Origin of the sequence: Bacillus sp. FJAT-28004, assembly GCF_001280845.1 — a bacterium.
Classification (GTDB): domain Bacteria; phylum Bacillota; class Bacilli; order Paenibacillales; family Paenibacillaceae; genus Pristimantibacillus.
On the sequence record NZ_LGHP01000002.1, the window covers coordinates 858,421 to 916,091 of the forward strand.

At 46.1% G+C, this 57,671-nt stretch carries 42 protein-coding genes (2 of these 42 only partly in view); 34 read left to right on the forward strand and 8 right to left on the reverse strand.

Annotated elements, in window-relative coordinates; genetic code table 11:
- A protein-coding gene (locus tag AC787_RS25840; RefSeq protein WP_054027827.1) for an AAA family ATPase crosses the window boundary here: on the forward strand, window positions 1–2,371 show its 3' portion. 959 nt of this gene lie to the left of the window's left edge; only the last 2,371 of its 3,330 coding nucleotides appear in the window; its start codon lies off the left edge, out of view; it ends in the stop codon at window positions 2,369–2,371.
- Between the two features lie 25 nt (window positions 2,372–2,396).
- Here the strand turns inward: AC787_RS25840 and AC787_RS25845 are convergent, their stop codons facing one another.
- Together AC787_RS25845 and AC787_RS25850 are read right to left on the reverse strand one after the other, a co-directional pair.
- On the reverse strand, window positions 2,397–3,437 hold the full coding sequence (locus tag AC787_RS25845) for a hypothetical protein (protein ID WP_054027828.1): 1,041 nt from the start codon (window positions 3,435–3,437) through the stop codon (window positions 2,397–2,399).
- A 208-nt stretch (window positions 3,438–3,645) separates the two neighbouring features.
- Window positions 3,646–4,359 (reverse strand): hypothetical protein, encoded by a 714-nt coding sequence (locus tag AC787_RS25850; RefSeq protein ID WP_054027829.1) that lies wholly within the window; start codon window positions 4,357–4,359, stop codon window positions 3,646–3,648.
- Window positions 4,360–4,633: 274 nt separating this feature from the next.
- On the opposite strand from AC787_RS25850, the gene AC787_RS25855 reads away from it, so the two are divergent.
- From AC787_RS25855 to AC787_RS25865, 3 genes are all read left to right on the forward strand, one after another.
- Window positions 4,634–5,203, forward strand: coding sequence for a xanthine phosphoribosyltransferase (locus tag AC787_RS25855; RefSeq protein ID WP_054027830.1), 570 nt, complete (start codon window positions 4,634–4,636; stop codon window positions 5,201–5,203).
- Between the two features lie 83 nt (window positions 5,204–5,286).
- Window positions 5,287–5,607, forward strand: a complete 321-nt coding sequence (locus AC787_RS25860) for a hypothetical protein (RefSeq protein ID WP_054027831.1) — start codon at window positions 5,287–5,289, stop codon at window positions 5,605–5,607.
- A 130-nt stretch (window positions 5,608–5,737) separates the two neighbouring features.
- Complete coding sequence (locus tag AC787_RS25865; RefSeq protein WP_054027832.1) at window positions 5,738–5,977, forward strand: hypothetical protein; 240 nt, start codon at window positions 5,738–5,740, stop codon at window positions 5,975–5,977.
- Here the strand turns inward: AC787_RS25865 and AC787_RS25870 are convergent.
- Entirely contained in the window at window positions 5,937–8,534 is a 2,598-nt protein-coding gene (locus AC787_RS25870; protein ID WP_235561118.1) for a transglutaminase domain-containing protein, read from the reverse strand. The two genes, AC787_RS25865 and AC787_RS25870, sit on opposite strands and share 41 nt — an antisense overlap.
- Before the next feature lie 136 nt (window positions 8,535–8,670).
- Between AC787_RS25870 and AC787_RS25875 the strand changes: the two genes are divergently transcribed.
- From AC787_RS25875 to AC787_RS25925, 11 genes are all read left to right on the forward strand, one after another.
- The gene (locus tag AC787_RS25875; RefSeq protein WP_054027834.1) at window positions 8,671–9,813 is read left to right on the forward strand and encodes a GntR family transcriptional regulator; all 1,143 of its coding nucleotides are present in this window, start codon (window positions 8,671–8,673) and stop codon (window positions 9,811–9,813) included.
- A 393-nt stretch (window positions 9,814–10,206) separates the two neighbouring features.
- Window positions 10,207–11,613: an ABC transporter substrate-binding protein gene (locus AC787_RS25880; RefSeq protein ID WP_054027835.1), complete on the forward strand. Its 1,407-nt coding sequence runs from the start codon at window positions 10,207–10,209 to the stop codon at window positions 11,611–11,613.
- A 66-nt stretch (window positions 11,614–11,679) separates the two neighbouring features.
- Window positions 11,680–14,631: an extracellular solute-binding protein gene (locus AC787_RS25885; RefSeq protein ID WP_054027836.1), complete on the forward strand. Its 2,952-nt coding sequence runs from the start codon at window positions 11,680–11,682 to the stop codon at window positions 14,629–14,631.
- A gap of 111 nt (window positions 14,632–14,742) precedes the next feature.
- Complete coding sequence (locus tag AC787_RS25890) at window positions 14,743–15,627, forward strand: carbohydrate ABC transporter permease (protein WP_235561140.1); 885 nt, start codon at window positions 14,743–14,745, stop codon at window positions 15,625–15,627.
- 4 nt (window positions 15,628–15,631) lie between these two features.
- Window positions 15,632–16,504, forward strand: a complete 873-nt coding sequence (locus tag AC787_RS25895; protein WP_054027837.1) for a carbohydrate ABC transporter permease — start codon at window positions 15,632–15,634, stop codon at window positions 16,502–16,504.
- 17 nt (window positions 16,505–16,521) lie between these two features.
- Entirely contained in the window at window positions 16,522–18,579 is a 2,058-nt protein-coding gene (locus AC787_RS25900; protein ID WP_054027838.1) for a YIP1 family protein, read from the forward strand.
- Between the two features lie 22 nt (window positions 18,580–18,601).
- On the forward strand, window positions 18,602–21,193 hold the full coding sequence (locus AC787_RS25905) for a DUF5696 domain-containing protein (protein WP_054027839.1): 2,592 nt from the start codon (window positions 18,602–18,604) through the stop codon (window positions 21,191–21,193).
- Window positions 21,183–22,067, forward strand: a complete 885-nt coding sequence (locus AC787_RS25910) for a carbohydrate ABC transporter permease (protein ID WP_054027840.1) — start codon at window positions 21,183–21,185, stop codon at window positions 22,065–22,067. The genes AC787_RS25905 and AC787_RS25910 overlap by 11 nt, the downstream gene beginning before the upstream one ends.
- Window positions 22,068–22,082: 15 nt before the next feature.
- On the forward strand, window positions 22,083–23,036 hold the full coding sequence (locus AC787_RS25915; RefSeq protein ID WP_054027841.1) for a carbohydrate ABC transporter permease: 954 nt from the start codon (window positions 22,083–22,085) through the stop codon (window positions 23,034–23,036).
- 90 nt (window positions 23,037–23,126) lie between these two features.
- Window positions 23,127–25,886, forward strand: a complete 2,760-nt coding sequence (locus tag AC787_RS25920) for an alpha-mannosidase (protein WP_235561119.1) — start codon at window positions 23,127–23,129, stop codon at window positions 25,884–25,886.
- Window positions 25,887–26,036: 150 nt separating this feature from the next.
- Complete coding sequence (locus AC787_RS25925) at window positions 26,037–26,585, forward strand: SGNH/GDSL hydrolase family protein (RefSeq protein WP_054027843.1); 549 nt, start codon at window positions 26,037–26,039, stop codon at window positions 26,583–26,585.
- A gap of 92 nt (window positions 26,586–26,677) precedes the next feature.
- Here the strand turns inward: AC787_RS25925 and AC787_RS25930 are convergent, their stop codons facing one another.
- The 3 genes from AC787_RS25930 to AC787_RS25940 form a co-directional block, all read right to left on the reverse strand.
- Window positions 26,678–27,493: a creatininase family protein gene (locus tag AC787_RS25930; RefSeq protein ID WP_054027844.1), complete on the reverse strand. Its 816-nt coding sequence runs from the start codon at window positions 27,491–27,493 to the stop codon at window positions 26,678–26,680.
- Window positions 27,494–27,518: 25 nt separating this feature from the next.
- Window positions 27,519–30,221 (reverse strand): glycoside hydrolase family 10 protein, encoded by a 2,703-nt coding sequence (locus tag AC787_RS25935; RefSeq protein WP_161807574.1) that lies wholly within the window; start codon window positions 30,219–30,221, stop codon window positions 27,519–27,521.
- Window positions 30,222–30,402: 181 nt separating this feature from the next.
- Window positions 30,403–31,983 (reverse strand): FAD-dependent oxidoreductase, encoded by a 1,581-nt coding sequence (locus AC787_RS25940; RefSeq protein WP_054027846.1) that lies wholly within the window; start codon window positions 31,981–31,983, stop codon window positions 30,403–30,405.
- Between the two features lie 188 nt (window positions 31,984–32,171).
- Between AC787_RS25940 and AC787_RS25945 the strand changes: the two genes are divergently transcribed.
- From AC787_RS25945 to AC787_RS25955, 3 genes are read left to right on the forward strand one after another with little or no spacing between them, the layout of a single operon-like run.
- Window positions 32,172–33,206, forward strand: a complete 1,035-nt coding sequence (locus AC787_RS25945) for a phosphotransferase (RefSeq protein WP_054027847.1) — start codon at window positions 32,172–32,174, stop codon at window positions 33,204–33,206.
- Complete coding sequence (locus AC787_RS25950; protein ID WP_054027848.1) at window positions 33,187–33,924, forward strand: glycerophosphodiester phosphodiesterase; 738 nt, start codon at window positions 33,187–33,189, stop codon at window positions 33,922–33,924. Before AC787_RS25945 ends, AC787_RS25950 begins: the two co-directional genes overlap by 20 nt.
- A 33-nt stretch (window positions 33,925–33,957) precedes the next feature.
- A complete protein-coding gene (locus tag AC787_RS25955; RefSeq protein ID WP_054027849.1) occupies window positions 33,958–34,824 on the forward strand; it encodes a MurR/RpiR family transcriptional regulator in 867 nt (288 codons plus the stop codon).
- 119 nt (window positions 34,825–34,943) lie between these two features.
- On the opposite strand, the gene tlp is transcribed toward AC787_RS25955, so the two are convergent.
- Window positions 34,944–35,159, reverse strand: a complete 216-nt coding sequence (gene tlp / locus AC787_RS25960) for a small acid-soluble spore protein Tlp (RefSeq protein ID WP_054027850.1) — start codon at window positions 35,157–35,159, stop codon at window positions 34,944–34,946.
- A gap of 552 nt (window positions 35,160–35,711) precedes the next feature.
- Between tlp and AC787_RS25965 the strand changes: the two genes are divergently transcribed.
- The 11 genes from AC787_RS25965 (at window position 35,712) to AC787_RS26015 (ending at window position 51,441) form a co-directional block, all read left to right on the forward strand.
- Window positions 35,712–37,109 (forward strand): ABC transporter substrate-binding protein, encoded by a 1,398-nt coding sequence (locus AC787_RS25965; RefSeq protein ID WP_054027851.1) that lies wholly within the window; start codon window positions 35,712–35,714, stop codon window positions 37,107–37,109.
- Between the two features lie 102 nt (window positions 37,110–37,211).
- Complete coding sequence (locus AC787_RS25970) at window positions 37,212–40,106, forward strand: extracellular solute-binding protein (RefSeq protein ID WP_054027852.1); 2,895 nt, start codon at window positions 37,212–37,214, stop codon at window positions 40,104–40,106.
- A gap of 48 nt (window positions 40,107–40,154) precedes the next feature.
- Window positions 40,155–41,075, forward strand: coding sequence for a carbohydrate ABC transporter permease (locus AC787_RS25975; RefSeq protein WP_054028197.1), 921 nt, complete (start codon window positions 40,155–40,157; stop codon window positions 41,073–41,075).
- Between the two features lie 2 nt (window positions 41,076–41,077).
- Entirely contained in the window at window positions 41,078–41,950 is an 873-nt protein-coding gene (locus tag AC787_RS25980; protein WP_054027853.1) for a carbohydrate ABC transporter permease, read from the forward strand.
- A 20-nt stretch (window positions 41,951–41,970) separates the two neighbouring features.
- Window positions 41,971–44,034: a YIP1 family protein gene (locus tag AC787_RS25985; RefSeq protein WP_054027854.1), complete on the forward strand. Its 2,064-nt coding sequence runs from the start codon at window positions 41,971–41,973 to the stop codon at window positions 44,032–44,034.
- A gap of 4 nt (window positions 44,035–44,038) precedes the next feature.
- Entirely contained in the window at window positions 44,039–46,594 is a 2,556-nt protein-coding gene (locus tag AC787_RS25990) for a DUF5696 domain-containing protein (RefSeq protein ID WP_054027855.1), read from the forward strand.
- 2 nt (window positions 46,595–46,596) lie between these two features.
- On the forward strand, window positions 46,597–47,499 hold the full coding sequence (locus tag AC787_RS25995; protein ID WP_054027856.1) for a carbohydrate ABC transporter permease: 903 nt from the start codon (window positions 46,597–46,599) through the stop codon (window positions 47,497–47,499).
- Between the two features lie 15 nt (window positions 47,500–47,514).
- A complete protein-coding gene (locus AC787_RS26000) occupies window positions 47,515–48,510 on the forward strand; it encodes a carbohydrate ABC transporter permease (protein WP_082361147.1) in 996 nt (331 codons plus the stop codon).
- 98 nt (window positions 48,511–48,608) lie between these two features.
- The gene (locus AC787_RS26005) at window positions 48,609–49,313 is read left to right on the forward strand and encodes an N-acetylmannosamine-6-phosphate 2-epimerase (protein ID WP_054027857.1); all 705 of its coding nucleotides are present in this window, start codon (window positions 48,609–48,611) and stop codon (window positions 49,311–49,313) included.
- Window positions 49,314–49,324: 11 nt separating this feature from the next.
- Window positions 49,325–50,383 carry a DUF4855 domain-containing protein gene (locus AC787_RS26010; RefSeq protein WP_054027858.1) on the forward strand — a complete coding sequence of 353 codons (1,059 nt, stop codon included), beginning with the start codon at window positions 49,325–49,327 and terminating at the stop codon, window positions 50,381–50,383.
- On the forward strand, window positions 50,380–51,441 hold the full coding sequence (locus AC787_RS26015; RefSeq protein ID WP_054027859.1) for a Gfo/Idh/MocA family protein: 1,062 nt from the start codon (window positions 50,380–50,382) through the stop codon (window positions 51,439–51,441). The genes AC787_RS26010 and AC787_RS26015 overlap by 4 nt, the downstream gene beginning before the upstream one ends.
- 87 nt (window positions 51,442–51,528) lie before the next feature.
- Here AC787_RS26015 and AC787_RS26020 read toward each other — a convergent pair whose 3' ends face one another.
- The gene (locus AC787_RS26020; RefSeq protein WP_054027860.1) at window positions 51,529–53,067 is read right to left on the reverse strand and encodes a DUF4127 family protein; all 1,539 of its coding nucleotides are present in this window, start codon (window positions 53,065–53,067) and stop codon (window positions 51,529–51,531) included.
- Window positions 53,068–53,319: 252 nt separating this feature from the next.
- On the opposite strand from AC787_RS26020, the gene AC787_RS26025 reads away from it, so the two are divergent.
- The 5 genes from AC787_RS26025 to AC787_RS26045 form a co-directional block, all read left to right on the forward strand.
- Window positions 53,320–54,687 carry an N-acyl-D-glucosamine 2-epimerase gene (locus tag AC787_RS26025; protein ID WP_235561121.1) on the forward strand — a complete coding sequence of 456 codons (1,368 nt, stop codon included), beginning with the start codon at window positions 53,320–53,322 and terminating at the stop codon, window positions 54,685–54,687.
- Between the two features lie 129 nt (window positions 54,688–54,816).
- The gene (locus AC787_RS26030; protein ID WP_054028200.1) at window positions 54,817–55,776 is read left to right on the forward strand and encodes a Gfo/Idh/MocA family protein; all 960 of its coding nucleotides are present in this window, start codon (window positions 54,817–54,819) and stop codon (window positions 55,774–55,776) included.
- A 36-nt stretch (window positions 55,777–55,812) separates the two neighbouring features.
- Complete coding sequence (locus tag AC787_RS26035) at window positions 55,813–56,517, forward strand: N-acetylmannosamine-6-phosphate 2-epimerase (protein ID WP_054027861.1); 705 nt, start codon at window positions 55,813–55,815, stop codon at window positions 56,515–56,517.
- Window positions 56,518–56,554: 37 nt separating this feature from the next.
- On the forward strand, window positions 56,555–57,397 hold the full coding sequence (locus AC787_RS26040) for a sugar phosphate isomerase/epimerase family protein (protein ID WP_054027862.1): 843 nt from the start codon (window positions 56,555–56,557) through the stop codon (window positions 57,395–57,397).
- Between the two features lie 77 nt (window positions 57,398–57,474).
- Window positions 57,475–57,671 carry the beginning of an MBL fold metallo-hydrolase gene (locus tag AC787_RS26045; protein WP_054027863.1) on the forward strand. It continues 616 nt past the right edge of the window, so only the first 197 of its 813 coding nucleotides appear in the window; its start codon is at window positions 57,475–57,477; its stop codon lies beyond the right edge, outside the window.

Consider the following 57,671-nt stretch of genomic DNA (forward strand, 5'->3'; position numbering starts at 1 on the left):
GCAGAAGGTGCTGCTGATGGAGCTTCAGCTTGAGGCGATTAGTTATAATGAGCAGCTGCTTCGTATTGGGGATGAGACGGAAGCTCTGCTCCAAACAACGGAGAACATCCGCCAGCTGAAGCAGGACAGTGCTGAGCTGGAATCGGAGCTGCGAGAGCATGATGAGATGATTGCAAGGCTCGTAAGCAGCATTGCGCCGGAGTGGACCGAGCGGCAGCTGAGGGAGCTTCATGTTACGATTGCAGATCGTGATTATGTGAGAAACGCAAGGCAGCAGGAGCTCGAGCATTCGCGAGGGGAGGAGCGATTCGCGGCTGAGCTTGAGACGCTTAAGCAGCAGGAGCAGGAAGCGTCTATCGCTTTGGAGGAGGCGAGGTCTGCCGCTGCACGGGATCAGGAGCGCAGCGAACAGGAGGGCAGCACGGGCTTTGATGTGCTGCCGCGCACGCGAGATGCGCTGAAGGGGGCGTGGAACGCCCTCGATAGCGCGCTTCGCGAGTGGGAACTCGAGCGGGCGCGCTCTGCCGGAGCCGCTGCAGCCGCAAGCGAGAGCGAGTCGGCTGGCCGCGGCGCGGCAGCTTCGGGCCGAGGCGGAGCCGGCCCTTTGTGGGCTGCGGCGGCAGGAGCGGGCGGAGCCGCGCTGGCGCTTGGAGCTGCCGCGCTTGGCGGAGCGAGCCGCGGTATTGGTTTTGCTGCGCTGGCGCTGGCGGGAGCGGCGCTTGCGCTTGTTGCCTTGGCGATGCTGCGGAGCCGCAGCGCTGGGAATGCAGCTGGAGAGGGAAGCGATCAGTTGCATGGACGTGGACGTTCTCGCGGGCGCAGCGGAGCATCCTCAGCGACGGGAACGGATTTTACCGCTCTAAACGAGCGAGAGAAACGTGTACATCATGCATTAGAGATTATGGTACATAAGCCTCAAGAAGCAGCGGCTGCCCTGCTTGCGGCTAAACATTACAGCTCGCCAGAGCATCTGCTCGCTGCCGAACAGGCGCGCACACAGCTGCGCGCCGCAGTCGAAGCCCGTCTCGAGGCGCTGCAACGCAGCGAGCGCCTCATCGACCATTGCAGCGAGCTCGCCCGCCGCCTTGAGCGGCTGCGCGCGCACGCTGCAGGACGCAGCGAGGCTGCTGCCGCTGCTGCACAAGCAAGGCAAGCCATCGCCCGGCAATGGGCCGGCTGGCTTGCAGCTCGCTCACTGCCGGCGGGGATGTCGCCGGCAGCTGCGCTCGAAGCATTCGAGCTTGCCGAGCAAGCTTTGCAGCGGCTGCAGCATTATGACCGGCTGTCGGCGAAGCAAGCCGCCGCAAGCAAACAGCTTGCGGCTTTCGCTAAGCAAGCAGCTGAATTGTGCGAGCATTTCGAGGAAGCTGCCGCGGGGGTCGCTGTTGATCCTGCCCTCGCGCTGCGATTGCTGCATGCCGAAATTCGCCGCCATGCTGCAGCAAAGCAAGAAGCACGCGGCATCATCGCGCGCCGCGATGAGCTGCGCATGGCGCAGCAAGCTGCTGAATCCCGGCAGCTTGAGCTAGAGAATCAAGTGATGAAGCAAATGGATGCGGCTGGTCTCTCAAGTGAAACACAATATGAGCTGGCGCTCGAGCATCGAGGATCGTTGCTGGCGCTCGAACTTGAACAAGCTAAGCTTACATTGGAAATGACGGCAGGCATGTCGGCGGAGAGAATTTGTGAGCTCGAGGACTTGTTTGGGAACTATGATGAAGAGCAGCTGCAGCATTTGCAATTGGAGTCGCTGTCAGAGCTGAAAGAGCTGGAGCGGCAGAAGCAAGATCAGCTTGAGAAGCGGGGAAGAGTTCGGCAGTCGCTTGACCATCTTCTGAAGGAAGAGGAGCACCAAAGGCTGCTTTCTGACAAAGCAATGACGGTTGCCCAGATCGAGAAGGATACAGAGAGGTATGCCGTCCTAGCCATTAGCGCTGCATTGATTAGCAGAACAAAGCGAGTTTATGAGGAAGAGCGGCAGCCTGTCGTGCTTCGCAATGCGTCGCGCTTTATTACGAAGCTGACTGATGGCAAATATATTCGAGTGCTGACAACGCCAGGCGAACCGGGTATCAGACTAGAAACAGCGGAGCGACGTCTCATCGACAGCGGAATGTTAAGTAGGGGAACAGCAGAGCAGGTTTATTTAGCGATGCGCCTTGCGTTAGCTGAGGAAGCTTCACGCGGAATCAAGCTTCCTCTTATGCTCGATGATGTGTTTGTTAATTTCGACAAAGGACGGCTGCATGCAGTAACCAAGCTGCTCGCAGCGTTATCGAGTGAAAGGCAAATTATAGTTATGACCTGCCATGAGCATGTTCGAGATGCGATGCTCGAGCATTGCGAGGGTGCATTGCTCGTGCAAATATGATTATTTATAATGACTTGCGGCTTACCTAATGAGTCGAAACACGTTTGCGAATAATTAAGATGAGCCAGCCTAAGCTGACCAACCCGAATAGCGGATAAAGAGTCGAGAGCAGCGGACCAAATCCGATTTGGCTGGCTACATAACAAATCGCAAGGATGAGAAGGACAATCAAGCTCCGAGCCCATTTCAGACGCTCATGGAGCTGAAGGGTAAGACCGTAAATGTCCGCGATGAGTGTTGTGAAGATTTCAGCGAAAATAATAAAAATATAAATGAACTGTACGCTAGGTCCAAGCTGCCTTGCAATGCCGCCCATTGGAATCGCAAACTGTTGAATGCCTGGCATATGAACAGAAAGTGCGACATGTCCAGCCAGCAGCATAAAGCCGATCCCGATACCACCGACCCATGAACCGGCAATAATGACCTTGCGGTCACGAATTTCTGAGCCAAGCGGTACGAGCACGGCCTGTGACATCGAGAGATTAAATGCGGTATAAAGAAATGGCGAAGCCCAAGCGGCCCATATGGAGTGGTCGCTTGATAAGGTAATGAACTTGTCCGCGCCCGGTGTTTGGAACGTATTAATTATGATGAGCACAGTGAATAGCAGCATAATAGGGACGACGATCGCATTAACCGTCAGAATAGCATTCATCCCTTTGCGCAGTAAAAAATAACAAGCGGCCATCGTAATAAGCAAACCTGATTGATAAGAAATATTCCAATGCTCATAAAAGATGGTGCCTGCGCCGGCGAGCATAACAGCAGTTACGCCTAGAAGCACGACTAGCATGAAGTGGCTAATAAGTCGTCCATACTTGTCGCCAAACAACGCCTTATTTAAGTCCTCGTAAGATTTTGCCCTAATTTCACTGGCAATCAACATCATCTTGGTGCCAAGCCAAATGAACAAAACGGTAGATAAAACAATCGTAACCGAACCCCAATACCCGAAGCGGGTAAAAAACTGTAATATTTCTTGACCGGTGGCAAAACCAGCCCCCACGATTGTACCCATGTAAGTTGAAGCGATTTGCAGTACTTTTCCAGTGCGTTTCCACATCGTCTACCGTCCTCCGTTCGATAACCCTCTATAAATAGAAGGTATGTCCAAACGGGGACAGGCATGACTTTTTTCCAAAGAATACGATTTTTTACGGGATATTTAGGATCGGGGAGTGGCCTTAATACAAGTAGCTGTGGTTGTGCTGCGGTGTATTTTTCATCATTTGTGACCTTGTTTTGCTTTTTGGATAGGCTTGTTAGCTGAATCAGCTGATAGCGAGCAGCTTAATGGAAATGATTTCATTATGTTCGGGATCAAGATCAAGCTTAAGCAATGCTTTGTGTGCTTTGTAGGTGAGCAAATATGTAGTTTGCTTCTCAGGCTTGCCGAGTGCAAGCAGTGCAGATTCCGGATTATCACCAATTTGCAGCCCGCTTAGGCCAGCTTGGATGTTTTTTTCAAAGAGCTCTATAAATTGTGTCGTTTTCTTTGCATTGATTCCAACTGCAAATCCGTCATATTCAAGCACGGTAACGGGATCGGTCTCTTCCTCTAGCTTGTAGCTGTCTAGCGGCTTGCCAAACTGCTTAACAACTGAAGCGTGGCTATCTCCAATTGCAATGCCATGGAGCAGAGGCGCGTCCGCTTGCCACAGTGCATCCTCACTTTCGGTTTTTACGGGTGCTTTCGAATTCTCTGACTTGCCGATTGCTGAGGTTTCGGTGTTTGTATTGCTGCTCGTATCAACTTTGTTCACATGCGGCTCGTCCATTTGAATTTCACTTTCCGTTAGCTCAGAGTAAGAATCTTGAGGACTGTTCGGTTTATCCGTCTGTTTGGTTAAAATAGGGGCCGTATCATCCGTGTATGAATTAGGTGCTGTTGTAACTGCGCTTTGACAGCTGGCAAGCAGAATGGCAATCGTTGAGGTTGCGGCGAGCATTGCAGCTTTTTTTGTGTATTTTCGATTTGGGTTCAAGGTTTGCACTCCTTTCCTTATAGGAAATATAATCGGTATAATGACTTGTATTAATTAATGTGTGAATGGTTCAGCTTATTTTTTCAGTCATTTGCACTATAGATTAGACGTGTAAAATATGGAAAAAGTTTCTCTATTTTACTATGGATAAGAATTTTTTCGTTCAAAATAGTTAGATTTTTTTTGGTTTAATAACGATCTCTTCCATAGGGTTGCACTTTTTGCCTGACCTATGGTACGTTATCAAAAAGGATTTTGGTGGAGGTAATGAAAGATGGAAAGTTTAAAGCAACGTATTTTAGCAGAATCATCCGTATTGTCTAGTAATGTACTGCGGATGGACGCTTTGATCAACCACCAGGTCGACCCAGCATTGACAATGGAAATGGGACAAGAGTTTGCCAGACGCTTCGCGGAGGAGCAAATTACGAAAGTTATAACGGTGGAGTCATCGGGAATACCTGCTGCCTTTGCAACCGCATATACGCTAGGTGTACCGCTTGTATTCGCTCGCCGCAAGAAGACTTTAATTGCTGATCCGGATGCTTATGTGGAGCGTGTTCCTTCCTTTACAAAGGGAATGGTGACTGATATTATGGTGTCCAAACAGTTTCTAACTGCTGAAGATCGGGTACTCTTTATTGATGACATTATTGCGAATGGCGATGCAGCGCGCGGCTTGATTAAAATTATTCAGCGCTCGGGCGCAGCCTTAGTTGGTCTTGGCGTCGTTGTCGAGAAGTCATTCCAAGCTGGCGGAAGAACCTTGCGCGAACAAGGAGTTCGTGTGGAGCCGCTCGTTCGTATTTCATCGCTTGATAACGGTGAAATCAAATTCGAGTAAGATGTGGAAGTAGCAAATGTTCTTTTCGCATCCAGCATTATCGCTTATAATGATACAGAAGTGATCGAAGGGAGGCACATATTATGGGGGAAATGTCTGCTGAGTTTATGTATACAAAGCTAAGCGATGCTAAAGTCCACTTTGAGCGTGCACTAGATTGTAAACATACGGAATTTGATGATTTATATCCTTATATGATTGAGCATCCGCAATTTTTCTGGTACAAACGTTATGTCGCGTGGTCGGAGCTGCTCACGATTGTGAAGCTGTGTGACGAATTGTCTATTGAATGGCGGGATCAATTCACTGACCGCCAGGGCGAATATATCGGCAAACGAGTGATGTCATCACGCGTTTTGGACGAGTGGTATGAAACGAATGACGCCAAAGAGCATGCAGGTTAACTTAATGAATGACAAGTTATACCTTATTACGATTTTAATATTTTGAAGTAAACCTCAATGTGATGCGTCAGCATCACATTGAGGTTTTTCAATAGTCGTGCAGGTTAGAATAGAAGCAGGAGGAATTGTAATGATAAGCGAAGAGCAATTGGATAAATATCGTGTCAGCGGTGAGACCATAAGAGTTGTGAGAGATGCGATAGAAACAAATGATGTCAAAGGTATCGTAGTTGCATGGGACGAATCCTCGGTGGTCATTCGCCGTCCAAATCGCCGGGTAGTGAAGCTAAGCCGTGAATATAGCTATACTCCTGCATCCGAGGATCGGCTTAACCCTTTTCCTGACGAGGATTTGCAATTGCATGAATAACATCAAGCACTTCTTTACCGGTTCCGAGCTTATATCCCTCTGACATGTAACGGATTCGTCCTTCATCGTCCAAAACAAATAATATTGGAAACTGCTCCATCATTTTCGGAGTGATCAAGGGCTGGATGAGGTTTAGGCCATTGTATGACTCGTCCCGATAGAATGCGGCGTTTCGAGGCAAGGCAGTATCTTGTGTCAATGAAAAGGAAGCGGTCAGCTTATCCTCCCCGGCTGCCAGTATGACTGGGCCATCCCATGCTTCGAATTGTGAAGCAAGCTCTCGAAGCTCTCTCAGCAGATGTTTTGAAGGCTCACGATCTGGCTCGATCCAAGCAATGACTGCTCCGCGTGGCTGAACGGCTGCGTTCAAGCTAAGCGGTGGAATGAATACCTCCTTATCCATAGCATCAGCAGAGAGTGATGCTAGGATAGGGATCTCCATATCCTTGCTGCGGAAGCACAAAACCAAATTTGTTGTTTCAGATGGTGAAATATCGAAATAAGCAAGCCGAACCCTTGCGGTACCATTCGGAAGTCTTGTTCCGGTAATCAGTCGATATTGTCCACTTACCAATTCGAAGGAATCGTCGAATACGTCCTTTTTGCCAAAGGGCAGCATCTGTGTCTGGTACATGCTCCCCGTCCAGCGAGCGATTGTGAAGTTATGGAAATAGGCAGCTTCTTGTTCAGTTGCTGAAGCGTCTCTCATAAATTGAACAAATCCTACAGCTGGCACCGAAGTGTTCATCGAACAAAAATCACCCCAATTGTCGCTCATCCAATATTGCGGCCGCAAATCAGTCGGTTCAAGGCGGGCGGGTATTCCAAAACTTCTTGCTGTTGCGATAAGTAAAATATGAAAACATAAACGATCGCCTTTTTTTAATTCAAAGCTGCCTAACGGCGTGGCAGAACCGTTATAGTGATTCATACCCTCGATAATCTCAAACTCTTCGGTAAGACGCTCGTACATAGCTTGAGGCTGCCCGCGATAGAACTCCTTTTCTTCCTGTGAGTAATGCTCTTGGAAACGATGCTTGTAGGGTGCAATCATCTCGTAATGTACTCGAGGACAAAGAAGATACTTGCTGGAAAATTGTTTATCTAGATTTTTATCCAGACTTTCGATCAAAGGCAATGAGCTAAGTAGATGATCATTTAGTGTGATCTGAAACGTATCTGTCAAATCCTTATCATGAAGTGATTCCAGCAGCAGGAGCGGCCATTCTCCATACTTAGGGGATTGATTTTGTAAAAAAGCATAAATTTCATGGCTGTTGCCTTTTGCTTTCTGAAGCATGTTCCAAACCCGATCACCTTCTAGGGAAAGCTCTTCTGCAAGTCGAATCGACTGATCCAAGCTTACAAACGTTGCTTCATAAGCAGCACGGATATGGGCACCTTCCTGTATTCGTTCAATATTTTTCTGTTTCTCCTGTTCAGTGGCGACTGAAGTGGACTTGTTGCCCGTTGGCGGCGGGGGAATCATATCAATCTCCGAAATGCCGCTTCGTATTTCCTCTTTGCTCAAAGCAATGGTAAACTCGTTCGAGTCTTCTGTATGGATAAGCATAGAGTTCCAGCCATCTTCACCAACCGCATGAATATATAAGCTGCCAAGCCCAGTAGTTAGCGTAACTTGCCCGGCGGGATCTGTTATCTTCGTCACAATAGTAGAAAACTCGGCGTAATTATAGAGCTGAAAGTGTACTTTTGCATCGGACGGGGTACCTGCTTGATTGAGCACCTTGATCGTAATCGTCTTGTTCATTGCATAATTGTCTAGTAAATTAATTTCGGTATACCAAGGATGCTGCAGTGTTATCTCCTCGGGTCCTGAATAGTTGGAGGGAACTCTCGTATTAACGAGCATGGCTCTTTTGGCGGGTTCACTAAACCAGCCTTGGTCTAACCTTGCTTCTGGCTCGCAAGCACCGAGAAAATGCCAGCGGCCGTCAGCCCAAGCTTCAACCCAAGCATGATTGGAATCACAATGGGCCCAGCGCGGTGTATAGCACTGCCTGGCTGGAATTCCTAGGCTGCGGAGTGCCGCAACAGCAAGTGTAGACTGCTCGCCGCAGCGGCCGAGAGTGGTACGGATGATCGTTAAGGGAGAAACAGTGCGTTGGTCGTTGCCTGTGTACGTCGCTTTTTCATGGCACCAGTAGTTGGTCTCCAAAATAGCATTTGTCATTGAAAGACCTTGCACGCGCTCGAACAATTCATGGAAAAGCAAACCTCGGATGTCTTCGATGTTCTCGTTATTGACCCGGTAAGGGAGGACGAAGTGGAAAAATAGATCATCGGGCACAGTGCTGCCCCAAGGTACTTTATTGCGAATATCAAGAGCGGCCCGAACATGGCTAAGAAACAGTTCACCGTTATAATCAGCTAAATCATTTAAAGGCATGTAAGCATATAAAAATTGCAGTGCAAACTTCTCCTCTTCGGATAAAGGCTGCTGAAACACACTGAATAGCTGCTCTTCCCGTAATCTGGCTAAGTTCCTCTTATAGGAGAACTTTTCTAAAACCTGTTTTGTCCAAACCGAATTCATTGTTATGATCATCCTCTCTCCTGGATAATGTAGGTATGTTCGAATGAAGTTGGTATATTTAATTTGCATTATAAAGAATTGATTTGGTATAATCAATATAAGAAATGCATTACGGATAGACTGGAAGTGAATAAACATGCAATCCGATAACAAACCTTTGTATATGGTCATCCTTGAGGATCTCAAGGAAAAGATAAAATCAGGAGAATATTCGCCTGATCAACAACTTCCAACAGAAGTGGAATTAGCGGAGAAGTCAGGGGTTAGCCGCATTACCTCGAAACGTGCATTGATCGAGTTGGAACGGGAAGGATTAATATACCGAAAGCGTGGGAGCGGGAGCTTCGTCAAAAAACAAGAGGTTTACATCGAATCCGATACAGGCGCCCCGAATGCCAATCGGATTATTTCGATGATTCTTCCTTATATGGCGACACATGAATCGGATTATATTACTGGAGCGTCGGACTACCTGGACGATAAAGGTTATTACTTAAGCATTCATAACAGCAATTGGAGCAGGGACAAAGAGAAAGAGCTGCTTGTTCGAATTCCTAAGAACGGTTCAAGCGGTATCATTTTGTATCCGATTAGCACGATTAGCAATATCGATTTAATCAATGCCATATATTGGAATGACTATCCGATTGTGACGATTGATCAGTACTTTGAAGGCATTCCAATTACGAGCGTTACTTCAAATAACTTTGAAGGCGGTTATGCAATAGCTAAACAGCTGCTTGAGTTTGGTCATGAGCGAATTGCCTTTGTTTCCAGCATTAGCATCGAATTTCGCAGCTCCGTACGCGATCGGTATCAAGGCTACTGCAATGCGTTGAAGGATTACAAAATTCCGATTGATCCGGATTTAATCGTTTCGGATTTCTATAGACAGGTCGATGAAACAAACAGCAAAACATTTTATAAATCAATGATTTCTTCGCTTATTCAGGATGGCGTAACGGCGATTCAAGTCGAGCATGATCACCTTGCAGTAGAGCTCCTTAAAAACGCACTCGAAATGGGGCTGCAGGTTCCGGGGCAGCTTTCAATTGCGGGCTTCGACGATCATATTATTGCGCAGCATGTCGAGGTTCCGCTTACGACTGTAGCCCAAGACTATAACGAAATTGGCCGGAAAGCGGCTGAATTAATCGTTAATCGAATTGAACGAGCGGATTTCTCGCCGCAAAAAATACAAGTTCCCGTTCGCATGGTGGAAAGAGAGTCTATGGGCATACACACGGTAGATGATCAAGCCTCAGTCAAAACGGTATAGACAATCTAATAATCTCGTCATTCAATTAAAAAAGCTGGCCATTCGGGCTAGCTTTTTTAATTGGTATAACTAATAATTTATTTTATTATATTAAGTATATTCATTGTTTACAAAAAATAGGATTGCGATTATAATAACTTTTGTAAGCAGGCTAAAAGATATATCTAATTACATAGCTAAGTCGGAGTCGAAAAAGCGACGAGTTGCGTCTCGAAAACGATCCGAATGTGCAGCAATGGATATATCGGTTATTTTTGCTTGCAATGAATGTAAGCGCTTTATAACTGGTTTTAATATGCCGTTAAGGAGGGCTGTTCGGTATTGCTGTCTAAAGCGTTTCGTAATCATGTCTTTTTAAAATTTCAATCCAATATGAATGATGGGGGATTTTAAATGAAAAAGCTAAAATTACGCTCGTTTGCAATCATTGCTTTAATACTCATGGTTTCGATTGTAGGTTGCTCCGGTAAAAATGCTGCTAACAGCAATCAAGGTAAAGAAACGAATGCGGTTTCTCCGACAAATGCTGAACCAACAACCGAGGCGACTGTAGCGCCGGAAGAAAACAAATACGATTTAAAGGGACAGACGATTAAAATCGGCGTGTGGTACGACGGAGCGGATCCAAGATTAGTAGAAGAAAAAGGTCCCGCAGAAGAAGCACAAATTAAATTGATTGAGGCTGCCGAACAGAAATATAACGGAAAAATTGAATTTGTAAAGTTCGGCGATTATGGAAAGTATATTGAAAATTTCACGACGACCTCCCTCTCAGGTACACCGTTTGCGGATATCGTTCGGATCGAGCTGTTCTGGGCGTTTCCACAGCTCGTGAAAAAGGAATTCATTCAGCCAGTTGACGAGTTTTTGGATTTGAATGATCCGAAATATATTAGCTGGATGAAGCTTGGAGGAAGTTATGACGGCAAGCAATACGGAATGACGGATTCAGCTCCTTCTCCTTACGGCATGTTTTATAACAAAACGTTGGTTCAGAAGCTTGGCTTAGAGGATCCATACGAGCTTCAGCAAAAAGGTGAATGGACATGGGATAAATTCCGTGAATTCGCAAAAAGCGCAACGAAGGATACAGACGGCGACGGAAAAACAGATGTATTCGGCGTAGCGGGTGCTTACGGCAAAGTGAAAGCGTTTGCGGAGCAGATGGTCTACACGAACAACGGGTCTCTGGATAAGGATGCAAGCGGACAATTCAAGTTCTCCATGAACAGCGAAAATACGATTGAATCCTTGCAGTTCATTTCTGATCTCTTCAATACGGATAAATCGATTATGCAGCCGGTTCCTGAAGATGCAGCGAAAGAATTCATCGCCGGTAAAGGCGTTATCTATGCAGGCTTCAGTTGGGAGCTTGGCACGTTTGTGGATAGTATGAAGGATCAAGAACTTGGCTATGTTTTCTTCCCGAAAGGACCAAAGGCTGATCGTTACGTATCCTACACACCATTTGGCAATATGTTCATGGTCGCGAAATATTCGAAAAACGCTGAGGTTGCTGTGAAGATTCTTGATGAAATCAGTCTCCACGAAGAAGGCAGAAAGCTGGCTAATGAGTCGTGGGAAACTTCTTATCCAAGCAAAGAATCGCTGGATACACGCAAGCAAATGGCTGAGAACATTGAATATATCTCGTATTATGGCATACAAGATGGCGAGAAGCTGTTTGAGGGTGTCGTCAAAGAAATTACGGAAGACAAAGTATCGCCGTCCACTGCCGTTGACAAAATCAAACCGCAATTTGAAGCGAACATGAACAAATTGCTTGAAGACAGCAAATAAAATTTTGTTAAAACTCTCGGCAGGCTCTTATTCATTAGAGAGCCTGCTAGGGAGGAGGGGGACACGATGCGGCGACCAAGCGCTAAAGTCATTTCGTTATTGTTTCTGTCCATAGCTGTTTGTATCTCTTTGCTTTTTCAGGAGCCCAAAATAAACAACACGGTTACTGCTGAAGGAAAGCCGGCAAGCAAGCGGGATGCAGATTCGACTGCGTTAGCTGTTGCTTACGAAAAGGGTGGGTATGACGAATACTTGTCTCAATATGACCCAGATCAAATGGCGGCTAACAATACGATTGTAATAGAAGGAGAAAGCTACAGCGAGGTTAAAGGAATGCAAGCTTCTGTTGTCGAGAATAAAGAGGGCAATGCTGGCAAAGCAGTTCTCACGGAAGATTCAGGTGCGATATCCTGGGCATTCGAGGTTGAGCAGGAAGGGATGTACAATCTTGGGATTCACTTTTTTAGCGAGCCGGGCAAGGATTCAGACATTGAACGGGAGCTATTAGTGGACGGTGAGTCGCCATTTAATGAAGCAAGAAGCATAACTTTCAATCGAATATGGAAAAACGAGAGTCAAAGCTTCGAACGCGACTCAAGGGGAAATGATCTGCTGCCTAACCAAATCGAAGAGTATATGTGGCAGGAAAGCTTGATTAAAGACAATACAGGCTTTTATGAAGAGCCTTTTTTATTTTATTTCTCCAAGGGCAATCATACATTGACGCTGACTTCGGTTAGGGAGCCGCTCGTCATTGATTGGTTAAAACTTACTGCACCGGAAATTGTGCCTTCTTATGCTGAGGTAGCTAGCAAGTATAAGAAAGAGGGGAAAAAGCAGGTTTCAGACGTTTCTATCAAGCTTCAAGCGGAGCAAGCTTTATATAAATCCACGCCAAGCTTGCTGCCTTATAATGATCGTTCTTCTCCCGCAGTTGAACCTTACCATGTATCAAAGCTTCGTAATAATGCAATGGGTGGATGGGCATGGAGAATGCCGGGACAATGGATTGAATGGGAAATTGAGGTAGAGCAAGATGGGCTCTATCAAATCGCGTTAAAAAACCGTCAAAACTATTTGAATGGTATGTCTGCGCTGCGCTCCATTTATATAGATGGGAAGCTGCCCTTTAAGGAGTTGAAGGAGGTTCAGTTTCCTTATGATCATTCGTGGCAAATGAATATTTTGGGAACAAGCAACGATGAGCCGTATTTGTTCCATTTCACTAAAGGCAAGCATCTATTGCGCATGGAAGTAACTTTAGGTGAGCTTGCGCCTATTCTTAGATCCGTCGAATCCAGCATTCTTGAGCTGAATGCGATGTACCGCCAAATTATTAGCTACACAGGCACGGTTCCGGATACTTTTCGTGACTACAACCTCGAGCAGCGTATACCGGAGATGATCCAAGTATTTGATAAGCAAAGCAAGCTGCTTTATGGAATTGCGAGCAGTATGGAGGGCCCTTCCGAGAGTGGGAATGACCGTACTGCGATCATTAATAGGCTGGCTTATCAGCTCCAGGATATGGCGAATCGCCCGGAATCGGTGCCATCACGGATCGAAGCCTTCAAGACGAATGTTGGTGCGCTTGGCTCTTGGATGCTTACGATCAATGAACAGCCGCTTGCCTTGGATTATTTGATCATAAGCTCACCTGAAGCAAAGCTGCCGAAGCCGGAAGCATCTCGGTGGTCAAAGATGTTGACAGGGATCAAATCGTTCGCAGCTTCCTTTAGTGAAAACTACGATGATTTTTCCGACGAAGAAGATGGCAATCAAAGCATTACCGTATGGGTGACATCGGCTCGAGATCAAGCGCAAGTCATCAAACGGTTGATTGATGATCGTTTTACATCTGCGACCGGCATCCATGTAAATTTAAAACTCGTAAGTGCAGATGTGCTTCTCCCTTCCACGGTTTCAGGAAAAGGGCCCGATATTGCCTTGCAGGTCGGCAACGATTTGCCGATGAATTACGCGAGCCGCAGCGCTCTTCAGGATTTATCAGCGTTTCCGGATTACCTAGAAGTACAGAAGCAGTTTCTTGCCAGCGCTATGGTGCCTTATGAATATAAAGGGAGCTATTACGCATTGCCTGAGCAGCAAACATTCCCAATGATGTTTTTCCGTAAGGATATTTTGGAAGATGAGCTGCATTTGGAAGTGCCGGAAACTTGGCAAGATGTTTATGATATACTGCCTACGCTCCAAAAGCATAATTTGCAGTTTGGATTACCGCAAAAACCGCTTGATGCCATCGGAAATGAGCTCGCAAATACCAATATTATGACGCTCCCGCCAAGTCCGGCATATGCGATGTTCTTGTTTCAGGAAGGCGGTCAGTTTTATAAGGACGATGGAAAATCGAGCGATTTGGATTCAGAGATCTCGATTGCTCAGTTCAAGAAATGGACCGATTTTTATGTCAATTATAAGATTCCGATCGCAGCCGATTTTGCAAACCGGTTCAGAACGGGTGAAATGCCAATCGGCATCGTCGACTATACGATGTATAACAAGCTGACTGTTTTTGCGCCTGAGATCAAAGGATTGTGGTCGTTTGCACCCGTTCCAGGCATTATTGCTGAGGATGGTTCCATTCACCGCGAGGTAGGCAGCGGAGGCTCAGCATCCGTCATGTTCAAGCAAGCTAAGAACAAAGAAGATGCGTGGACTTTTTTGAAATGGTGGACAGGCAAAGATACGCAGGTCGCTTTTGGCAGACAAATGGAGATTCGAATGGGTACTGCTGCGAGATACCCAACGGCAAATATGGAGGCATTAGCTTCTCTTCCGTGGCCGACGAAGGATTTCCAGAAGCTGAAGGAGCAAATGAATTGGGTTCAGGGCATACCAGAGGTTCCAGGTGGATATTTGACAGGCCGGAACATCGATAATGCTTTCCGCCGTGTCGTCGTTCAAGGAGAAGATCCGCGTGAAACGATGGACAAATATGTAAGGGCGATGAACGAAGAAATCACATTAAAGCGCAAGGAATTTAATCTTCCTTATTAGAAACGAGGGGCTTAAATGAAACAGCAGTTAGCAGCCCGCCCCGTAACGAGGGGGAAAGGCGATTCGCGTATTCTAGCTTACGGGAAAGAGCTGAAGCCAAAATTAACGCGCATGTTTGTTGAAATGAAAAAAAGTAAACACGCTTATGTGCTGCTGGCACCGTATTTTATTATTTTCTGCACATTTACTGTTCTTCCTGTGCTATTATCGCTGCTGCTCAGTTTTACGAATTTCAATTTTCTGGAGAAGCCTAGATGGATCGGCTGGCAAAACTATTCGAGGCTGTTCGTTCAGGATGATATTTTTTTGATCGCTGTAAAAAATACGTTTTTATTCGCGGCAATTACAGGGCCGATTAGTTATTTGGCATGCTTTTTGTTTGCATGGCTCATTAATGAGCTAAGGCCTAAGATAAGAGCTTTTTTAACGCTCATACTGTATGCTCCGTCAATTGCCGGCAATACCTATTTAATTTGGCAGTTATTGTTCGCAAGTGATTCATATGGTTATGCGAATTCTTTTCTAATGAAGTGGGGCTTCATTATGGAGCCGATTCAGTGGCTTCAAGATACGCGGTATGTGCTTGGCATTCTCATTCTTGTGCAGCTGTGGCTCAGCCTTGGGACATCCTTTCTGGCCTTTATCGCGGGGCTGCAAAATGTGGATCGCACCTTATACGAAGCAGGCAGCATTGATGGCATTCGCAATCGCTGGCAAGAATTATGGTTCATTACGCTGCCTGCTATGCGACCTCAGCTTATGTTTGGTGCGGTCATTCAAATTACGTTGGCGTTCTCTATTGCAGAGATTTCCATCTATATGATCGGCTTCCCAAGTGTAGATTACGCAGCTCACACCATTGTCACTCACCTCGTTGATTACGGATCCATACGGTATGAGATGGGCTATGCGTCGACGATCGCGACGGTATTGTTCAGCATCATGCTCCTTACAAATCTCATAACGCAGAAGCTGCTGGGAAAAGTGGGTGAGTAGAGGAATGAAACCAACTATTAGAGTGTCAAAAAGGCTGAATCGTTCCTTGTCAGTCGATATGCTGTTGTTCCTGCTGCTTGGCGGCGTCGCTTGTTTCATGGCACTGCCGCTTGTGTTCACGATCAGCAATGCGTTTAAACCGCTGGATGAAATTTTTGCATTTCCTCCGAAGCTGTTCGTTCGTAATCCTACCTTCAAAAATTTCAGAGATTTGCTTGGCATATTCAGCGATTCGTGGGTGCCTTTCTCAAGATATGTATTCAATACGTTCTTCATTGCTATCGTTGGAACGGTAGGACATGTCATTTTTGCATCGGCAGCCGCTTATCCACTTGCCAAGCTTAAATTTCCTGGAAAACGGATTTTGTTCGCGCTTGTTGTACTCTCTCTTATGTTTACCGCCTATGTTACACAAGTGCCTAACTATATGATTATTTCGTGGCTGGGCTTGATCAATACTTACTGGGCGATATTGCTGCCTGCTTTCGGCATGACTCTCGGATTGTATCTCATGAAGCAGTTCATGGAGCAAATTCCTGATGCTTTGCTTGAAGCAGCCAAAATCGACGGAGCAAGCGAATATCGTATTTATTGGCAAATTATAATGCCGATTGTGAAGCCAGCTTGGCTGACGCTGATCATTTTCTCCTTGCAAAATTTGTGGACAAATGGCTCAGTAACAAGCCACAAATATATTTACAGCGAGCAATTAAAAACGGTCGATTACGTTTTTGGCCAAATCGCTAGCGGCGGACTTGTGAGAACCGGACCAGTAGCTGCGGTTACGCTGCTGATGATGCTTGTGCCGATCACCGTATTTATCGTAACGCAGAGCAATATTATTCAAACCATGTCTACATCGGGCTTGAAGGAATAACAGGAGGGAAGCAACGGATGAAGAGAATCATCGCCGCGTTATTTATCGCATCGCTCATGATCAGTGCGGCCGCTCCTGTTGCAGAAGCCGCAATAGATACCTATCAGTATTCCTATTGGGGAGATGCTGTGCCCTCGCCGAATGCATACAAAATGGAGCAAGTTATTTACGGTGACGAATGGAGCAATGGGCGTCTTGCTTCGCCGATGGATATGTTCGTTGGCAAGGATGAGCGAATATATATTGCGGATACGGGCAATAACCGGATCGTAATATTGAACAAGGAATTTGAAGAAGAACAGGTCATCGCAAATTTTGATAACAGTGGAAAACAAGATGCACTAAGTAAACCGGAGGGGGTATTTGGCACAGAGGATGGACTGATCTATGTGGCAGATACAATTAACCGAAGACTTGTCGTATTTGATACTGCTGGTGAGTTCGTACGCACAATAGGTGAGCCTAAATCGACGCTGCTGCGGCCAGGGTTTCAGTACGCGCCAATTAAGGTGGCGGTTGATAAAGCGAAGCGCATATTAGTCGTTAGCCGAGGGTCTTACGAAGGAATGATGGAATTTGACGATGAAGGACAGTTCATCGGATTTATCGGAACGAACCGAGTAAAGTTCAGCCCGATCGATTTGTTCTGGAAACGAATATCGACCAAAGCACAACGGGAGCAGATGGAGCAGTTCATACCGCTTGAATTTAACAATCTCGATCTTGATGAGGACGGGTTCATCTACACCTCAACCTCGGAAGAGAATTCAAACCGGCCAATCAAACGCCTGAATCCATCGGGTGCTGATATTTTGCGGAGTAAGGGTTATTTTCCGCCCAAGGGTGATATAGGCACTCTTAAAACGGGCAGCAATCCGGGAAGCTCTATATTCATCGATGTCGCTGCGGATCAAGCTGGCATGTTCAGCGGACTTGATTCTAAACGGGGACGGATATTTACTTACGACAAGGATGGCAACCTGCTGTACGTGTTCGGAGGTTTAGGAAGTAAACAGGATAATTTCCGAACCCCCTCCGCTATTGAAATTATGGATGATCGTATACTCGTGCTGGATAAGGATAATGGACGGTTGACGGTATTCGAGCCCACGCGTTATGGAAGCTTGATTAGGGAAGCAGTCACTTCGCTTTATCATGGCAAAACAGATCAATCCACAGCAGCTTGGGAAAAAGTGCTTCAGCTAAACGGAAATGTGGAGGTCGCATATTTAGGCATCGGCAAATCGCTGCTAAAAAAAGGCGAGTACCATGAGGCGATGTCCTATTTCAAGCTCGGAAGCAACAGGGAGTATTATTCCGAAGCATTTAAGGGATACCGGAAAGGTATCGTCTTGGAGCATTTTGGGTCTATTGTTCTCATTATTGCGCTAGCTGTCGTATTCTGTTTAGCCATGATGAAATGGAATCGGAGAAAGGTGAAGGGGCAGCACTTTCAGGAGTTCGGCATTATCAAAAACCCCTTCTACACAATGACACATCCGTTCAATGGCTTCTGGGAAATGAAATACGAACAAAAGGGCAGGTTGAAGCTCGCTTTCGGCATCGTATTTTTGCTCGTCATTTTTACGATTATTAAGCGGCAATACAGCGGTTTCGTCGTCAATTTCAACAATCCAAACCAATTGAACAGCTTGAACGAATTAACTTTTATCGTATTGCCTTTTGTTCTGTGGTGTGTTGCGAATTGGTCCTTAACGACCTTGATGGATGGTGAAGGCAAATTCAAGGAAATCGTGATGGCTACAGCGTATGCGATGATGCCGCTTGTGATCATTTATCTACCTCAAACGCTGTACAGCAATTTAATTACAGGCAGCGAAAGCTCATTCTATTATTTGCTTGATGCCGTTGCCCTGATCTGGTCAGCCTGGTTGTTGTTTACAGGTACGATGACGGTGCATCAATATTCCGCTGGAAAAACGGTCGTTACGATGCTGCTCACGCTGGTTGTCATCGGGATTATCATTTTTATCGGGGTTTTATTATTCAGCATGCTTCAGCAAATGATTAGCTTCGCCATTTCGGTTTATAAGGAAATATCGTTCAGATTGTAACGTGCGGGAAGGAGAGATGGTCGTGACAGGTAAGAGGAAGTTGTCCAGCATCCTGTTCGCGGCACTGCTTGCGAGCGTTGTTGCTGCAGGTACGATAGGCTGCAGCAAGAAGGAAGAAGCTGGAGTTCAGACAACCCTCGGTGCGAATCAAGCCGAGGTCGTCTCTGATCAGCAAGGAGATAGGATTATAGGAGTTGGGCGCAAAGCGACTGCCATCAACACTGAGGAGGAGCTTCAAGCGCTATCTGCGATGGAATTAGTGAAAGAAAATGAATCGCTTCAGCTCTATTTAAACCGTGAAACGGCGGAAGTTGCTGTAAAGGATAAGCGCGATAGCTACGTTTGGTTTTCCAACCCGGTGGAAAGAAGCAAGGATCAGAAGGCATCACCTCTGTATCAATCGGAGTTATCCTCCCAGGTGCTGCTTACTTATTACAATGAAAAAGGGCAGATTAATGCTTTCAACAGCTATGATGACAGCGTCCTGAAGCAGCAATTCGAAATTATAGACATGGACAACGGGATTAAAGTTGTTTATCGCATCGGCAATATTGCTAAAGGGTTCGCGAATATCCCTAAGGCAATCAGCAAAAAAAGATTTCAAGAGCAAATTTTAGATCAGATCGTCGATGAAGAAGCGCGGCAAAGTGTCGAATACAAATTCAGCTTTGATGAGGCGAAACAAATCTATGTCGTGCGCAAGCTGCAGGATTACGTAGCAGAAGAAATCTCTGCGACACTGGAAGCTGCGGGCTACACAGCGGAAGATGCTGAGCAGGATAATGTAGAGAACGGCACCGCCGATGCTGCGTCAGCCGCAAGGGCAGAATTTACAATCCCGATTCTGTATACGCTGGATAACGAGCAGCTCATCGTATCGATCCCGGGCAAGGAGCTGCAATTCAATGCGGAGTATCCGATTGCTACTGTGCAATTGCTTAAGCACTTTGGAGCAGCTGATGCAAAGGAATCGGGTTACTTATTCGTGCCAGACGGAGCAGGCGCTCTGATCAAGCTAAACAGCGGAAAGCATCAAGCGGAGCCTTATAATTTACCTGTATATGGCAATGACGGGACTTACAATGTGAAAGAAAAAATACAGACCAATGAGATGACAAGGCTGCCGGTATTTGGAATGAAGCGATCCGACCATGCGCTGTTTGGCGTGATTGAAAACGGTGATGCGATGGCAAGCATTACAGCTGATGTAAGCGGTCGCAATGATTCTTATAATACAGTAGGCGGCAAGTTTCAAATTACGGCAATGGACTTCTATACGTTAACTTCCGGAACAAAAACGAGCTCTGTGCCAATGTTTCAAAAGAAAAGGTATGAAGGCGACTTAGCGATTAGATATTCCTTTCTTAGCGGAGATGCTTCCGATTATGTGGGAATGGCAACCGAATATCGCAATTACTTAGTAGACAAATTCAACATTAAGCGCCTGAGTGAAACTGATGATTCACCGTTTGTAATGGAGCTGGTAGGGGCATTCCGCGTAGATAAATCGTTCCTTGGCATACCTTATGAGGCAACGGAAACGTTAACAAGTTTTGCTGAAGCCCAAAGCCTGCTTCAAGAGTTGATGGATTCAGACATCCACAAAATCGATTTGCGGTATGTCGGCTGGTTTAATGATGGTATCCGCCACTCTTCGCCATCCAAGATCAATGTCGTGAATAAGCTCGGAGGCAAAGATGGGCTGCGTGAGCTAGCTGATTTTGCGGAGAAGAACGGGATCGGATTTTATCCGGATACCGCTTTTTTGGAAAAATACAAAGGTTCTGGCGGATCGGCTACATGGCTTGATCGCGGAGATGCCAAAGTATATCTCTATAATCCGGTTATGTATGATCAGGATACTTCGAAGTTCTCCCATTACATCTTATCGCCTGCCACGCTGCCGAAGCAGATCAATGGGTTTATGGCGGATTACAAGGCTCTGGGATTAAAGGGATTATCGCTTAGAGATATGGGGGATCAAGTTAATTCTGATTACAATCCGGATAAGACGATAACCAGGCAGGAAGCGCTGGAAATGATTAAGACGCAGACGAATAAGCTGAAGCTTCAGGCACAATCGATCATGGTGAATGGCGGCAACGCATACAGCTTGCCTTATGCAGATGTCATCGTAAACGCACCGACGAAGAGCAGCCTGATGAATATTACAGACCAGGACATTCCCTTTTATCAAATTGCGTTGCACGGTTATTATGACTTGGCGGGCTTACCCTACAATATGGATGATAAGCAAAATCCTCGTTTATCCATGCTAAAGGCGCTGGAGACGGGCTCGAGCTTATATTATCAATGGTATGCCAGTGATTCAACGAAGGTAAAAGACACCGACTACGATAACCTATATGCTTTGAACTACAAAGATTGGTTAGATGAAGCGGTGCAGCTTTATAAGGAAGCGAATGGCGTACTATCGAAGGTTCGAAATCAGGTCATTGTGAAACATCGCAATATCGTACCAGGCGTCGTAGAAACGACATTTCAGAATGGGTACGTCATTACGATTAACTACAATAATAAGGCGGTCGCGGTAGAGGGCATGCAGCTTGCAGCTCAAAGTTATCAGGTAGGCGGTGAGGCAGATGTTCAATAAGCCATTGACCTTGGCGCAGAAAAAAGCTTGGTGTGGCGTACTGTTCGCTACACCATTGATGCTGGGATTAATCATGCTGTTTATTTTGCCGCTCATTCAATCCTTTCGATTCAGCTTAAGCTCGATTCGCTTGGTCGAAGGCGGCTTCGCAGTAGACTATGAGGGCTTTAAGAACTTTCGTGATTTATTTCTGACGAACGCGGATTTTCCGAGAAGGCTAACCGAGTCGGTTACGGATATGATCGTTAATGTGCCGATTATCATCGTATTCAGTTTATTTGCAGCCGTGCTGCTGAATCAAAAGTTCAGAGGAAGAGCCATGGCTAGGGCGGTCTTTTTTCTGCCGGTAATTCTGGCTTCGGCGGCCATTGCCAACATGGATATTAGCAGCTTTGTTGGCAGCTCTTCATCATCGGGAGGAAGCAGCAACCTAATGCAGAGCTTCGAGCTGAAAAAAATGCTGATGGAGTCCGGCTTGGCGCCTGTATTCGTTAATTACATCTCGGATGCAGTGGACCGAATCTATGAAATTATCAGCTCTTCCGGTGTCCAGATCCTAATCTTCCTTGCGGGCTTGCAATCCATTTCACCTTCGTTGTACGAGTCCGCAAGAATTGAAGGGGCAACGAGCTATGAAATTTTTTGGAAGGTGACGTTTCCTATGATGACGCCGCTCATTCTGACAAATTTAATTTATTCGATTATTGATTCATTCAATAATAACTCCGTTAATGCACTTATTTCGGAAACGGCATTCAAAACGTTTGAGTTCGGGCAAAGCGCAGCGATGTCTTGGGTATATTTTATCGTTGTCGCCTTAATTCTCGCCCTCTCGGCGGGCATCATTTCGAGAAAAGTGTTTTACTACGATTGAGAAGGAGGAGAGGCCATGAAGCTGCCGGCCATTCAAGCGGAAAGGTTTCACCGCCACTATAATCCGGTCGAACGATCGAAACGATTGATGTGGACGCTGCTAAGGTCCGTTCTCGTTTCAGGTTTTTGTTTTATTATATTATTTCCGCTATTTCTTCGTTTCTCGGTCGCGTTCCGCAACAAAATTGATATCTATGATCCGACCGTGCTGTGGATTCCAAGGAATTTTACGTTAGACAATTTTAAAATTGCGATGGAAGCGACACATTATTGGGCGACTCTACTTAATACGTTTTTATTATCGGCGGGAACGACTGCCATTCAATTGGCCTCCTGCGCACTAGCGGCATACGCTTTTGCAAAGTTGAAATTTAAAGGCAGCGGTCTCTTGTTTGGACTTGTTATATTCACCATTGTTGTACCGCCGCAGACGATTATGATTCCGCTCTATTTAACGTACAGGTACTTTGATATGTTCGGTTTAGTAGGTTTGTTCTCGAAGAAGGACAGCTTTAATCTGATTGATACCTTTTGGCCATTTCTTATTTCATCTGCAACGGGAATGGGGCTCAAAAACGGGCTCTATATTTACATTTTCCGCCAATTTTTCAGAGGCATTCCGAAGGAGATTGAAGAAGCGGCTGTGGTTGACGGCTCTGGCGTCTTTAAAACCTTCTATAAAATAATGCTTCCAAATGCCGTTCCTGCTATCGTTACGGTCCTGTTGTTTTCCTTCGTATGGCAGTGGAATGACAGCTACTACGTTTCGCTGTTTCTCAGCAAAGTAAAAGTGCTATCGACGCAGTTAGCAGACATGGGCTCTGTGCTTGGCAAAGAACCCGATCTTGTGTACCAATCCATGCTGCTTAATACGGGCGTTCTCTTGCTTATGCTGCCGCTTATTATTATGTATTTGTTCGTGCAGCGATATTTTGTAGAGAGCGTGGAGCGCACAGGCATAGTAGGCTAAGGTCAGTTTGAAAAGCAATAATCGGTTAGGCAAGGACTATTGGAGTAGCGTCTTAGCTTTCATCCCACACAGAGAATGGAGAAGGATACTTTGATATCATCTACTACTGTTCATATCATTTCACACACCCATTGGGATAGGGAATGGTACTTGCCTTACGAGAAGCACCATGTCAGATTGATTGCGCTCATAGACCGTTTACTTGAGACGCTGCAGCGAGATCCGGATTTCAAAAGCTTCCATCTTGACGGTCAGACCATCATATTGGAAGATTATTTGCAAATCAGGCCGGAGAATAGAGTGCTGCTCGAGCAGTTTGTTCGCGAAGGACGCATTCATATCGGTCCGTGGTATATTTTGCAGGATGAATTTTTGACGAGCGGCGAAGCGAATGTACGCAATCTTGTTTATGGACACCGAGATGCCGAGCAGTTCGGCAAAGTCGCAAAAGTGGGCTATTTCCCTGATTCGTTTGGGAATATTGGGCAAGCGCCGCAGCTGATGCTGCAAGCAGGGATTGAGAATGCTGTATTCGGACGCGGCGTGAAGCCTACAGGCTTTAATAATGAAGTATCTCAAACGAAAGCATACGAATCACCTTTCTCTGAGATGATCTGGGAGGCTCCTGATGGATCGAGAGTCATCGGCATCCTATTCGCCAATTGGTATAGCAACGGTAACGAAATTCCTACTGATCCGGAAGCAGCCAGCGTCTATTGGCAGCACAAATTAAAGGACGTAGCGGAGTATGCTTCAACTCCTCACTGGCTCATGATGAATGGGTGTGATCATCAGCCGGTGCAGACGGATGTGGCGAAAGCTATTGTGACGGCGCAGAAGTTATTCCCTGAATATCAATTTGTCCATTCGAATTTTGAAGAGTATATTCAAGCGGTAACAGCGTCGCTCCCTGAGAAATTGTCCATCGTCAAAGGTGAACTGAGGAGCCAGCATACGGACGGTTGGTCGACGCTCGTTAATACCGCATCTTCTCGAATTTATCTCAAGCAAATGAACCAGACAGGCCAGACGCTGCTGGAGAAAGTAGCCGAACCGATTGCGGCCTTCGCTTATTTGACAGGCCATGCTTATCCTCATCATCTGTTTACTTATGCTTGGAAAACAATCATGCAAAACCATCCGCATGACAGCATTTGCGGTTGCAGCGTTGATGAGGTTCATTCAGAGATGGTGACCCGATTTGCCAAAAGTAAGCATGTCGCCGAAAGTATAATCGAAGACAGCTTATCGGCAATCGCTTCGAAGATAGATACGAGCGGTTTTGCTTCCTTTGGTGATATTGCTTCGTCATTCGTTGTTCTTAATACGACGGGCTGGCTGCGTTCCGGTATCGTGATCGCGGATCTTGAGATCGAGCGTATTTATTTCAATAGCGGAATAGACTTTCATACGATCAAGCAACGTCTAAAGGCGATTGACTTAGCAGGTCTACAGCTGGTGGAGCCGGAGGGTAGCAATGTCTTTAGCAGCACCGAGGATCTTGGCGTGCAATTCGGATATGATTTGCCAGAGGATCAGTTCCGCCAGCCTTATTTTGCAAGAAAAGTACGGATTCATTTCGAGGCGCACAATGTGCCAGCGCTTGGCTACAAAACGTATGCTCTGATTAGAAAGGGCAATTCAGAACAGCTTCAAGGTGAAGAGGTCTCACTTATCATCGATGAACGAACGATGGGCAATGTGTATTTAACCGTAACGATTAATGATGACGGCTCCTTAACCATTGTGGATAAGCGTTCGAATGAAGTACTTCGGAATCAGTGCATATATGAGGATTCAGGAGATATTGGAAATGAATATATGTACCGGCAGCCAAACGGTGACGTTCCTCTGACAACGAAGGGACTTCAAGCAGAAATACGCATCGCCCAAGATACACCGTATCAAGCGGGCTTTGAAATTATACATCATATGATGATCCCTAAGTCGGCTGAAGACCTGTTGCAGCAGGAGAGAGAAGAGTTGATATGGTTTACTGGACGAAAATCAGGCAGATCGGATAAGCTCATTCCTTTTACAATCAAGACGAACGTGTCTCTAAGCAAAAACGGGCAAGGTGTACAAATCGAAACGACCTTTAATAATGAGGCTGAGGATCATCGTTTGCGTATGTTGTTCCCAGCTGGTTTTCATACGGAGACACATTTGGCAGATTCCATTTTTGAAGTGGTGGAGCGGGATAATACAGCATCGGAAGAATGGAAAAATCCGAGCAATTGTCAGCATCAGCAGGCATTTGTTACTTTGATTGGAGAAAAGCAGGGTGTTACGATAACCAATCTTGGTTTAAATGAATATGAGATTTTACGTGATGAAAATAATACGATTGCGGTTACTCTACTGCGTGCGGTGGGAGAGCTAGGTGATTGGGGGTATTTCCCGACCCCTGAGGCACAGTGTCGCGGTGAACAAACGGTTAAGCTTGAAATCATACCGTTTCCGGTGGAGGAACAGCGTGGACAGCATGAGTTAATAAGGCATGGAGCTATGGAATCCATGAAGGAAGCTTATCAATATCAAGTTCCTTGGATGGTGAAGCAGACCGATACGCACAAAGGGGAGCTTCCAAGCAGCTATTCCTTTATGGAGTGGGAGGGTGACAAATTGTGTTTGTCCGCTCTTAAGGTATCAGAGAATACAGGTGATTTGATCGCCCGCTGGTATAATCTATCTCGAGATGAGCAAAGATTAAGCATCCTACCTTCTCTTGGTATGAACGGGGCACATCGCAGCAGCATTATGGAGCAGAGGCTGGGGGAGTCGGAGCTGGGTAATATTTCGGTTCGTCCTGCAGAAATTGTTACGTTTAGTCTAGGTGTTTCTTTGTAAATAAGAATACGGAGTTGTACACACCCCCAACTGTCTTTGAGAAACGGTTGGGGGTGTGCTATATTTCAAGAGGGATGAGGTTGAAATGTATCTAAGCATCACGGTTGCAGCACAGATAGGCATGATTAAAACAAGGGGAAGGTGTTACGGATGAAAAGAGTATTGCTGCTCGGAGATTCTATCCGAATGGGTTATGAACCGCTTGTGCGCGAAGCATTGCATGAAAAAGCAGAGGTGGTTGCACCCGAAGAGAATGGCAGATTTGCGAAACATACGTTGTGGGGAGTCAACTTGTGGATAAGGGATCTAGGCAAACCGGATATCGTTCATTGGAACAACGGATTATGGGATTTGCATCATGAAGCGCCTATGGTTGAGGCACTTACATCGCTTGATGAATATTTGGAAACGCTTAAACGGACAGCAAAGGAGCTGCAAAGAACAGGTGCAAAAATCATTTTTGCAACAACGACGCCTGTTCCAGCTGGTGCAACGGGGCGCAGCAACGCTGAGATTGATTTATACAATTCGGCAGCTATAAAGCTTATGGAAAGTTTGGGAATCGAAATAAATGATCTGAATCATATCGTAAAACAAGATCTTGCGCTAAATATTTGTGAAGACAATTTACATTTATCCGAACGAGGAAACAGGAGTTGCGCTGAGAAAGTAATCGAACACATACATAAATATTTGTAAATGAAGGTGCTTTAATAAGCGTGAATCTTAAATAAGATAAAGGAAATGGCAGTCCATAAGCCTGAATCTAGGCCGGACTGCCATTTCTTTTTTTAACGGATATCGTTCACATCATCACATCGGTCAAAAAATGCTGTCTGCTGCTGCAAGGAGGCTTCATCTTTTTTGACTGCGTGAATGGCTTTAGCAAAGTTGCTTGCGCAAAACGAAATGTACTCCTTGCCATACGCAGCAGTTGACATCGAAGGATTGCCTGCAATCTGATTCGGGAATTCCATATACCAATGTATGCCGGCGGACAGCCTATGTTCGGTCAGTGTACGTCCAAGACCTTTGGACTCCCATTCTCCTGGATTCAAACGATCCATATGGACAAGTGTAGGATCAATATGAAGAATTTGCGATGTTTCCATATGGTCGGCATGCCCATAATCATCCGGCGTTTCATACGATTGATCAAGATGAGCTAGCTGGTCGGTGTGCAATTCCCACAGATTATAAGTATAAACAACATAATCCTTGCGTTCATCGAGCATCGTTTGAACGAAATAGCTCAGCAGGTTGTTATTGCCGCCGTGTCCATTTGCCAAAATAATTTTGTTGAAGCCATTACGCCTAATTTCCTTGCATACTTCCTGCAAGAGGCGCAGCTGCAGCTCACTGCCTAGAGCAACGGTGCCTGCGTAATGCTTCACCTCGGATACTTGGCCGAAAATATAATACGGAAAGATAACACAGGATTCTAATTTGGCTGCTTGTTCTACGATTTCTCTAGCAATCATCATATCCGTACCGAGGGGAAGATGGTCGCCATGCTTTTCAAGACAGCCGATCGGCAGTACGCATACTCGGTTCGTCGACATAACGGCGGCTTCAAATTCCTTGACGGTTAAGTTCTCCCATAACATAGATTTTGTCCTTTCTGCGTTTTGTTCAAGTGGATGTCTTCGATACATAAACGAGAATAATGGTTTCCAAATAATTTAAGTCCGCCGTCATTCGCTTCTTAACTTCGATATTCAATGACCCATCTGATTCCATTCGCTCAACTAGTTTATTTATTTTTTTCAGTGCTTCTTTGGCATCCTTGCCGGCCGACTTTTTATCCTTCCAGCTTTTTTCAAGCTGCTCCAGCTCTTTTACGTATTTCTTATCGTTTTCCATCCCATTGAATGGTACATAGATGGTGTTGATCTTGCGCTGCATTTCGGAAATGATTGTTTTGAAGGACGATAAAACATCTTTATCCGGCACAATGGCAGGTTTGCTGTAGAGTCCTGCTAAAAGCGCCTTGTCATATTCGTTTCCAAACAACGATTCAAATTCGAACAAGGCTGAGCCGGAAACGCCTACAGCGACCGAGTCGCTTATTTGTTTAAGCAGCATCTCTTTCGTTAAGCCGAGATTCGTTCCGACACCAATGACGATCAGCGCCTTGTTGTTTGCGAGTGCCACAGAGTTTAGTGAATCAGCAGCAACAGATGAAGCGTCTGGATGATAGGACATCGGGAAGAGCTGGTCGATATAATTTTTGGCAATCCAATCTTTTGGCTCTTGATGCATAAATTCCGGTCCATCGATGTAATTAGGCCATACAGCGGCGGAAACTCTGATGTCCGGCTTTAGCTTTTTCGCTTCACTTGCGATGCGGTATACGAATTCATTTATCGTATTTTTTCTAAGGTCAACCCAAGCGCGCCAAAGCTCGTCGCCGGGATGAAGGTCGATAGGATCAACCCCATGATTCTGCTTAAACAGATTTCGTGTATAGGAGTCATAGCCAAAGTCGTTCGTGTAATCACCTGCATCAGGGTAACGGATATAATCCAAATGCAAGCCGTCGACTTTGTATTTCTGAAGCAGTTCCTTGTAAATTTCAGAAACAAAGTCCCTCACTTCAGGTCTTACAGGATTGAGGAAATAGTACTGTGTGTTGTAAAGCGGAACGTCCTGATAATCATGGCCTTGTCTGCTGATCATGGACCACTCGGGCTTAAGGCTTCTGACGGGACCTGCCATACTGCCGACACCAACCAAGAAGTTTTCGACCCAAGCATGCACCTCAATGCCAGCTTTTTTGGCTTCTGTTATATAGGCGTTTAAAACGTCAAAGCCGCCGTAAATCGGATTTTGAGCGGCGAGCGGATGGTTCGTTGGGTATATGGTGTATCCATTCCACCACGTTTCCAAGTAAATAGTGTTGATATTTAGTGCATGCAGCTTTGCGATATGCTGTTGAACCTGCGCAAGATTCGTTTCCTTCGGACGAATCCAAATGGATCGATGATCTACAGCTCGGGATTCATAGCTCATGAAGCCGGCTTTTTCCACCAGGGCATTCAGCTTTGCGAATTGGTCTGTAAAGGAGGTGAAATCACCTTGTGCAATTTGGCTCTTCAAAACGACTAAGGCAGCTTGTGCTGATGAGATTTGCTGTTCCATTCCGCTGTAGTTAATGTCCAGAAACTGCTGCTTGGAGAGTGCCAGCTTTTGCTTGGCGGTCTCAATGCCTATTTGTGCTTTATCCAGATAGGATTCAGGAGTGAACAGAAATAGCACCTGTTTCTTATCCGCCAGCAGCTTGAAGGTGCTGCCAATGGATACATGCTCGCTCAGCCAGCTTGCCTTAACGCCATGCCCGGATATGACATATCCGCCAGCCGGAATGGTGGAATTATTGCCACCGACCTGCGTGACCTTGCCTTCCGTGTTTACGACAACCTCGTATCCCCAAGGATTCGTTCCCGTTGCTGCTCCATAGCTGTTGTCGTAAATAATTAGCTGATCCGTTCCACGGTGTCCGGGGTACGCTTCATTGCTGCCGTCGTCCCATCCGCCAGGATTATCTTCTCTCGTTCTCGGATTTAAGGCGTCGTATCCCGTTTTGGAGGCTTCAACTAAAACTTCATTGTTCATATTCAATTCAACGGCATCTCCTATCCGCACGGTTCCATCTAATTTGGCATAGAACGGACTTTCAGCTTGAATGGACAGAACGTATCCACTAGCAGGAATCGACGAGTTGTTATCGAGCCAATTGCCGCTCGCATCCTGCGCCATCGCTGATATTCGTGTAACGGCACCTCCGTTAAGGGTTATCTCCATGCCCCATGGATTAGTTTTTGTAGTAGGGCCGTAGTCTGGCAAATAAAGAACGATATCCGCAGCTCCACGTCCTGCATTAACCTGGGTGATCGGAACGATCTCTTCATTTACGGTAAAATATTGGGCTGGATAAATAGGAATGGGAAAGTTCGCTGTAATCGAATCGCCGATCTTCAAGCTGTCGATCAGAGAAGCTGTGCTGCCCGTTCCAGATAATACATATCCGTTAGAAGGAATATAAGTGCCGTTTGAGCTGTTTGAGTATATGGAAGTGACGATATCGTTAGTGATGATAGCTTCTGTCGTCTGAGGGAGCGGGGGGTTCGTTGTAGTTCCGTAGCTGCTGGTAAAAATCATGAGCTTGCCGTCTTGACTCTCTTGATTAATCATGTCGATGATATGGGTGGATCCATCCTCAAGCGTAATGGAGTGTGGTGCAGGAGAAGCGGGCTCGGAAAAGGCCGTAGTAGAAATGCTGATCAGAAGCAGTGAAAAACAAATGGCGAGATTAAACATTCGCTTTGTCATCATGGCATACACCTCGATTCTTCTCATTTGTACGCATAAAACAGAACCTTAACCGTTCACCGCCTTTCGGGTAAAGTAGGCTGTTCATGTTCATGATGGATTGTTTATCTAGCAGTAGTGTAACAGCAAGCGGATTGTTTTTCCATAATTTAAATAAAAAGAGGATAATATTTTTACTTAAAAGCTATCGCTGCAAATTTTCAGGCCAATGCGTCTCGATGCCTTGATTTTGAATAAGGGTTAAAAAAGCTTCCAGATGTTGCTTATTGTCTCTCACCTCATGCGGGGTGACTTGATTTATAATGGAGTAAGCGGCTAAATAACCTGCTGATTCTCCGATATTCCATTCTGTTGGATGCAGTCGGTAACAGCCGTTTGTAATTTGAGTGGTGCCAATATTTTTACAGGCAGGGAGCAGATTTTTCATCCGAATGGGGAGAAGCGCTCCAAGCGGAATTTCATAAGGCAAGCTAGCGATGTAGAAACCTCGATTGGACTTTGTCGTTGTGTGGAGGTCGAGATGATAACTCCCGACACCTACGCTGTCTTCGTATCGTTTAATGCCTTGATTTCCTCTGATTTCAAGACTGACATCATGCTCCGTAATCGTATATTGCGCCTTAATTCTGCGAGATTCCCGGATATAGGGATGTTTGGCGATGCCGTCTTCCGTTCCAAGAATGTCTCCGCGAAGTCTAAGACCGGGATAGCCCTTGCCTCCATCTGGACGCGGCGCTTCCGTCTGCAGCCAATAAACGAGCGAGAGGCTTTGCTCGCGAGCACCCTTCAAATGTTTTTGTCTTTCTACCTCCGAAACCTCATAGATTGGTCCTAAATAATAATCATTTTGAGCCCAGTTAATTAACGTAATGTCGCTTTCAAACGATCCTTCCGTAAATAAAGAACGATCGATAATACGGCGGTAAGTCCAGAACGGCATAGGTTCTTTTCCATCCGGCATGAAGACGATCTCTTTATCTTGGCTCGGGTCATGGATGTCGCCCATTTTCCAGCCGAACAGAGGAAAGCGTGAATGCGCAGGGATGAAACTCCGCCAAAATTCATACTGCTCTGGCTTCGCAATCGTATAATCCCCGTTCTGAATATGATCCAGAGCAAATACATACGTAAAGGACTGCATATCGAGTGGATCGGCCTGCTCGAGCGCATGAGGTTCTCCGGTTGCAGCTTTGGATTCGGCACCTGATACATATTCAGCGCCGGCGAGAGGGAGGAGATCTCCACATTCCGTCGCATCCAAATAGTAGGAGCCATGGAGCATCTTCATTTCACCTGAGGCTGAATGCTTGATAAGGACAGATTCAATACGGTCCTCATTAGTTTCAGCGGATTCTAAATGACAGCCGAGTAAAATATGGATGTGACCGCTGCTGATGTAAGGAGCGAGCATGGCTTCAAGCACATGGAGCGCTGCTTTTGGTTCATGGCAAAGTCGGCTGACCCAGCCGTTTCCCGGATTTAGGCGGTCGTTGTTTTTGGCTTCTTCTACTAATGGGTAGTTTTCCTTATAATAGCGGCGAATGCGGTTGCGAAACTCACGATAGGTGCTCGTACATCCGAAGCTTTCAATCCAAGGATGCTCATCAGGCGGTACCGCTTGACTAGTCAGTTGTCCGCCAATCCAATCCGTTTCTTCTGTTAGAATCACCTTCATGCCCAGCTTTGCTGCGGATAGTGCAGCCATACTTCCACCAAGCCCTCCGCCAAGTATAATGATGTCAGCAGTCATCGTTTGTTGTCCCATTCGTGACCCCGCCTTTCCAGAATTGAATGAAAATTTGCTATATCGTACCATGAGATAGAGATTATATCCACCAATTATGATATTATTAAAAAAAATATCTTTTTCATAATTTTGGCGGATCATCAAGCTGATATCCAAACATCATGCTATCGTTTGCAAATCATTTGAAGGGAAGAGGAGGGAGTCTTTTGCATCAGGATATCGACATGCAATGGATTACGAGTCTTTGTATTCATTACAATATTGGAGAGCCGCAAGGTCAGCCAAGCCCGGTCACTGGGGGTTTGCTTCATCGCATGTGGAAGCTGAGTACGACGGATGGCCAATTTGCCTTGAAAATATTAAACCCTGAAATTATGTCAAGAGCAGGTGTCTTGTCCAACTACTTGCTCTCGGAACGTATTGCGGTGGCCGCAGCAAGTTCAGGTATACCGGTCGTCTTAGCAAAGACGGTTAACAATGACATACTCACTCAGGTATCAGGTGTAAATGTTATGCTGTTTGATTGGATCGAGGGAGCTGTACTTGCTCCTGCTGATTGCCGCGCTGAGCATGCGAGTAGGATAGGAACACTGCTTCATCAGATTCACCATATGAAATTTGAGGAGCAGCATAGTGCACTTTGGACTTCCTTCGAACAGGAACACTTGCGAGGATTGACGGAGGAAGGGCTAAAAACTGGAATGCCATGGGCGCAGCAGGTCGATACCGGGTTCAATGACTTGCTTGAATGGAATGAGCACTATAAGCGCGCAAGTATTATTTTAAATCAAAATCAGTGCTTCAGTCATCGTGATTTAAATCCGAAAAACGTCGTTTGGAAGGCGGGCCTTCATCCCTATATTATAGACTGGGAAGCAGCAGGCTCAACAAATCCAATAATGGAACTTCTCGACGCAGCCTTAAGCTGGGGCGGGATTGACTCTGGTAAAGTGAATAAAGAGACTTTTATAACCATGATAAACTCGTATCAAAAAGCAGGCGGAACAGCGCTGATTCATGTTAAGGAAGCTTTCTACGGCAGAATGGGCAGCATGCTCGAATGGCTGGAGTACAATATGAGGCGTTCGCTGCGCAAGGATATTTTCGGAGAGTCGGAGCAGCAGCTCGGCAATGAGCAGGTGCTGTTGACCTTCTCATCCTTAAAGGAAATGTCCGATAATATTGAAGTGTGGATGGAATGGATAGAAGAGAGGGAAAAGAATGAAACAAACAACTACTAAAAAAACTTTGACCATTGCTCATCGAGGAGCGGCTGGTTATGCGCCTGAGAATACGATAGCGGCCTTTAAACTTGCCATAGAGATGAAGGCTGATTTCTTGGAACTTGATATTCAGCTTACAAAGGACGGCGAGCTCGCCGTAATTCATGATACAGAGGTTGATCGCACGAGTAATGGGAGAGGAAAGGTGCTGGAATTTTCCATGGCTCAGCTAAGTGAGCTGGACGCTGGTAGCTGGTATAGTGACAAATTCGAAGGCGAACGAATCCCTGCGTTATCCGAAGTGTTCACCTTGTGCAAAGGGAATATCGGTTTACTAATAGAGATCAAGGCGCCTTGGCTATACCCGGGGATAGAGCAGAAATTAGCCGAAGAGCTGCTTGCTCACGGGATGCTGGACGAAGAACCTGCATCCATCATTGTCCAATCCTTTGATCAGAGCTCTGTGAAGCGATTTAGCGCGATTTTGCCGCAGGTTCTAGTAGGTTTACTTGTTTATCAGCCTGAAGATGTAACGGTGGAGAAGCTTCAAGAAACTGCAGCGTATGCGGATTATGTGAATCCGAGCTTGAATCTCGTTACGAAGAACTTTGTGGATACGATTCATGCACTGGGTAGAAAAACGACGCCTTGGACGGTTCGCTCGACAACGGAAGTGAAGCCATTACTCGATCTTGGCGTTGACGGCATCATTACTGATTATCCGGATTATATTTAGTAGTTAAGTACACTTATGAAGCGAGTTGATACGATGAAGATGGCAGGTCAAAAAATTAACCAATCCAACACACTGCTGTTGATTTCGAGTATTTATACATCCTTGACTAAAGCGGAGAAAAAAGTAGCCGACTATGTTAAATCGAATCCCGAGGAAGCGGTCATGGCGACGGTGACAGATTTATCTGAGCAAGCGGGAGTTGGCGAAACGTCGGTTATTCGTTTTTGTCGCAAGCTAGGATTCCGGGGTTACCAAGAGTTCAAGCTATCCATTGCGCAGGATCTGGTCAACCTGCCGTCTTACTCAACCGTTGAGATTGAAGAAGAAGACAGTGCGCTAACGAAGGCAAGAAAGATTACGCTTCGCAACGAGATGATGCTGAAAAATACGCTTGATCTTATAAATCCGGCGGATCTGGAGAGAGCAGTCGAACGGATGCTTGCAGCGGACAAAATTTATATTTTTGGAGTAGGATCATCGGGCATTACAGCACTTGATCTTCATTACCGGTTGATGAGGATTGGAATGAATGTGGAGGCGCACAGGGATTCACACATTATCGCGATGTCTGCATCGCTCGTAAAGAAGGGGGAAGTGGTGTTCGGCATATCGACCTCCGGAAGCACGAGGGATCTGGTTGATCCGCTACGTCAAGCGAGAGCAAGCGGAGCTGAGGTCATTTGTTTGACAAGCCATATGCGTTCTCCGATTACGGCGCATGCTGACACCATTTTATTGGTGCCTTCCAGGGAGATGCCTACCGAAGGCGGATCCTGGTCAACGAAAATTACCCAGGTTCACTTACTGGATATTTTGTGTACGCTGCTCTCCCATAAGAAAAATAATGCTATAGAGGCTTTGGAGAAAACGGCGCGCTCCGTCGTAGACAAGCTTTATTAATAAATAACGAGCATGCAACATGGCAACTCGTTACAATATCATCTCAATTCCAATTGAAAAAAAGGAGGCCCTCTTGGGATCTCCTTTTTTTGATGTGCTTCGATAAAGTTTAAGAGCTCTTACTGCCCTGATTCGTCTTGTATCTCCGCTTCGAATGATTGAATGCTTTCTTTACGGCGCTCATTTTTGGCTTCGATCGCATTCTGCTCATTAGAAGATATTTCATCAGCAAATTCATTTAAATACTGTTCTGCTTCTTGCAGATTCTCTTCGGTGTTATTAATATGCTGCTGCAAATGCACAGCATTATCCTCCCGGTTATCCGGTTTTGCCATTATGCTCTCCTCCTCTCTGCACCATATTACTTAGATAAGATGACCCGCAAACAACAAAATTATGCCAACTAAGAGCGCTAGAAGTTAATGTTTAAATTTTCTGACAAAAATGAATAAAGGTATTTTTTTTTAATATATAAATTAATAGTGGAGAAAAAATCCATTGTATGATAGCTTAAAAAGGATTTAACCGAAGAAGGACGAACCTTATAAAATACGGTTTTTCCTAAGCGTTTCTTATTGGATTTAAAATAAAAAGAATTTTCTTTCAAAATAAATAAAATTATTGAAAAATTCCTCCAGTGGTGATATGTTGTAATTAGGAAAGATGATCGCTTTCTGGAAGGAATTAATGAGCTTCATCATTAGTGGACTAACATGACAATCACATAAAAGTAAGCCGTAACCTTCCAAGTAAGTGGGACACGAAGGCATCGATGCGGGGTTGGAACTTGATCTGATAACAGGGAGGGATGACCAAACAGCGCTTGATTGCAGCAAATGTAGAGTAAGCATGAGCTCTTGCATTTCATCCATTGGAGGGGTAAAGCTATGCGGAATATGAAATTGATTGCATTGGTTTTATTGGTGTTTACGCTCGTTTTTGTATCGGCATGCAGCAAAGGCACTAATAACGGAAGTGAAAAGGCAACGAACAAGCCTACGAATGATACGACTGCTGAAACGGCTGCACCGACAGAGGCTCCGCCCGTTGTCGAAGAGCCGGTTATCGACATGAACGGCGAAACGTTGAAAATTATTCACTGGATCGACGGACCATCAGAGGATACGCCGGAAGGTGCTGCGACGCTTGAGAAGTGGCGAGCTGCCGAAAAAAAATATAATGTGAAGATCGTATGGGAAAAGGTTCCTTGGGGCGAGAACATAAAAATGGTTACAAACGCCGCGCTCTCTGGCGAGTCAGTAGCTGATATCGTGCCACTGGATTACTATTTTGCGGTGCCGGCCATCAATCAAGGTTTGTTTATGCCGGTGGATGATTTCTTCGATTTTGATGATCCAAAATGGCCGGTAGGCTTGAAGCAGCACGGTGCTGTCAATGGCAAAATGTACGGCTTTACCTCCAATATCAACAACGCTTCGGGTATCTACTACAATAAAACATTATTTGAGCGCGAAGGTCTTCCAGATCCGCATGATTTAATCGCTCAAGACAAATGGACATGGGACTCTTTCCTTGATATCGCCAAAAAAGCAACCAAAGATACGAACGGCGACGGTGTGATCGACCAATGGGGCGTCACTAATATCGCCGGAAATCTATCTCGCATAATGATTCACTCCAACAACTCCTCCTTTATTAAACTAAAAGACGGCAAGCATGTCTTCAACTACGACGATCCAAACCTACTGGAAGCACTTCGTTTCTATAATGATTTGTTTAATGTGCATAAAGTCGTCGCTCCTAACAAAAACGAGAACTTCGAGGATTATAATGAGTCGCAAACCTTGTTTAACTCCGGTAAAGCCGCGATGGTTACTGGTGAAGTGTGGGAAGGTGCGACAAGAACGACAATGACTGATGAACAAGGTTTCGTCTATTTCCCTAAAGGGCCAAAGGCAACGACATGGCAAGGCAGCATCGAAAACTACGTACAGTTCTATATCCCTGCGATCGTAAAAAGAGCGAAAGAAAAAGCTTATATTTGGGATCAAATTCAAATGTGGGATCGTGTAGAGCCAATAAACCGCGAGGAAGCAGAGAAGCAGCTGCTTGCAGATGAAAGCGACATTGAAGTCATGCTCGAATCTCTCAAATATGCACAGCCTATTTTTCTGCCGCTAGGCGGAGCGTTAGGTGATATTTCTTATTCGATTGCAAATCGTGGAGAGTCGCCAGAGACCGTGCTGGAGAGAAATAAACAGATTGCTCAAGATGCCATTGATAAAGAGTTGAATACACAAACGACTACGCAAGCAGCACAATAAAGGATAAGACATGATTGATCAAACAGCATTGCAGGGAATCCCCATAAGGGATTCCCATCCTTTTATATGGACGACCATTTTGCTATGGAATGAGGGGTTCGCATGCTGAAGGTAACCAGGAAATCTAAGAGAGTGGTTGGCGCACTGCTGGCTCTGGTCATATGCCTGACAATCGTCTCCATCTCTCCTGCGAGCCGATCCTCAGGCAGCGATCATGTACTTACGTCTGTTCATGCGGCGTCAGATCAACTGGAGAAAAAGATTGCTAGTCTTGCTTCCGCAGGCAATCGTTACGAAGAGTATGCAGCCAAATACGAAAATGAGCCGCATCCTTCTGTCAGTCAAATTGTTGAAGGAGAGTCCTTTGCTGCTATCGATGGTATGGATGCTAGTAAATTGAAAGATTATGAGGGTGCTGAGACGCCAGTTGTTGCAACGGATGATACAGGAGCGATTCATTGGGATGTCGATGTGCCGGAAGACGGATTATATCATATTGGATTGCGATATTTTCCGGTAGAAGGCAATACTTCTCCCATTGAGAGAGAGCTGCGCATCGATGGCGAAGTGCCTTTCGAGGAAGCATCAAGACTCGTTTTTTCACGGGTATGGCGCAATGAGCTGACTGAGCTGGAACAGGATGCCAAGCAAAATGATCTAAGACCGAGACAAGTTGAAAGCCCGCAGTGGCAGGAGAGAATATTGCGTGATGCGGAAGGTTATTATCAAGAGCCGTTCTCCTTTTATCTATCCAAAGGCCAACATCGAATTTCACTCGTTTCTCTTAGAGAACCGATGATTATAGACTATTTGAAGCTTTACCAGCAAGAAGAAATTCCCCCCTATGAGAAAGTAGCGCAATCCTACGAGGAGCAAGGCTATGATACGACGAACGGCTTGTTTATTAAGCTTCAGGGCGAGGACGCCGCGTTCAAATCGAATCCCTCTTTGTATCCGCTCAATGATCGCTCCAGTCCTGGAACGGAACCCTATCATGTGTCAAAAATTAGAATGAATACGATTGGAGGCGTCAACTGGAAAATTCCCGGACAGTGGATTTCATGGGACCTCGATATTCCAGAAGACGGGCTTTATGAATTTGGTCTCAGATACAAGCAAAATACGGTCAGAGGCGTCAATGTAGTCAGAGAGCTTACGATTGACGGGAAAATTCCGTTCAAGGAAGCAGAAGCTATCCCCTTCCGTTATGACGGTGCATGGCAGATTGGAATGCCCGGCGAGGATGGAAAACCGTATTTGTTTTATTTGACCAAAGGGAAACATCAAATCAAGCTGGAGCTTACGATGGGTGACCTAGCGGAAATCATTCGAATGGTGCGCTCCAGCATCCAGCAGCTCAATGCTTTGTATCTCAAAATCATTATGATTACGTCTGCTTCACCGGATCCTCTCCGCGACTATGAGCTGGAGAAAAAAATCCCCGAGCTGCAAAAGGTGTTTGAGGAGCAGAGCGAATTCCTTACTGCCGCAGCTGACCGGATGGATGAGCTGGTTGGCGGCACGAGCGCCAGCACAACGATTTTAAGAACAACCTCGTATCAACTGAAGGATATTGGCAGCCGTACCGAGACTTTGACCTCACGACTTAAAGGATTTAAAGATAATGTTACCGCTCTCGGAACTTGGCTGCTTACCGTAAATCAGCAGCCGCTTGAAATCGATTATTTGTTTTTTAAATCGCAGGATGTTGCTGTGCCGAAGGTAAGTACTGGATTTATCGGCAAGTCTGTACATGAAGTTATGTCCTTTGCCAGATCGTTCTCTGAAGATTACAGCCATATCAGCAACGTAAAGCAGGGGGATAAGGAAGTAACCGTATGGATTGCGGCAGGCAGAGATCAGGCGCAGCTGCTTCGCTCCATGATTGATAACACCTTTACGCCGCAAACCGGAATATCGGTCAATTTACAGCTAGTTAATCCAGCAGTCGTCCTGCCAGCAACGCTAGCAGGGAAAGGCCCCGATATCGCGCTGACCCAAGGCGATGTGATCAACTTTGCGATGAGGAACGCACTCCAGGATTTATCCAGCTTCCCGGAATTTGATCAGGTGAAGGGCAGGTTTATGGACAGTGCTTTCGCAAGCTTTAACTATCAGGACGGCGTGTATGCCCTTCCGGAAACGCAGTCGTTCCCAATGCTGTTCTATCGTAAAGATATTTTGGAAGAGCTCCATTTGGACGTGCCGCAAACATGGGAGGATATGTACCGAATCATCCCTGAGCTCCAGAAGCACAACATGGACTTGGCGCTGCCGCAAAATATCGTATTTGAATCTATGCTCTATCAAAACGACGGCCAATATTACCAAGGGGACGGCATTGCAACGGATCTGGATTCTGCAATCGGCATTGAAACGTTCCAAAAGTGGACGGAGCTGTATACCAACTACAAGCTGCCGATTGAGTTTGATTTTATTAACCGTTTCCGGACAGGCGAAATGCCGATTGGGATTGCAGATTATACAACGTTCAACTTTTTGACGATTTTTGCCCCGGAAATTAGAGGCCAGTGGAGCTTTGTCGCAGTGCCTGGTACAAAGGGCAAAGATGGAACGGTTCGGCATGACACGATGAGCTCAGCTACGGGTACGGTTATGTTTAAAAACGCCAAAAATAAAGAGGCGGGCTGGGCGTTTATGAAATGGTGGACGGATACGGAGGCGCAGGTTACGTTTGGACGCGAGATGGAAGCTATATTAGGCGAGTCTGCGCGATACGCAGCTGCTAATCTTGAAGCTTTGCAGCAGCTTCCGTGGTCAGCGAAGGAATTGAATCAGCTTGTTGACGAGCTGGGCTGGGTCGTCGGCAGACCTGCCGTCCCAGGAGGCTATTCGCTGGATCGTCATATCTATAATGCCTTTTACGAGGTGTACACAGATGGCAGCGAACCACGAGAAACGCTGGAAAACTACGTCCGAACGATCAATCAGGAAATTACGATCAAGCGCGAAGAATTTGATTTGCCTACGAAGTAGAAGGGAGGGGTCCATATGATTCAGCTTGTTAAGAAAAGCAAGTTAAAGATGGACAGCAAAACGCTGCGGCCGCGGTTGAATCTCAAGTGGAAGGAAGTTTCGAAGAACAAGGTTTTATATGCGATGATTGCACCGTTCTTTCTGATCTTCTTTACGTTTACCGTCCTTCCCGTCTGCTTATCGCTGCTCGTCAGCTTCACCAACTTTAACATGCTGGAGTTTCCGAAGTGGGTAGGCTGGCGCAATTACGCTCAATTATTCGTAAGGGACGATGTGTTTCTTATTGCACTAAAAAATACATTGATATTTGCCGCAGTTACAGGGCCGGTCAGCTATATCGCCTGTTTTGTGCTCGCTTGGATCATCAATGAGTTCCCGCCAAAAATTAGAGCTTTTGCGACTCTGGTTTTCTATGCGCCGGCCTTGTCAGGGAGCGCGTTTATTGTGTGGACGCTCTTGTTCAGCAGTGATTCATATGGATATATCAATGCCTTCCTGCTCAAGTGGCATCTAATATTAGAGCCTATCCTATGGCTGAAGACACCAAAATACATTCTTCCGATCATCATTATCGTGCAGCTTTGGCTCAGCCTTGGAACGAGTTTTCTTGCCTTCATCGCAGGATTGCAGGGACTTGATAAAACCTTGTTCGAGGCAGGGGCGATCGACGGGATACGCAACCGCTGGCAGGAGCTTTGGTTCATTACGCTGCCTTCAATGAGGCCGATGCTGATGTTCGGCGCAGTCATCCAAATTACCGCTTCCTTCGGCGTTGCAGAGGTGGCGACAGCACTCGCCGGGTTCCCGAGCGTCAAATACGCGGGCCACACGATCGTTACGCATTTGATGGATTATGGCTCCATTCGCTTTGAGATGGGATATGCATCAGCTATCGCGACCGTGCTGTTCGCAATGATGCTCGGCTCCAATCTCATCGTGCGAAGGCTGCTGGCGAAGGTCGGTGAGTAACGATGATCACTATCCGTCTAAGAAAAAAAAGAATAAGCCGTTCCTGGATGGGCGATATCTTTTTGTTCTTGCTCCTTGCAGCGGTAGGCTATTTTATGGCAATGCCACTCGTTTTTGTCATCAGCAATGCTTTCAAGCCGATTAATGAAATTTTGAAATTTCCGCCGGACTTTTTGGTTAAACATCCAACGTTCACTAACTTCACGGACTTATATCATCTGTTATCCGGCTCGTGGGTGCCCTTTACCCGGTACATTTTCAACACCTTTTTTATTGCGATAGTCGGTACGGTCGGTCACGTTCTCATAGCCTCGCTCGCGGCATATCCGCTAGCAAAACGGAAATTTCCAGGCAAGGGCTTTCTATTCTCGATCGTTGTCCTATCGCTAATGTTCTCGGCTACGGTTACACAAATAACGAATTACATGACGATGTCATGGCTTGGCTTTCTGGATACTCACTGGGCGGTCATCATTCCGGCAATCGGCTCCTCACTCGGACTATACCTCATGAAGCAATTTATGGAGCAAATACCGGATGCGCTTCTCGAGGCTGCACAAATTGATGGCTGCAGCGAATTTCGCATTTTCTGGAATGTTGTGATGCCCGTCGTGAAACCTGCATGGCTAACGCTTGTTATCTTCTCCTTTCAAGGTTTATGGGGAGCAGGCGGTGCAGCGGGCTCCATGTACATTTACAGTGAGCAGCTCAAAACGATTGATTATGCGTTAAGTCAGATTCTGGCGGGAGGTATCGCACGAACTGGCCCTTCGATGGCAGCGACATTGCTGCTGCTTACCGTTCCGATTCTCATCTTCGTGTTATCGCAGAGCAGCGTTATTCAAACGATGTCAACCTCCGGCATGAAAGAATGATGGGAAAGGGGAGGCTTACGTTGAATCGATTATGTAAATTTCTGCTGCTCTTCCCACTAATGCTGATCATGGTTGGCATTTCGGTTCCAGTCTACGCTGCGCCATACGATGGCTACAATTATTCTTGGTGGGGAGATCCTGAGCCAGCGCCTGTACCGTACTTGCCGGTCAAGCAAATCGGCGGGGAACAGTTAAGCTCCGGACCATTCAAATCGCCGGAGGACTTGTTTATAACGGCAGACAAACAGATTTATGTGGCTGATACGGGGAACAACCGCATCGTTGTGCTTGATGAACAGGCAAACGTCACCCAGACGATCGATACGTTTACGAATGGCAATATAGCGGATAGCTTCTCAGCTCCGCAAGGCATCTTTGTACATTCAAATGGACATTTGTTTATTGCGGATACGGGCAACAAGCGGATTGTCGAATTAACGAAGGAAGGCGAGCTGGTTCGCGTCATCGGAGCGCCGGAGAGCGACGTGCTAGGCGGGAACTTTGTATATGAGCCGATAAAGCTAGTCGGAGATTCGGCGGGACGGTTATATGTCGTCGGCAAAGGTGTATTCAACGGCATCATGCAGTTTGACTCCGGAGGCAAGTTTTCAGGTTTTATGGGAGTCAATAAAGTGCGATACAGTGCGGCAGATTTGTTCTGGAAGCGTGTTATGACGAAGGAACAACGCTCGAAAATGGTGCTCTTTATCCCGGTCGAATTCAACAATGTCGATATTGACAGTGAGGGCTTCATTTATGCGACGACAAGTGAGGAGTTCTCAAATGCGCCAGTCAAGCGTCTCAATCCTTCTGGAACGGACGTTCTGAAGAGAACGGGCTATCAGCCTCCAAAAGGCGACATTAGATTTCGTATGGGAGGCACACGGTCAGGGACGTCTGCCATCCAAAGTGTCGCTCTTGATCGAAACGGTATTTACAGCATTTTGGACAGCACGCGCGGAAGAATATTTACGTACGACCGGGAAGGCAAGCTTATGTACATTTATGGCCTGCTTGGAGAACAGGTCGGCACGTTTAAGACGCCCTCTGATATCGACATGTTAGGCGACAAGATGATTGTGCTTGATAAAGGCTTGAATCAGCTGGTCATGTTTGAGCCAACGCGCTATGGAAAGGTGATTCGGGAAGCCGTTATTAATAACGATATTGGCGAGGAAGAAAAGTCGGTCGAGAAGTGGCGCGAGGCTTTGCGATTAAACAACAATCTCGAAATCGCTTATTTAGGAATTGGGAAAGCGGAGCTCAGGCAAGGACATAATTACGAAGCGATGAAGCATTTTGAGCTAGGCATGCACACGCAATATTATTCACGGGCATTTGAACGTTACCGCAAGGATTTTATGTGGGAACATTTTGGGGAAATTGCGGCAGGAGCTATAGCAGCCATTGTTCTGCTCATCGCTGCGAGAGTGTTCATCAAGCGAAGAACAACTGAACCTGGAGTAGTGGGGATGGGCTGGTATACGATCTTCCATCCATTCAATGGATTCTGGGAGCTGAAATTTGAGCGAAAAGGGAAGATCTGGTTTGCCTTGCTGCTGCTGCTTATTCTCTCTCTTCTCTACGTACTTAAAAGGCAGTTTACCGGGTTTATCTTTAATCCGACCGTCAATGCAGTAAATGTGAACGTGATAGATGAGATCAAGTTTATTGTTCTCCCATTTTTCCTATGGTGCATCGCCAACTGGTCGATGACGACGCTAATGGATGGCGAGGGGAAATTCAAGGAGATCGTAATGGCTACTGCCTATGCGCTCATTCCAGTCGTGCTTATGCAAATTCCACTCATCTTATTATCCAATGTCATTACGGTTCAGGAAGGTTCTTTCTATCGATTGCTGGAATCAGTCGGCTTCCTCTGGTTTTTTGGATTGTTATTTGTCGGTATGCTTACCGTCCATCAATATACGATAGGAAAAACGATTATGACGATGCTGCTGACGATGCTCGTGATGGGCATCATCATCTTCTTGGGCTTGCTCTTCTTCAGCTTAGCGCAGCAGATGCTTTCCTTCGCGGCTACGGTATACAAAGAAGCGATGTTTAGACTAGGGGAGGGATAATGCCATGTGGATGCACAATGTACGTAAATGGGTGGTATTATCCCTGCTGCTTGGCATGCTGTCGCTATCAGCTTGCGCCTCGGGATCGCTTAACAGCAACCTTACAGCTGGATCGCCAGAAAAGGTCGCTGAGACAACGGATGCTTCGCTCCGTACGCTGGACGCATCAGCCCAAGTGGAACCTCGAATTGAAGGTTTTGACCCGGTGCTTGAGAACGACGCGCTTCGACTTTACATTAGCAAGGCTACAGCGGAGATCGCGGTCGTGGATAAACAAAGCGGGAATATTTGGCGTTCGAATCCAGACAGCTCGGAAGATAAACTTGCTTCACCTTACTTAAAGGGGAAATTATCCTCGCAAATTTCCTTCGTTTACCTAACAAAAAGCGGTCAAAACAAGGATTATGACAGTTACAACAACAGCGTAAAATTTAATCAATTTGAAATTAAGCAAGAGGGTAATGGTGTGGCGGTCACTTACATGTTCGGGGATCCTCAGAAAGGACTTGAATCCATACCACAGAAGGTGAGCAAGGAACGGTTCGAGGAGAGACTGCTGAAGCGATTGGAGGATCAGGCCGACCAAGACCAGCTGAAGGTTAGATACAAGTTAAATGAGGAGCTGGGCATATACGAGCGTCGCGAAATTCCGAAAGCTGTCGTGAAAAAGCTGCTCGCGATATTTGAGAAGGCGGAATATACGGATGAGGATCTTGCTATCGATAATGGAGAGGGAGAAGGTGGAGGAGCGGCTGAGGAGTCGGTTAAACCGAAATTTTCGGCAACGCTTCAATACACGCTGGATGGCCGAGACCTGATCGCTTCGATTGATACTTCGACCATCACAGAAGATACGCCGCCTTATCGGATTCATTCAATCAGTCTTCTAGAAAACTTCGGAGCGGCAGGTCAAAAGGATGATGGCTACATCTTTCTTCCTGACGGTTCGGGTACGCTTATAAGGTTCAACACTGGAAATATTCAAGCGCAGCCAATCCTGATCCCAATATACGGTGAAGACAGCTCGATCTACGTGAGTGAGAAGTTCAATACGCTTGAGCTAAACCGATTGCCGGTATTTGGGATGAAAAAGAACGATGCCGCTTTCCTTGCCATCATTGAGGAAGGGGATGCCCTCGCTAAGCTTTCCGCGGATATAAGCGGGCGATTGCACGAGTTTAATACGATAGCCGCCCAATTTCTTATTTTGCCGAAGGACGAAGTGCGTTTGAGCAATAATGAGATTATGCATAAAACGCCAAAGGAGACGTATAAGGGAAACTTGAAAATCCGTTATTCCTTATTAAGCGGCGAAGAAGCTGATTACTCCGGTATGGCAGCAAGCTATCGGACTTATCTTGAGAAGGCGGATGGGCTGACAAAGCTGAAAGCAGAAGGAGATGCGCCATTTTATTTGGAGCTAGTTGGCAGCATTCCGAAAAAGAAAAACCTCTTGGGTTTTCCATATGAGGCTCTTGTGCCTTTAACGAATTTGAAGGAAGCCGAGCAGCTCGTTGATCAGCTTCATGACAAGCAAATACAAAATATTCGGCTGAATTACAAAGGTTGGTTTAACGAAGGTCTTAACCACACGATTGCTTCGGATATTGACATGGATAGCGTTATAGGGAGTAAAGGCGATTGGAAGCGATTAGCGGAAAAACTTCAGAAGAGCGGCGGCGGGTTTTATCCGGATGTAGCATTTCAGCAAGTATTTCAGAACTCCGGAAAATTTAGTCCGAGCCAAGACTCCGCCCAATACATTTCTCGAAAGTACGCGAAAATATATGAGTTCGATCGAGCGGCTTATTTCCGGCATAACGAGCTGTTGTCTCACTATTTGTTGACACCTAGAAAGCTGAGCTCAACGATTAAAGGTTTTATGTCCGACTTCGAGAAGCTGAACCCTGGATCAATTTCCTTGCGTGATCTCGGCTCCGAGCTGCACTCGGATTTCCGAAGAAATGCAGAGGTGACCAGGGAAGACGCGAAACGAATCGTTACGGATCAGCTGAAAGCCATTTCGGAGCAGTCTCCGGATATGATGGTGAATGGAGGCAATGCTTATGTGCTCCCTTATGCGTCGCATATTCTAAACTTACCGCAAACGAGCAATGAATATCAGCTTGCCGGTGAGTCGGTACCGTTTAACCAAATGGTGCTGCACGGCTATATCGAATATGCGGGAAAAGCTTTCAACATGGCGGATGAGCAGGAGATACGGGAAAGCGTGCTGCGATCACTGGAGACAGGTTCCAATGTCTACTTCAACTGGTTTTATGAGGAGCCATCTGTCCTCAAGGAAACGAGATTCAGTTATCTATATTCTAATCACTATGAACAATGGTTCGATGAAGCCATCGAGGCCTACGGCGAGGTGAATAAAGTGCTGAGGCAGGTTCGCGGTCAGAGCATGATCAAGCACGAAAAGCTGGCAGAACGCACCTACAGAACCGTATATGAGAACGGATTGACGGTTTATGTAAATTACGGCGATGCAGCGGTTATTGCGGATGGTGTGACCATTGAAGCCAATGATTACGTCGTTAAGGGGGGATAAGGATGTCGAAGAGACGAACACTCAGCTTGGAGCGCAAAAAGGAAATTTACGGCGTGTTGTTCGTAACCCCTTGGCTGCTTGGATTCGTGCTGCTAATGGTCATCCCATTTGTCCAGTCGCTTCAATTCAGCTTCCATAAGCTGACGCTTAATGCGGAGGGCTATTCGCTTCAATACGTCGGCCTTGAAAACTATCGCAACATCTTTTTCGTTGACGCGTGGTACGTTCGTACCTTAACGGAGGCCGTTACGGTGATGGCATTAAACGTGCCGCTCATAATTTTTTTCAGTTTATTTACAGCAACACTATTGGTGCAGAAATTCAGAGGGAGAATGCTTGCCAGGGCGATAATATTCCTTCCTGTCGTGTTAGCCTCAGGGGTTATAGCTAAGCTTGATAACGGTAATTTTCTAGCTCAAATGATCGGTTCTGCTTCAAACGACATGGAGGGCAACTATTCGGGACTGCGAAGCATTGAGCTTAGGCCGCTGCTGTTCCAAGCAGGTCTTAGCAGGGACATTGTAGAGTATTTGACGAGTGCCGTGGACCGTATTTACCAAATCATCAGCTCGTCTGGCGTTCAGATTTTAATTTTTCTTGCTGGTTTGCAGTCGATCTCACCTTCTCTCTATGAAGCAGCGAAGATGGAAGGGGCTACGGGGTATGAAGCGTTCTGGAAAATAACGTTTCCGATGATATCACCGCTCATTTTGACGAATGTGGTGTATACCATTATTGATTCCTTCTATGACAATAATATGACGCAAATGATACAGGACGCGGCTTTCGGAAGATTGGATTTTGGCGTCAGCTCGGCGATGTCATGGATATACTTTCTTGTCATATCAATCATTCTGGTCGTATCTACGTATCTGATTTCTAAACGCGTATTCTACTATGACTAACAAGGAGGAAGAGATATGGAAGCTGAGACGAAGGTAAAGAGGCGCATCTCTGACTCTGCCTTAGCGCGGGCAGTTACGAGCTGGTACGATCGCCATAGCCCTGTTGAGAAAGCGAAACATTGGCTTTGGGTGTTCATCCGTACCGTACTCATCGTTGGGATTTGCTTTATCATTGTGTACCCTATCATTACGAAGCTGTCTATCGCTTTGCGCGACAAGCAGGATATGTTCGATGCAACCGTCGTGTGGCTGCCCCGGCATTTTACACTGGAAAACATCAAAACCGTCATGGGTTATCTTAAATATTCGGAGTCCGTCACGAACACACTGCTGCTTAGCCTTGGGACATCGCTGCTTCAATTAGCCTCTTGCGCACTTGCCGGTTATGGCTTTGCAAGGCTTAAGTTCCGCGGCAGCGCAATTCTGTTCGGAGTCGTCATCTTCACAATCGTCGTTCCGCCCCAAACGATTATGGTTCCAACCTACTTGCATTACCGCTTTTTCGATGTTTTTGGACTATACCAGCTGTTTACAGGAAAAGACGGCGTGAACCTGCTGGAGAGCTTTTGGCCCTTCTTTATTTCTTCGGGGCTTGCAATGGGCTTGAAAAACGGGCTGTATATTTATATTTTCCGTCAATTTTTCCGCTCGCTGCCGAAGGACTTAGAGGAAGCCGCTTATGTGGACGGTGCGGGCATTCCAGGTACCTTTGTAAGGGTCATGCTGCCAAATGCGGTTCCCGCAATTGCTACGGTTATGCTATTTTCATTCATTTGGCAGTGGAATGACAGCTACTTTGTAAATCTCTTCGCGCCGAATTACACGCTTCTCGCAAGAATGCTTGATTTGCTGCCAGGCGCTGTTCGTCCCGAATATGTCGGAGGTATTTCTCATACCTCTCTATATTTGAACACGGGAACACTGCTCGGCATTTTACCGATCTTCATTCTTTATTTATTCGCACAAAGATACTTCGTTGAAAGCGTAGAGCGCACGGGATTGGTAGGCTAGCGATTATTCGGGCAACCGTACTAACGATTGGGGGGTTCTGCAATGAAAGATGCCATAGGAGTAGATTTCGAGGGGCTCATGGATAAGCAGGTGACCCTATGATCAAACCATTAATTGCCGGACTTCAAAAAGGTTTTATCGTTTCCTGTCAGGCGCTTGAGCATGAACCCTTGTACGGCTCCGATATTATGGCTGCGATGGCTGCGGCGGCGGAATCGGGAGGGGCATCAGCCATACGTGCCAACACGCCGCAGGATATTTCCGCTATTAAATACAAATGCAAGATTCCGGTTATCGGTCTGTATAAAAAACATTACCCCGATAGCGACGTATACATTACCCCAACCTTGCGAGAGGTTGGGGAAGTGATTCGGGCAGGTGCAGATATCGTGGCAATAGACAGCACCTCCATGATGAGGCCGGGAAACGAGAAGCTGGATCATGTCATTGCCGAAATCCGCAATAACTTCCCTAATACGCCTATCATGGCGGATATTTCTAACTTCGAGGAAGGCGTGTCAGCTATGAAGCTCGGGGTAGATGTCGTCTCTACGACGATGTCGGGATACACGCCCCAAAGTCCGAAGCTGCAAACCCCCGATTTTGAGTTGATCGGTAAATTAGCTGCGCTTGGTCAGACACCGGTTTTCGCAGAAGGAAGAGTATGGACGATCGAGGATTGCCTGCGCTGCTTCGAAGCTGGCGCACATGCTGTCGTGATCGGAACAGCTATCACAAGGCCGCAAGAGGTTGTCAGACGTTTTGTATCGAGCATCAAAACAAAAAAGCAGGGTTTGTATTAGGAGGAAGCGATATGGAGCAATCGGATAGCGGATCATTTCTCCGTTCGGGGGAACAAACTGCGGGAATAAACAATCTGATGTTGTTTTATAACGGTCATTATGAAAGCCATGCGGGCATCTGGAGGAAAGAGCATTTTATTCCGTATATCAGTTACGTCGATGCTGAAGGCAAGCCGCTCGAATGGCTGTTTGACGGGGCATTGTTTCTGGCCAAGTGGTCACATTCCTTGAACGGATATGAGGAATCGGAGGAGCATCCAAACGATCAAGAGGATTGGCAGTGGTATTTGGATAAGACCTTTGCTGAAACGGGCGATTTGTCGGCGTTAAATGAAGCAATGGAGGAGGTTGCCCTTGAGCTAGGAGATCCGGAGCATAAAATGAAGGTTGTACTTATGATTCCATATCCGGCTCCAAACCAGCAGAACTTTGGAACTTTGGGCGATGACAACAAGCCGCTTTGCTTCGATCATACGATTGTTTCAGCAGTGGAAGCAACTCGAAATAAACAATTAGCGCTTGCGTGGTATATTGGGCAATTGCTAGAACGCTGGGAGAAAGCTGAATTGCCATTTCTAGAGCTGAAGGCGCTATATTGGATGAATGAAGCGGTGAATACGAGTGTTCCCTACGAGGAAGGGCTGATTGGCTGGACAGGAGATCAGGTTCGCGCGAGAGGTCTTAAGTTTTTCTGGATTCCATACTACAGGGCCAGCTTGTATTGGAAATGGAAGGAGCTAGGATTTGATGCGGCGGCGATGCAGCCTAATCACTTTTTTTCGAAAACGGGCGAGTCAAGAGTCGGAATAGCAGCCAATATGGCCAAACAAGCCGGCATGGGCGTAGAGATCGAGGTCGATTATAAGGTTTTTGAGAGCAGCGGTGATTTCCGCGCCAAATATGCGAATTATTTGGAAGGTGGAGCGAGATATGGTTATAGCGAGGATGTATTTAAAGGTTTTTATCAAGACGTCAGACTTCTCTTTGATGCAGCATACGCGACCGAACCAGAGAAAAGGGACATTTACGATTGCACTTATCAATTTATAAAGGGGCGTTATAAACGATGACAAAAGTAAATATTGGCGTGATCGGGGCAGGTTCAATCTCGGAGGTCCATCTTAATGCGTATGCAGGCAATCCGGAAGTCAACCTGTATGCCATTTGCGATTTAAATGAGGAGCGGGCCCAAATTAAAGCGAGTAGATTCGGAGCACAAAAGGTGTTCACTGATTACCGCGAGCTGCTTGCTGATCCAGCAATCGATGCAGTAAGCATCTGCACCTGGAACAATTCGCATGCTGAAATTAGCATTGCCGCCGTAGAGTCCGGCAAACATGTACTTGTGGAGAAGCCGCTGTGCAAAACCGTTGCAGAAGCAGAACGTGTAGAGCAGGCGGTGAAAAAAAGCGGCAAGGTATTACAGGTCGGCTTCGTGAGGCGTTACGGCTCGAATACGGACGTTTTGCAGCGTTTCATTAGCGCCGGTGAGCTCGGCAACATTTATTATGCGAAAGCGACTTGTTTGCGAAGGTTAGGAAACCCGGGTGGTTGGTTCTCCGACAAGGAACGTTCTGGCGGCGGACCGCTAATCGATCTCGGTGTACACATCATTGATTTATGCTGGTATTTGATGGGCAAGCCAAAGGTGAAGTCGATCAGCGGCAATACCTATCATCAGCTTGGAAATAGGGCGAATATCCAGAATCTATCTTTTTACAAAGCCTCCGACTATGATTCTAGCAAAAACACAGTAGAGGATCTGGCGAACGCGCTTATCCGTTTCGAGAACGGGGCATCGCTTCTGGTCGACGTAAGCTTTACGCTGCATGCAAAGCAGGATGAGATTACCGTCAAAATTTATGGTGACAAGGGCGGAGCGGAAATAGAGCCGGAGTTATTCATCGTTGCGGAGAAACATGATACGATTCTGAACATTACGCCGCAGGTCGACCAGCTGGGCTTTGATTTCGCAAGCGGATTCCAAAATGAAATTAACCATTTCATCGATAGCTGCCTCGGTAGAAAAGAGACGCTTAGTCCTGTCCAGGATGGTCTCGAGGTGATGAAAATGCTGTGTGGAATTTACGAATCAGCTGAGAAGGGGAAGGAAATTCAGTTCAGCTGAGCTTCTTAATTAAAAATGCTGTTCCGTCGGGTGGATGCCCAGGAACAGCATTTTTACTTCTTATGTTAATCGCAAGGGAGTGGTTTGTTATAAGGTCAAATCGACCTCAAACATCCTGTTCCAAGGAAGATCGGCTTTTAATTCGTTAATGTTGCCCTCAGTCAGTTCTGCTAAATAATCATTGCAGAAGCGCTGCAGCTTCTGGGTGATGAGCTGAGAAACATGCTCCCTTACATGGCTTACATCGAAATAGTTTGCTCCTAGCTCTGGCAAGTGACTAGCTACTTCCTGTCTTACGATTGTCTGATAGCCCCAATCTTCAATTAATCGATAGAGCATGAAATACGCGCTCATTTGCTTGCTCAACTCTAGGTTATTATTTTCTTTGCGATAGTAGGAAGCAATAATGGCATGCGATATGACTGTTCCGAGTGTATTGCCAGACGTATTCCAGCCGGCGAACGCAGAGAGGCGTGAAATCAGGTTCTTTTTGGATAGAAGCTTTAAAAGACTATTATCGGCACCGTTGCATGAAGCGACATCCGCTAACGCGACCATTTGACCCTTGCTCGCAATCGCTTCAATTGCTGTAACAAATTCAGCTATATGTACCTCAGAGAAATAAGAACGGTGACGATCACGATATAAATTTGGCGATTCGGCCACATCATGCGAAGACACAGGAGGGGAGTGAACCATGAGTACAAAATCGGCTGCCATAGAGGAATCTCCCATGAAGGCGCCTCCAGAGGTTAAGTGAGATTTTATGCTTTCATTCAGAGAGCGATCCTCGTATTTTGGAATGATGGTTGGTCCGAGTGTAGAGGAATAACGGACGAAAACTTCCGGTTGGTATTTTTTGATCGTGCAAAACACCTTGGCGAATAAAATGCTTCCTATTTCGTCAGCCCCAGGGTAGATGAGCACGTTGTCCATGAGATTGTACTGCTCTACCGTGATGAGAAGCTTGCGCTGCTCCATCGGACTGAAGCCGTATTTCGAATTATCGTCCAGAGGAATGACAAGATGATCGATGATGCCGGATTGTACCAACTTGACTATATGCTCATTTATTAGAGAGTTGGTTTCTCTGCGCTGAAGAAAATCTTCTAGAACGGCGCTTGGTATATTTGTTTGAAGCTGATGCCATTCGTTTTGTTCTTCATCGTTTAGCAGCTCAGAAGTCTGTTTGTCTTTTAACCAGCCATACCGATAGATAGAGTGTCCATAATGTGCGTAGTAATCAGGTTCCTCATCGCTGCTGTTGTAAGCTGGGGCTCTCATAATTAAATTGAAAGCATAGATGCGGAGAGTAGGGTTATTTTGCTTCAACTTCTCAAGCAGACGGAGTCGTTCAGCGCATACTTGAAGTGACAATTGATGCAGACGGGAAGGAACAATTCCGCCGTAAACGAGCATATCGACCGAAAGAATCAAGTAATCGGCATTTGCAGATTGCTGCAGCAGCCAATCGTGGATCACTTCAAAACGGGCGGGTTGTTTTTTTCTCCCTAGCCATTCTTGTGGTGGAGCAACGAGCGAGAGATCGCTGATAGCGGCTATCATTTGTGGAAATTTCGCATTGCAAGGACGTTCGTCTAGCGGAAGGTAAACGACTTTACTCATACAATGACCTCCATTTATGGATAGATGATGAATTATATCTATTATACAACAAGCTGATCTAATGGAATATTTTTTTATAAAAAATATCTAAAAAGGATATTTGCTCTAAATGATTCATAAAAATCGGATAGCGCCAATCTTTCATAGATAGGAGTAAATATTCTAAATATTCATAATAAATAAATAATAATTCCGTTATGACTAAAATGGTGGTACACTACAAGTGAAATTGGAAAAAGGAGGTATAAATGGTTGTCTACGTTGTTTAAGGACTCATTTCGGAACAAAGCAATTTTTGGTCCTAGCATCCAGATCGATCCCTCATTTCCCTATTATCAGCAAAGGTCACCAGAGAGCATTGTTGAAGAAATTATGCTTGCTGGGTATCAAAGCGTCCATTATTTTGTCGTAAATGAACACGTCATACAGAAAGATTTGCTGCAGGCGTTCCGTCAAAAAGGGATTCCGGTGTGGGCAATGGTGATCGGAAACGGCACATTCTCTACCGAAAGATTTCCTGAGGAATGGCCCTCTTGGCAGATGAAGCTGCTTAAGGAACCGAGTGACGGCTTCTGGCGGCTCTCCCCATTTAGCGAAGGCTACGTGCAATGGAAGAAATCAGCGATGGCTAAGCTGGTGACGGATTATCCCTTTGATGGGATTGAAATAGCCGAGCCGTATTTTCCGGAGTGGGGCGGGATTCAAAGAGGTATTTACGGTGATGTTGGACCGCTTGCTGAGTCCGCATTTCGTTCGCGTTACGGCATGGATATGCCTGAATTTACAAACACTGCTGCTCCTAACTATTACCTTCGGGACCTTCAAACGTACAACAAATGGATTGATTTCCGCGTAGAAGCAGTCAACGGATTTATAAATGAAATGATCAATGGGAAAGGGGGCGTTCGTGAGGTCAGGCCGGATATTGCTGTCGCAACTTGGTCGCTTGCAATCCATGCAGGACAGGACAGCCTTGAGCGTCTCCGTGAGGACCAAGGTCTTCATGCTCCATCGATGATTGAGAGCGCTCAGCCGGATATACATTTTTTGCAAACGCATTGGCCCGATTGGCTTCGGGGAGACCTTTCAGCTGATTATGTTAAAAACTACCAGCCTTTTGTCGAGCAGATCAGGGAACGGTTTCCCGATCTACCATTAGCCGTTCAGGCCGATATCGGTTCGGCGCAACACATGATTAAAGGCGGAGAATGGCTGAAGACTTTCAGCCAAACAGCTTTTTCACTTGGATATGCATCATGGACAGCTTATGAATATCATACAGGCGGATATATATATGAAGAAAAGCCGTTTCCCATGCTTGCGGAACGAATAAGCAGCAGTGAGATCGTTATTTCATTCAACAAACGTATCGACGAATATTCGGCCATGAATGATTCCTGCTACAAGATTTGGAACAATGGCGCTTCTATGCTCATGGCGTGGGATCTCATTGCAGTTGACGGAAACAGGGTTATGCTTCGATCGGAACAGCTTCCTGAAGCTCCTTTTGTGCTCGAGCTAAGTGATATTCGTGATACACCTGAACGATGGTTATTTAAAGACAAACCAGCAAATGTGATTCCATATGGGACGAGAATGTCCATTCCAGGAGCGTATTGATCATGAAATGGGATGGGCACACCAAGTCATTATTGTCGATATGGAGCGATATCGTTTTGAAATATGATTTGGAGATTCGTTGAGATCAGTACGCAGCTATCATTACTCATGGGGAGTGAAAATGATTATATGCAAACGATTAATATTGGTTTTATAGGTACTGGCGGTATCGCACATCTTCATGCAGGTCAGATGCAAGCGCTTGAGGGTGTGAATATCGTCGCAGTTGCGGAACCGAACGAGCAGTCTGCTTTGCAATTTCTAACCTCGTTTAACTTGACCAATGTCCGCCGATACTCAGGCCATAAAGAAATGCTAGAAGAAGGCGGCTTGGATGCCGTCATTATATGCTCACCGCATACACTCCATTTTACCCAAGCATTTGATGTATTGAACGCAGGCTGCCATGTATTGATTGAGAAGCCGATGACCTGCTCTTCCCAAGAAGCAGAACAATTAATAAACGCTGCAGAGGCAAATTCGAGGTTGCTTCAGGTTTCCTATCAAAGACATTTTCAACCGGAGTTCATCTATATTCGCCAAGCGATCGCAGATGGCGTAATTGGCAAGCTAAGCTCTATTAATGCGACGCTCTATCAGGATTGGAAGAGAAGTCAAACAGGCACATGGAGACAAAATGCCGCTCTTTCCGGAGGCGGTATGCTAATGGATTCAGGCAGTCATATCATTGACGTTCTGCTATGGACGACTGGGCTTACGCCGCTTGAAGTGAAGTCGACGCTCAGCACCCATGGAGCACCGGTTGAAATCGATTCTTTTACGAGCATTCGTTTTGAAGAGGGAGCAGTTGCTGCACTGAACATCGTTGGTTTTGTACCAGGTTTTAAGGAGTTTTATTCTTTCTGTGGTGATTTAGGCGTCATCTATCTCGAGAACGGCAGGATCGAAGTTTCAACGTATAAGGATGGTGTTCTGCAGGTTAAGCTGCCAGCTCAAACAACGAATCAGGATAAAAGCTTTATTGATGCGATCAGGGGCGAACATGAGATATTGGTTTCGGGAGATTATGCCAGGAAGGTTATCCAATTGACAGAGGCGATCTACCGATCAGCTGATTATCAAGTTTGACCCGGTACATTCCATAACGATAAAGCAGGTGGATCAATGAAGCAGAAACTGATCTCAGACCTGAAGGATGGATTCATTTTATCCTGTCAGGCACTCCCGAATGAGCCTTTATACGGTTCTCGCAACATGGCGGCTATGGCTGTGGCGGCCGAAGAAGGGGGAGCTGCGGCGATTCGGGCAAATACACCAGAGGATATTCGTGAAATGAAACGAAAATGCTCACTGCCTATCATCGGTTTATTTAAAAAGCATTACGAAGATTCGGCTATATACATTACACCTACGATGGATGAGGTTACGGAAATAGTAGAAGCTGGCGCTAATTTCGTCGCTGTGGACTGCACGCGATTGCCGAGGCCGGGAAATCAAAGCTTGGATGATCTCATCAGTCAAATTCGCACCACGTTCCCACAAATTCCAATTGTCGCTGATGTATCGATCTATGAAGAAGGGGTTAATGCGATTTCTCTAGGTGTGGATCTTGTATCTACAACGATGTCCGGTTATACACCACACAGTCCGCAGCAGGATGCGCCTGATATTGAGCTAGTTCGAAAGCTGGCTCGGTTAGGAAAGGTCCCCGTGCTCGCTGAAGGCAGGCTGTGGAACATTGAGCAATGCTTAAACAGCTTTGACGTTGGCGCTTATGCTGTAGTCGTAGGTACGGCCATTACGAGACCGCAGGAAATCGTCAAACGATACGTACAAAATATTCGTAGAGTGGCAGTCACAAAATACTGACGCGGACATCTAATTTCCCATGAGGAGCGTGATTGTTTTGAACGTAAGTTTGAGTATGTGGAGCGTGCATAAATATTGGTATGAGGGAAAATGGGATACCGTTGATTTTCTTGCATTTGCTTCCGAGACAGGCGTAAAGGGAGTGGAACTGCTCAGTTGTTTTTGGAAGGAAAAGGAGAGGGATATCCCGTTAATAGATAAAGCGCTGCAAAAATATGACTTGAAGGTTGCTTGCTTCAGCGCATGCAATAATTTTGTTGTAGCAGATGATTCGGAGAGGCAAGCACAGGTAAAAGAAGTAACGGATGCTGTCGACGCGGCTGTTCATTTTGGAGCCAAGGTAGTCCGTGTATTCTCAGGGGATTTGCCGAATGACTCGATATCGTTTGAGCAGGGGATGCAATTCGTTATTGATGGATTAAGTGCTGCGGCTCAATATGCCGAACAGAAGGGTGTAACACTTTGTTTGGAAAACCACGGCTTATTCGCCGGACGCAGCGATCAGGTTATGGCTATCATTCAAAAGGTTAATTCACATGCGCTGCGAAGTACGTTCGACACCGGCAATTTCCTGCTCGTTGGCCAAAGCTCAAGTGATGCGATTGATGAGCTGAAAGATTATGTTGGGCATGTGCATGTGAAGGATTTTTTACCGGTGCCGGAAGGCACGCCTGGAGGTGTAACTCGCGCCTTAACGGGAGAGCTGTTTCTAGGGAAGATTGCCGGAGAAGGCGCGGTCGATTTGCAATATATTTTTGGTGAATTGAATAAATCAGGCTTCGACGGGTGGCTCACCGTAGAGTTCGAAGGTGAAGAAGAACCTAAACTTGGTTCTATAGAAGCGGTTAATTATGTAACGGATATCGTGGCTGCCCTTTAGGCATACAAGAAATCGTAAGGATAGTTAGTTGGTTCGGACGATGACCAAACTCGAGAACATGTGAAAGGAGATACAACGTGAACGTGCATTTTCTGGGGACAGCTGCTGCGGAAGGTTTTCCCGCAATGTTTTGCCGCTGCGTCCATTGTTTGAAGGCAAGAGCGCTTGGCGGCAAGAACGTGAGAACGAGAAGCTCAGTCCTTATTGATGGCGTACTGAAGGTTGATTTTCCGCCAGATACGCTTCATCATGTGCTGCGTGACGGCATCGATTT

Bases quoted from the DNA above. Each gene is read 5' to 3' on its own strand.
- AC787_RS26020 (WP_054027860.1), bottom strand. From the start codon at position 53,067: ATGAGTAAAGTCGTTTACCTTCCGCTAGACGAACGTCCTTGCAATGCG.
- AC787_RS25860 (WP_054027831.1), top strand. From the start codon at position 5,287: ATGGGGGAAATGTCTGCTGAGTTTATGTATACAAAGCTAAGCGATGCT.
- AC787_RS26005 (WP_054027857.1), top strand. From the start codon at position 48,609: ATGATCAAACCATTAATTGCCGGACTTCAAAAAGGTTTTATCGTTTCC.
- AC787_RS25935 (WP_161807574.1), bottom strand. From the start codon at position 30,221: ATGATGACAAAGCGAATGTTTAATCTCGCCATTTGTTTTTCACTGCTT.
- AC787_RS25865 (WP_054027832.1), top strand. From the start codon at position 5,738: ATGATAAGCGAAGAGCAATTGGATAAATATCGTGTCAGCGGTGAGACC.
- AC787_RS25995 (WP_054027856.1), top strand. From the start codon at position 46,597: ATGTCGAAGAGACGAACACTCAGCTTGGAGCGCAAAAAGGAAATTTAC.
- AC787_RS26000 (WP_082361147.1), top strand. From the start codon at position 47,515: ATGGAAGCTGAGACGAAGGTAAAGAGGCGCATCTCTGACTCTGCCTTA.
- AC787_RS25895 (WP_054027837.1), top strand. From the start codon at position 15,632: ATGAAACCAACTATTAGAGTGTCAAAAAGGCTGAATCGTTCCTTGTCA.
- AC787_RS25965 (WP_054027851.1), top strand. From the start codon at position 35,712: ATGCGGAATATGAAATTGATTGCATTGGTTTTATTGGTGTTTACGCTC.
- AC787_RS25940 (WP_054027846.1), bottom strand. From the start codon at position 31,983: ATGGGACAACAAACGATGACTGCTGACATCATTATACTTGGCGGAGGG.
- AC787_RS26035 (WP_054027861.1), top strand. From the start codon at position 55,813: ATGAAGCAGAAACTGATCTCAGACCTGAAGGATGGATTCATTTTATCC.
- AC787_RS25975 (WP_054028197.1), top strand. From the start codon at position 40,155: ATGGACAGCAAAACGCTGCGGCCGCGGTTGAATCTCAAGTGGAAGGAA.
- AC787_RS25930 (WP_054027844.1), bottom strand. From the start codon at position 27,493: ATGTTATGGGAGAACTTAACCGTCAAGGAATTTGAAGCCGCCGTTATG.
- AC787_RS26010 (WP_054027858.1), top strand. From the start codon at position 49,325: ATGGAGCAATCGGATAGCGGATCATTTCTCCGTTCGGGGGAACAAACT.
- AC787_RS25880 (WP_054027835.1), top strand. From the start codon at position 10,207: ATGAAAAAGCTAAAATTACGCTCGTTTGCAATCATTGCTTTAATACTC.
- AC787_RS26030 (WP_054028200.1), top strand. From the start codon at position 54,817: ATGCAAACGATTAATATTGGTTTTATAGGTACTGGCGGTATCGCACAT.
- AC787_RS25870 (WP_235561118.1), bottom strand. From the start codon at position 8,534: ATGAATTCGGTTTGGACAAAACAGGTTTTAGAAAAGTTCTCCTATAAG.
- AC787_RS25970 (WP_054027852.1), top strand. From the start codon at position 37,212: ATGCTGAAGGTAACCAGGAAATCTAAGAGAGTGGTTGGCGCACTGCTG.
- AC787_RS25915 (WP_054027841.1), top strand. From the start codon at position 22,083: ATGAAGCTGCCGGCCATTCAAGCGGAAAGGTTTCACCGCCACTATAAT.
- AC787_RS25885 (WP_054027836.1), top strand. From the start codon at position 11,680: ATGCGGCGACCAAGCGCTAAAGTCATTTCGTTATTGTTTCTGTCCATA.
- AC787_RS25890 (WP_235561140.1), top strand. From the start codon at position 14,743: ATGTTTGTTGAAATGAAAAAAAGTAAACACGCTTATGTGCTGCTGGCA.
- AC787_RS25955 (WP_054027849.1), top strand. From the start codon at position 33,958: ATGAAGATGGCAGGTCAAAAAATTAACCAATCCAACACACTGCTGTTG.
- AC787_RS26015 (WP_054027859.1), top strand. From the start codon at position 50,380: ATGACAAAAGTAAATATTGGCGTGATCGGGGCAGGTTCAATCTCGGAG.
- AC787_RS25950 (WP_054027848.1), top strand. From the start codon at position 33,187: ATGAAACAAACAACTACTAAAAAAACTTTGACCATTGCTCATCGAGGA.
- AC787_RS25925 (WP_054027843.1), top strand. From the start codon at position 26,037: ATGAAAAGAGTATTGCTGCTCGGAGATTCTATCCGAATGGGTTATGAA.
- tlp (WP_054027850.1), bottom strand. From the start codon at position 35,159: ATGGCAAAACCGGATAACCGGGAGGATAATGCTGTGCATTTGCAGCAG.
- AC787_RS25845 (WP_054027828.1), bottom strand. From the start codon at position 3,437: ATGTGGAAACGCACTGGAAAAGTACTGCAAATCGCTTCAACTTACATG.
- AC787_RS25910 (WP_054027840.1), top strand. From the start codon at position 21,183: ATGTTCAATAAGCCATTGACCTTGGCGCAGAAAAAAGCTTGGTGTGGC.
- AC787_RS25980 (WP_054027853.1), top strand. From the start codon at position 41,078: ATGATCACTATCCGTCTAAGAAAAAAAAGAATAAGCCGTTCCTGGATG.
- AC787_RS25900 (WP_054027838.1), top strand. From the start codon at position 16,522: ATGAAGAGAATCATCGCCGCGTTATTTATCGCATCGCTCATGATCAGT.
- AC787_RS25875 (WP_054027834.1), top strand. From the start codon at position 8,671: ATGCAATCCGATAACAAACCTTTGTATATGGTCATCCTTGAGGATCTC.
- AC787_RS25990 (WP_054027855.1), top strand. From the start codon at position 44,039: ATGTGGATGCACAATGTACGTAAATGGGTGGTATTATCCCTGCTGCTT.
- AC787_RS25855 (WP_054027830.1), top strand. From the start codon at position 4,634: ATGGAAAGTTTAAAGCAACGTATTTTAGCAGAATCATCCGTATTGTCT.